A 50,758-nucleotide genomic window follows, 5' to 3' on the forward strand; every position below is an offset into this window, starting at 1 on the left:
TCGACCGCGAGGGCCGCGACCCGTTCGCGCTGCTCGACGAGATCGCCGACCAGCTCCAGCTCGATGTCTGCCCGATGAGCTGGCCCGTCGGCATGGGCGGCGAGTTCGAGGGCGTGCTCGATCTGACCAGCGGCGCTGTCTACCGCCCCGACGGCCCCGCGCGCACCTTCCAGGGCCGCACCGACCCCGCGCCCGTGCTCCCGCCCGCGATCGCCGACGAGGTCGAGCTCGCGCGAGGGGGGTACGCCTCGTTCGACGCCGACCGCTACCGCGCGGGCGACCTGACCCCGGTGTTCTTCGGCTCCGCGCTCAAGGATTTCGGCGTCGCCGAGCTGATCGCGGCGCTGGGGCTCCACGCGCCCGCGCCCCGCCCGCAGCCCGCCGAGCCCGCGCCCATCTCGCCTGACGCCGCCGAGGTCACGGGCTTCGTGTTCAAGGTCCAGGCGAACATGGACCCGCAGCACCGCGATCGCATCGCCTTCATGCGGCTATGCTCGGGCGTGTTCAAACGCGGCATGAAGCTGACGCCCTCGGGCAGCGGCAAGCCGATCGCGGTCCATTCGCCCATCCTGTTCTTCGCGCAGAACCGCGAGGTCGCCGACGAGGCCTATCCCGGCGACATCATCGGCATCCCCAACCACGGCACGCTCCGCGTCGGCGACACGCTGTCCGAACGCGCCGCGATCCGCTTCACCGGCCTCCCCAACTTCGCGCCCGAGATCCTGCGCCGAGTCCAGCTCCGCGACCCGACCAAGACCAAGCAACTCCGCAAGGCGCTCGACGACATGGCGGAGGAGGGGGTGACTCAGGTCTTCTACCCCGACATCGGCTCAAACTGGGTCATCGGCGTCGTCGGCCAGCTCCAGCTCGACGTGCTGCTCAGCCGCCTAGACGCGGAGTACAAGGTCGCCGCCGGGCTGGAGCCCGCCCCGTTCGAGACCGCGCGCTGGCTGTCCGCCGCCGATCCCGCCGACCTGAAGGCCTTTGCCGAGATTAATCGCGGCGGCATGGCCAAGGACCGCGACGGCGCCCCGGTGCTCCTCGCCAAGAGCGCATGGGAGATCGGCTACATGACCGAGCGCCACCCGGGCGTGACCTTCGCGACCACGCGCGAGCGGTGACGACGCGTTGGTGGCTCAGCTTCCGTCCCGCTCTCCATCGGCGTGCAACGCCTCGCTTAAGCCGACGCGGATCGCCTCGAGCGTCGCCAAAAGGTCAGGGAGCACCGCTGCGTCGGGAGCAGCCAAGGCCGCGACCGGGGCCGGCCCGCCGTCCTCGCGCGCCAGCAGTTGCTGCACACCCTTCACCGTATAACCCTGCGCGTTGAGCAGTTCGTCGATCCGACGGGCGAGCGCCACGTCCTCGGGCCGGTAGTACCGCCGGTTGCCCGCGCGCTGCAGCGGGCGGAGCTGGGTGAAGCGCGTCTCCCAATAACGCAGTACGTGCTGCGCCACGCCGAGTTCGACCGCGACCTCGCCGATGGTGCGGAACGCGCCCGCCGCCTTGGGGGGCGATGCCATGTCGGTCAGGTCCCGGGGTCGATCGAGTCGGGTGCGGTCACGTCGACGAAGCGATGCGCTCGCGCATCATCTGGCTCGCGCGGAAGGTCAGCACGCGCCTGGGCGCGATCGGCACCTCGACCCCCGTCTTGGGGTTGCGCCCGACGCGCTCGCCCTTATCGCGCAGAACGAAGGTGCCGAAGCCCGAAATCTTGACGTTCTCGCCCTTGGACAACGACTCGCACATTTCCTTCAGGACCTGTTCGACGATCTGGGAGGAATCGGCGCGGCTCAGCCCGATTTCCTTGTGCAACGCCTCGGCCAGATCGGCCCGGGTCAACGTCCCTGCTTGGTCCACCATCTCACTCCCCCGACGCCGATGTCGTTACATGCGTTTACGCCGGATCGGAAGAGGTTGGCGGCGAAACCTCTCATACCCGTACCGATGCGGGTCAGAAGCGGACCACCGCCGCGCCCCAGGTGAACCCGCCGCCCATCGCCTCCAGCACGACCAGATGCCCCGGCAGGATCCGCCCGTCGCGCACCGCCTGATCGAGCGCGAGCGGCACCGACGCGGCCGACGTGTTGGCGTGCTGGTCGACCGTCACCACCACTTTGGCCGGGTCCAGCCCCAGCTTGCGCGCGGTCGCGTCCAGGATGCGGGCATTGGCCTGGTGCGGCACTACCCAATCGACCGCATCCGCCTCCAGCCCGGCGAGCGTCAGCGTCTCGGTCATCACCGCCGACAGGTTGTTGACCGCATGGCGGAACACCTCGCGCCCCTTCATCCTCAGCTTGCCGACCGTCCCCGTCGTCGACGGTCCGCCATCGACATACAGCAGCTCGTTGTATCGCCCGTCGGCATGGAGCTTGACCGCCAATACGCCCCGCTCTCCCGCGTCCTGGCGCGCCTCCATCACGATCGCCCCCGCGCCGTCGCCGAACAGCACGCAGGTCCCGCGGTCCTCCCAATCGAGGATGCGGCTGAACGTCTCCGCGCCGATCACCAGCGCCTTGGAATGAGCGCCCGCGCGGAGCATCGAGTCCGCGACCTGCACCGCATACAGGAACCCCGAACACACCGCGCCGACATCGAACGCGACGCAGTCGAGGATGCCCAAGCGCGCCTGGACGATGGTGGCGCTCGCCGGAAACGTCTGGTCGGGCGTCGCGGTCGCCAGCACGATCAGGTCGATGTCGGATGCGGCCAGCCCCGCCGCCTCCAGCGCGCGGCGCGCGGCGTCAGCGGCGAGCGAGGCGGTGGTCTCGCCTTCGCCCGCGATGTGGCGGAACCGGATGCCCGTGCGCTCGACGATCCACTCGTCGGTCGTGTCCACCGTCTCCGCCAGCTCGGCGTTCGACACGCGCCGGATGGGCAGCGCCGATCCCGTGCCCGTGATGACCGATCGGATCACGCCGCCACGCCCGTTTCGCCGCCGAGGTCGGTCATCGCCTCGAACCGGTTCAGGTCCTCGGCGATACGCCTGGTCAGATCGTGGCGCACCATCTTGACCGCATTGCCAATCGCGGTTGCGACGCCCAGCTCGTTCGCGCCGCCGTGACTCTTCACCACGATGCCGTTCAGCCCCAAGAACACCGCGCCGTTATGCTTGTTGGGGTCGAGATGGTCGCGCAACAGCTCGGTCGCGGGCCGCGAGATCAGGAACCCCAGCTTGGATCGCACCGACGACCGGAATGCGCGCTTGAGCAGGTCCGCCACGAACCGCGCGGTTCCCTCGGCGGTCTTGAGCGCGATGTTGCCCGAAAATCCGTCGCATACGATCACGTCGACCTCGCCGCGCGACAGCCGGTCGCCCTCGATGAACCCGTCGAAGCGCATCGGCAGGTGCCCCGCCTCGCGCAGCAGCATCGACGCCTCGCGGATCGTGTCGGTGCCCTTCTGGTCCTCCGACCCGATATTGAGGAGCGCGACGCGGGGAAGATCGAGATCGAGCACGGTGCGCGCGAAGGCCGCGCCCATGACCGCGAACTGCACCAGGTTGCGCGCGTCGCATTCGGCGTTCGCGCCCAGATCGAGCATCACCACGTCATTGTCGCCGAGCGTCGGCAGCGGCGCGGCGAGCGCAGGCCGGTCGATGCCGGGCATCATGCGCAAGCTCAGCTTGGCCATCGCCATCATCGCGCCGGTGTTGCCCGACGACACGGCGGCGGCGGCGCGTCCGCGTTTCACCAGGTCGATCGCGACGCCCATCGACGTCTTCTTGGCGCGGCGCATCGCCACGCTCGGCTTTTCGGCGGACGAGACGGTCTCGGGAGCATGGACGATCTCGGATGCGGCGCGGAGGCCCGGATGCGCGTCCAGCCCGCGCGCGATCGCCACCTCGTCGCCCACGAGCAGGAACCAGATACCCTCGGCGGTCGCCCTCGCGCGCGCAACGCCCGCCAGCATCACCTGGAGCCCGTCATCGCCGCCCATCGCGTCGACCGCGATCCAGTCGCTGTCGGGCATCCCGAACCTGTCCTTTCGGTCGGCTGTTACGCCTCGACCGCGACGATCTCGCGACCGTTATAATGACCGCACGAATTGCACAGATTGTGCGGCCGCTTGAGCTCGCCGCAATTCGGGCACTCCTGGAACGACGCGATCGTCAGCGAGTCGTGCCCGCGACGCATGCCGCGCTTGGAGGGCGATGTTTTTCTCTTGGGGACGGCCATTTCGGCACCTTAGCTGGTCGGGGTGGCGCTCCCGATATCGCCGGGGACCTAGCAGGTTCCCGGGCCGGACGCGTCGCGAAGCGTGGCGCTATAGCGATAAGCCCCGCCGTTGCAAGCATGGGAGCGGACTGGCAGGACCCGGGAACACCAGAGGGAACCGACCGATGTTCACGACCACGCTGCCGATCACGCTGGTACTCGCGGGTGCGCTCGCGCTCATCAATCTTTGGCTATCGTTCCGTGTCGGCCAGGTCCGCGGCTCCGAGAAGGTCTTGCTCGGCGACGGCGGCAACGAGCGGGTGCTGCGCCGGATGCGCGCGCACGCCAACTTCGCCGAGAACGCGCCGCTTACGCTGATCCTGATCCTACTGCTCGAATTCGCGGCCGGCACCTCCGTTTGGCTGTGGAGCGCCGCCGCGCTGTTTCTCGTCGCGCGGATCGTGCACGGGTTCGGAATGGACGGCTGGAACCTCGGGCGGACGATCGGCACCGGATTGACGCTGCTCCTCCAGCTCCTGCTCGCGCTCTGGGCGATCTCCGTGCCGCTGACCGGTGCCTACTCTCCCACCATCAAGGACGTGGACGTGACCACCGCGCGAGGCTGAGCCGACCCTCTCCCGCCTTTGCGGGAGAGGGAAAGACGTGGCGCAGCCGCGGCGAGGGTGAGGGGCGGGCCTATCCGTGCGCGGTCCAGCGCTCACCCTGGCGCTGACGCGCCTGTCCCTCTCCCGCAAAGGCGGGAGAGGGTTTGAGTCAAGCCGCAAGCGCCCGGTCGCTCACGAACATATTGTGCTCGCGCTCATGCCCGAAGGTGCTGGGCTGCCCGTGCCCCGGAATAAACGCGGTCTCGTTCCCCAACGGCCACAGCTTTTCGGTAATCGACCGGATCAGCTGCGGGTGGTTCCCCTGCGGCAGGTCGGTCCGCCCGACCGACCCCTGGAACAGCACATCGCCCACCAGCGCGAAGCGCGAGGGCGGGTGGTGGAACACCACATGCCCCGCCGTGTGCCCGGGCGTCTCGTACACGTCGAAACGCAGCTCCCCGACCGTCACTACGTCACCCTCGACCAACCAGCGGTCGGGCTCGAACGGCACGCCGCGGATGCCCCAACTGCGCCCGTCCTCGTCCAGCCGCGCGAGCCAGAACCGGTCGGCCTCGTGCGATCCCTCAATGGGGACGCCCAGCTCGTCGGCGAGCGGCTTGGCCTCGCCCGCATGGTCGATATGGCCGTGGGTGAGGAGAATCTTCTCGACCGTCACGCCCGCCTGTTCGACCGCGCGCCTGATCTTGGCGATGTCGCCGCCCGGATCGACCACCGCCGCGCGCATGGTGGCGGTGCACCAGACGATCGTGCAGTTCTGCTGGATCGGCGTCACGGGCACGATTTGGGCGCGTAGGGGAGGGTTGCTCATGACGACCGGGATAGGCCGGCGGGCCCGCGGCGGCAATCATCGCTTGCGGTCGGACCGCCCCCTCGCGCATCCCTCCCGCTATGTCCGGCTGGCCCGAACCCTACGTGCTCCTCGACGACGCCCGCCCCGGCGGCTCCCCCGCGCGCCTCTACCGCGCGCCCGTTCAAGTGATCGAGGCGCACGCGGTCGCCGAAGTCGCCCCCGCGCTGGATGCGATCCGCGCTGGCAATGCGGAGGGCCTGCACGCCGCGGGCTATCTCGCCTACGAGGCCGGCGCGGCGTTCGAGCCGTCGCTCCCGCGCGCCGCAGGTTCCACGCCGCTCCTCTGGTTCGGCCTGTTCGACCGCTGGGAAGAGCCGGACGTCGCCGCACACCTACCCGACCCGGCGGGCGCCTGGGTCGGCGAGCCTCGCCCCTGCATCAACGAGAGCGCCTACGCCGAAGCCTTCGCCCAAATCCACGAGCTGATCGCGGCGGGCGATCTGTACCAGGCGAACTTGAGCTTCCGCGCCGAAGTCCCCATCGCGGGCGACCCGCTCGGCCTCTACGCCGCGCTCCGGGCGAGCGCGGGCGCGGGCTGGGGCGGTGTGGTCGCGACCGGCTCCTGTACGCTCCTGTCCTTCTCGCCCGAGCTGTTCTTCACGCTCGACGGCCGCCGCCTCACCTGCCGCCCGATGAAGGGCACCGCCCGTCGCGGCGGCACCCCCGCTGCCGACGCAGCCGCGGCTCGGGCGCTCGCGGCCGATTTCAAGCAGCGCGCCGAGAACCTCATGATCGTCGACCTGCTCCGCAACGACCTATCGCGCGTCGCCGCGACCGGCAGCGTCGCCGTCCCCGAGCTGTTTGCGGTCGAGACCTATCCGACGATCCATCAGATGGTGTCGGTCATCACCGCCGATCTCGCGCCCGGTCTGGACGCGGTCGACGTGCTGGCGGCTGCCTTTCCCTGCGGCTCGATCACCGGCGCGCCCAAACTCCGCGCGCAAGCGGCGCTCGCCGCGATCGAGACGGGGCCGCCGCGCGGGAGCTATACCGGCTCGGTCGGCCGCATCGACGCGACCGGCGATGCCGCATTCAACGTCGCTATCCGTACGCTGGCGATCGAGGGCGGCCGATCGCCCGCGCTCCTCGGCCTTGGTTCGGGCCTCGTCGCCGACTCGCAAGTCCGGGCGGAGTGGGACGAATGCCTCGCCAAGGCCGCGTTCCTCGGGAGCGGCCGTCGCCGCTTCGACCTCATCGAGACGATGGCGTTCGACCCCGAGGAGGGGATAGCGCTCCTCGACCGCCACCTGGAGCGCATGCTGCGTAGCGCCGAACTGTTCGGCTTCACCTTCGACCGCCACGCCGCGCGCAACGAGCTGCAGGCGGCGACCTTCCGCTTGCGCAGCCCCATGCGCGTGCGGCTGCTGCTCGCGCCCGGTGGCGCGGTGTCGGTCGAGACCGGCCCGATGCCGCCCGCGCCGCCCGCGCCCGTGTCCGTGTCGGTCGTCCCGCTCCCGGTCGACGAAGGCGATTACCGCCTCCGCCACAAGACGACCGACCGCGCCTTCTACGACCGCGCCCGCCGCGATGCGGGCGGCTTCGAGGTGCTGTTCGTGGGTTCGGACGGCTATCTGACCGAGGGCAGCTTCACCTCGCTGTTCGTTCCCCGGGGCGACCGCCTCCTCACTCCGCCGCTTGGCCGAGGCCTGCTCCCCGGCGTGTTGCGCGAGGCGCTGATCGCCGACGGCCGCGCGGTCGAGGCTGACCTGACCGCCGCCGACCTCGCCAGCGGCTTTCTCATCGGCAATGCTCTCCGCGGCCTCATGCGGGCGGTTGCGGTCGGGGCGGGGCCGCCCGTATGAGCGGCATTCCTCCCGGGAGTCAGCCCATGCAACCCTCCGCCGCGCTCGCCCGCATCAGTCCGTCCCCCACGCTCGCCGTTTCCGCGCGCGTCGGCGAGCTGAAACGGCAGGGCGTCGACGTGATCGGCCTCGGGGCGGGGGAGCCCGATTTCGACACCCCTGATTTCGTCAAGGAAGCCGCGATCGCGGCGATCCGCGCGGGCAAGACCAAATACACCGATGTCGATGGCACGCCCGAGCTGAAGGCGGCGATCGTCGCCAAGTTCAAGCGCGACAGCGGGCTGACTTACGCGCTCGACCAGATCACCGTGAATGTCGGCGGCAAGCAGACGCTGTTCAACGCGATCCTGGCGACCGTCGAACCGGGGGACGAGGTGGTGATCCCCGCGCCCTATTGGGTGAGCTACCCCGATATCGTCCAGTTCGCAGGCGGTGTGCCGGTCGTCGTGCCTGCCGGGCCTGAGCAAGGCTACAAGCTCACGCCGCAAGCGCTCGACGCCGCGATTTCCCCGCGGACCAAGTGGGTGGTCGTCAACTCGCCCTCCAACCCGACCGGCGCGGCCTACACCGCCGCCGAGCTGCGCGCGCTGGGCGATGTGCTGGCCCGGCACCCCCATATTTGGGTGCTGGCGGACGATATGTACGAGCATATCGTCTATGACGGCTTCGAATTCGCCACCATGGCCGAGGTCTGTCCCGATCTATACGACCGCACGCTGACGGTGAACGGCTGCTCCAAGGCCTATGCGATGACCGGCTGGCGGATCGGGTTCGCGGGCGGCGCGCCCTGGTTGATCAAGGCGATCGCCAAGCTTCAGTCGCAGTCGACCTCCAACCCCTGCTCGGTCTCGCAGGCGGCCGCGACGGCCGCGCTGAACGGCGACCAGTCGTTCCTGCTCGAGCGTAACCGCGCGTTCCAGGCCCGGCGCGACCTGATACTGTCGATGCTCGGCGAGATCGAGGGGATGATCTGCCCCAAGCCCGACGGCGCGTTCTACGTCTACCCCTCATTCGCTCCACTGATCGGGCGACGCACCCCGGGGGGCCAGGTGATCGACACCGACGAGGCGTTCGTGTCCTATCTGCTCGACGAAGCACGCGTCGCGGCGGTGCACGGTGCCGCGTTCGGCCTCTCGCCGGCAATGCGGATCAGCTACGCGACCTCGGACGTGCTATTGCGCGAGGCCTGCGCGCGCATCCAGCAGGCGTGTCGCGCGCTGCGCTGAAGCTGGCGCGCCGATGAACGGCGGCCCCAGCGTCGGTTCAGCAGCGAAAACTATAAGTTGCGGTCGTGGTTCTTGCGGCGACCCCCGTCGCCCATGATTTGAGAGCCAACGAAAACCGAACACGGGAGCTCGTGTCATGCGCATCTTCAAGAACAGCTTCGTCTGGCAGTTCACCGGCGGCTTCCTGCTCGGCGCGGTCGGCCTGCTCGCCCTCCAGCCCGCCGAGGCGACCCGCACCTTCGCCAGCCACTTCGGCGTGAGCGCGTCGGCCGAGCGTTGAGCGTGAAGGCTCAAGCGCTCACGATCGGTGCAGGCGTCGTGGCGCTCGGCTGGGTGTTCACCTCGACCAGCGCGGTCGCCGAACGCGCCGTGCCGATCCCGGCCGCCAAGCTCGACGTGCCGCGTGGTACCGGACCTCAAGTCGCGGTGTTCGCAGGCGGATGCTTCTGGGGCCTGGAGGCTGTGTTCGAGCATGTGCGCGGTGTCCGTTCGGTCCAGTCGGGCTATGCGGGCGGGACCGCCGCGACCGCGAACTACGACGAAGTGTCGACCGAGCGTACCGGCCATGCCGAGGCGGTCCGGATCGTGTACGACCCCGCTCAAGTCAGTTACGCTATACTGCTCCGCGTCTTCTTCTCGGTCGCGCACGACCCGACCCAGCTCAATCGTCAGACACCCGATGTCGGGCCGAGCTACCGGTCCGCCGTGTTTCCACAGACGCCGCAGCAGCGGATGGTCGCGCAGCGGTACATGGCGCAGCTCGGCGCGGCCAAGTCCTACCCGCGTCCCATCGCGACGAAGATCGAGGGCGGCGCATTCTACCCGGCCGAGGCCTATCACCAGAACTTTTGGCGGAAGAACCCGACGCACCCCTACATCGTCCGTTGGGACAAGCCGAAGGTCGCCGCGTTCCGCGCAGGGTTCCCGACGCTCGCCCGCTAGGGGCACCCCACAAAGTACTACTTTGTGGGGTGCCCGATTAGGCGGCGAGCGGGAAGCGCAGCATCCGGTCCTCGACGGGCAGCAGCGCCTCGGCCGCGCCGCCGACCGCGCGCCTGATCTCCTTGTGCGTCGCGTCGAGCCCCCCGGTGAGCGAGCCGAAGGCGGGCAGGATCAGCTTGGTCGGGGTCGCGACGAAGCAGCGGCGCGCGACCTGGCGACCGCGTACGCGGACGCGGAGCTTGGGGTGGAAGTGCCCGGACAATTCGCAGGCGGGCTCGCGCGGGTCGGCTTCGTGGCGCAGGACCAAGTCGTCGACCTGCGCCTCCGTCGCCACCTCGCCGCCGCAGCGGTCGAGGATCTCGGGATCGTGGTTGCCAGTGATCCAGGTCCAGCGCGTGCCCGACGTCAGCGCGCGCAGGCGGCGCTGCGCCTCGGCGGGCAGGCGGTCGCAGCCGCCGACATCGTGAAAGCTGTCGCCCAGGCACCAGACCTCGCGCGCCCCCGTCGCCGCGACCAGCGCCTCTATCTCGCGCAGCGTCGCGAGCGAGTCGTAGGGCGGGAGCATCTGTCCGCGCATCGCGAACCAGCTCGCCTTTTCGAAATGCAGGTCGGCGACGAGCAACGCGCCGCGGGCGGGCCAATGCACAGCGCCCGACGCGTGCGCCCGAAGCGCGTGTCCACCGAACGAAAACGGAACCATGGGCCGCCCATGCCGCCGGACATCAACCAGATCAAGGCGTTAGCGCGTCATCCGGCATAGGCGAGCACCAGATCGTGGAGATAATCGCGCCCGTCATGGAGCGAGCGGACGCGGATGCGCTCGTTCAGTCCGTGGATGCCGCCCAGGTCCTTGTCGATAAAGATGCCCGGCACGCCGTATACGGGGATGCCGAGCGCGGCGAAGAACACCCCGTCGGTCGCGCCCGTCGACATGAGCGGCAGCACCGGCACGCCCGGAAAGTGCTTCGCCGCGATGCGGGTGACCGGTCCCAGGATCTTGGGATCGAGCGCCGGCGGCTTGGCGGTCGGGCGCACCGGCTGATTGGCGGTGACGGTGACCTTGGGCCCCGCGAGCTCCTTGAGCTTGGCGAGCGTCGCGTCGACGGTCTCGCCGGGGAAGATGCGGCAATTGACGTTTGCGGTCGCGCTTTGGGGCAGCGCGTTCTCCGCATGGCCCGCCTTGACGAGCGTCGTCACGCAGGTGGTGCGTAGGGTCGAGTGAAACGCCTTGTCGCGGCTGACGATCGCGTCGGCCGCCTTGTCCTCCGGGTTCGCGAGCAGGCGGGTGATCGCGCCGCCGACCTCGCCTCCTTGGGCCTTGGCGGTCGCGCCGAAGAAGGCGCGGGTGGTGTCGGTGAAGCGGACGGGGAACTCGTAGCCCTGCACCGCGCGGATCGCGGCGGCGAGTTCGTAGATCGCGTTGTCGGGCACGGGCTGCGAGCTGTGGCCGCCCGGGTTGGTCGCGGTGAAGGTGTAGTTCTGCGCCGCCTTCTCGCCGACCTGGATCGCCAGCAGCTGGCGCTTGCCCGTCTCGTCCAGGCGACCGCCGCCGCCTTCGTTCAGGACGAACTCGGCCGCGATCAGGTCGGGGCGGTTCTTGGTCAGCCACTGCGCGCCGTTCCAGGCGAAGGTCGTCTCCTCGCCGCAGGTCAGCGCGAGCTTGATCGTGCGCTTGGGCACCTGCTTGCCCGCCTTCAGCCGGATCATCGTGTCGGCCCAGATCGCCGACATCGCCTTGTCGTCGACGGTGCCGCGCGCGTAGTAGTAGCCGTCTTCCTCGACGAGCTTGAACGGATCGCGGGTCCAGTCCTTCGGGTCGGCCTCGACCACGTCGAGATGGCCTAGCAGCAGCATGGGCTTGAGCGTCTTGTCACTGCCGGGGAGCACCGCGACGATACCGCCCTCCTTGGGGTGCTCGGGTACGGAGAACAGCGTGATGTCCTGGGTAGTGTACCCTGCGCGCTTCATCCGCCCGGCGATCTGGGCGGCGGCGCGGGTGCAATCGCCCTTGCTGATCGTCGTGTCGGTCTCGACCAGCTCCTTATAGAGATCGAAGAAGGCGCGCTGGTCGGGGCGCCCTTGCGCAGTCGCCGCCTGCGGTCCGGCGAGCAACGCCGCCGCCGTCAGCCACCCTGTCGTCCGCCCCATCATGCTTGTTCCCCTTGTCGGCACGAAGGTTAGCCTTGCGGGCGCGGCCCCGGCAAGGCCGCCCGCGACGCGAAACCGCGCCCGCGCGGCATGGTCAGCCGGACCTCGCGGTTGGCGAAGTCGATATGCACCCGGCGGAACATGCGGAGCGCGTCCATGCCGAGCAGCAGGGCGGGCTTCTCCTCCAGCCCCCATTCCTTGAACGGCGCGGAGGCGGAAAAGGCGATCGGCAGATTCTGGAACGTGACCGCGCCGATCTTGACCTGCGGCACCTGCGTGTAGCCCGCGACCATCTTGCCGCCGATGACGCTGATCAGCTCGATGTCGCGCATGCCCTTGTGCGAGCGCGCGACGCGGCGGCGGAGCGCCTCGTTGCCCATGCTGACCTCGGTGCCGGTATCGAGGATCACGCGGACCTTGGTGCCGCGGAAATCGGCGTCGGTGACGACGAGCTGGCCGAACAGGCTGCGCGCCTGGATGACGATCTCGCCCGGCGCGCCCGCGCGCTTGCGGCGGGCGCGCTTGGTGGAGGGGGAGACGCGCATCGTCTCCGTGTCGAAGTCGATCGCGACCGCGTGGCCCTGGAGCGTGTCGATGCCCAGGATGCCGTTCGCGCCCATGTGCCGCCGCTCGAGCGCGGGCGCCTCGATCTTCGCGCCCGCGAAGCTCGAGACGCTCAGCGACGAGATGAGCACGGTGCCGACATTGGCCCGGCCGGTCATCGCGACTAGCCGGACGTCGCGGCCGCGCGGCAGGCCGAGCTCGCTCGCCAGCTCGCGCGAGATGACAGTCCGCTGCGCGCCGGTGTCGATGATGAAGCGGTGCGGCCCGGTGCCCGCGATCTGGACGGGCACGGTCATGCGCTGCTTTTCCAGGAGGAACGCCAGATCCTCGTCGGTCGCCTGCGGGACGGGCGGTGGCGTCGCTTCTTGTGCGGGGGCTGCGGCGGCGAGCAGAAGGGCGGGGAAGATCAGAGCGCTACGCATGATACGAAAAGGGTGCGCCCGATCCGGACCTTTGGCAAGCGACGGGCCGCGCGGGTCGCGGAGAGGCGCGCGGGGAAGGTGATCCGGATCGCCGGGTCCGGGGGCGAAGGTAACGAAGTTCACGCGCGTTCGGTAATTCCGTGTCGCCGGGCTTTTCGGATATTGCGCACCCGGAGCAAAGTCGCGGCTTGGAAAGTCGCGAAAGTCACACCCCAACACGTATGCGCGCGTATGCGGCGTGGACCGGGCGGAAGTTTCGAGATCGAGGCTGCGTTCCCGTTCGTATCGTTCCCGCGCCCGGTCGGCGACGGATGCGCGGTGGCGGGTCGAGGTTGGGCGGGTGTTCACCAACCAGTGTGGAGCATGGGAAATCCAACATTGGAAGAGGAAATAATCCATGCTAACCGCCGCTCGCTGCCTCCGCCACGGCGAATTTGTTGACGAAAAGCCGTCCCTTATGCCGGTCGAGGAACGCTTCTACGCTCGGCGATGATGCCTCCGTAACCACGAGCGGCACCAGCACGCTCGCATCGAAGTAGAAGGTCACCAGCGTCGTTCGTCGGCGAGTGCGCGCAACATTTCGTTCGAGTCGACATCGATCGACGGCCGCGCCTCGCGCCGTGCCCGAAGCCAGTCGAGGCCGGCGCGTCTGTCGGCAGGAGCACCTTCTTTCGGAAACGCCGGCCGTATCTCGACGACGACGCGGCCGTGCCGGGTGATCAGCACCTCCTCGCCGTCCAGCGCCCGGTCAATCAACCCGGGCAACCCGTTCTTCGCCTCCGCCACGCTGTAGCTGCTCATCGAAACCTTCTGGTCGAGGCGGGATAGCTACATTTATGATTATCTTCGACGTTGAGGATGTCACAATCGTTGACAAAAAAAGTTGGACTTAACGTTTGGGAAAGATACGCAACGGCACCAGCCGAGGATGCCAGTGGTCGACAAGCCGAAAGTTTTCAGCCTGCATTATCGGGGGAGTCGCTTTCGCAATGCGCGCCTCCCCGTTGATGTGCTGTCTGATCTCCCGGCGTTCCGCGACCTGCTCGTGTCTTATGCGAAGGACGAGTGGCGGCGGCGGCACTCGGACCGTAAGCGGCTCCCCAAGGGCTTCGACAAGAGCTTCGCGTTTGACTTGGTGCAGATTGACAACGGCAGCGCAATTCCCAAACTTGAATGGAATAAGTTCAGCGCCCAAGAGAACCTTCCGGGCTTCGCTGATGAAATCGAAGAGATTGTTGAAGCGGCGTATGAAGACGTGTTTGCGCTCATTGAGGGACAAGCGGGTCGCATTACAGCATTAAGTTCGGAAAAGGTGCGAGCGCTCAATCGCTTTGGCGCCGGCCTTCGCGATAATGAGAAGATCGAAATCCCTAATCGCACGACTGGAGAGGTCGTGTCATTCGATGCTTATCGTCGCAAAAGGCTTATAATTGGCGCGCGTGAAACTTACGAAACTAGATTTGAGGGCCTTGGTGAGCTGATCGGCGCGCACATCAAGAGTGGATATGAGGGTATCGTCACCGTTAGAACGCAGGAATTTGGCGATATACAAATACCGGTGGACCCGGCACAGATACGTGACGAATTTGATGGAAGCCTTGAGCAGGATGTTCAATTTGAACTCATCGTCGAGCTGGACACACTAGACCAGTTTCGTCGTGTAGCTGATGTATTTGATATTGCTGTCGTCGACAGTAATATTAGCGCGGCATTGCTGAAGTGTCAGCAAAGAATAGCAGAAATCTCTATGCTAGAAGCTGGCTGGCGTGATGGCTCCGGTCAGGCGGTCACCGAAGCTGCTATCTCCGCGGCTACATCATTTCTATTTAAGCGCCTTTCATACTGCGGCACCTTTCGTATTTTCCCAAAGGATGACGGCGGCATCCTTGTCGATTTTGAGCGGGATGGCTGGGACTATTCCGTTGAGTTTGGCTCGGCCGGTGGGGTGGAGTTTTACGGTATCGAGATCGACGGCGCTGGTGAAGTTCAGCCACAGGGATTCGACAGCATAGAAGACGACTTTCTGCGAGCTTTCGACGGCATGGTGAACGCGAATGGGTGAATTGCTTACGGATCAAACTGAAACTCTGTTTCGCCAGATCCATCCAAATTGTATCCATGACGGTGAACCTGCCAGTGACCGATTCAAACCGCAACCAAATGATGCTGGTCTCATGTCCGTGGATCGTTCCTCGTTGACTGACGCTGCATCATCTCACGCGATTTATACAAGCACCGGCAATAAGTCAGGGGCGGTCTATGGTGTGACAGTCGGCGAGTTCGGCGAGCAACAGATCGAGTGCCGCTCCGATCCGCTGGAAGCGATAGATGACAAACCGGCAAATCCGGCTCATACCCTTGCAGATTATACGCCGCACGAAGAGAAGAAGTGGAAAATCATTTCCAAGCGGCTTAAGCAGAAAGCGAAAGCGCGCGGCCAGCTACATCCTTAACTTGAGTAGGGCGCAACGGACATTATTACTTGTCCGGCCCCTTTCCGCTAGGCGCTCATCTGCTTCAGCAGAGGTTCTTAGTTAGCTACCAGTCGTATAATTGTAGAGATCAGCCGTTCCTTATCTGACCTCGAATCAAGCTTAACGCAATGATCACTCGCCTCCTGGACTCTACTCCGCCATTGCCTCCGCCGCCAGCGCTTCTGCTTCAACCAGCAGCGCGTCGTCGCCCTGGCTGGTGGAAATCCGCTCGCGCCCAATCAGCACCAGCACGGGCACCGCGAGCGGCGACACGCGCGGCAAGTCGATATGGACCATCGTCTCGGCCGCGCGGTCCAAGAGGTTCGCCAACCTCCCCACGTCGGTCATGCGGGCGCGGGCGTCGTCCCAGGCGGCCTGGAGGAGGAGGTGGCTCGGCTCGTATTTGCGGAGCACGTCGTAGATCAGGTCGGTCGAGAAGGTGACCTGACGCCCCGTCTTGCGCTTGCCGGGGATCTGGCGCTCGACGAGGCCGCCGATGACGGCGACCTCGCGGAAGGCGCGCTTCAGGAGCGAGGAGCCCTGCACCCATTCGACGAACTCGTCCTCGAGGATGTCGGGGGAGAACAGACTCGCGGGGTCGGTGATCGGCTCCAGCCCGAAACAGGCGAGCGCGTAATCGTTCGACACGAAGCCGGTGGGCTTGAGCCCCTGCGCCTCCATCCGCCTGGTGACGAGCATGCCAAGCGACTGGTGCGCGTTCCAGCCCTCGAAGCTGTAGGCGACCATGTAGTGGCGGCCCTCGCGCGGGAAGGTCTCGACGAGGAGCTGGCCGGGGCGCGGGAGGACCGATCGGCGCGACTGGATCTCCAGCCATTCGCGCACGTCGTCGGGGAAGTTCGGCCACTTGCTCGGGTCGGCCAGGAAGCCGCGCACCCGGTCGGCCAGGCTCGTCGACAAGGCCATGCGGCTGCCCCCGTAGCTCGGCACGCGCGCGGGGCGGCTGGTGGCGCGGACGACGAGCTCCTCGGTGTCCATCCGCTCGACTTCGAGGCTTAAGCCCGCGAAGAAGAAGGTGTCGCCGGGGCTGAGGGTGGCGGCGAACGCCTCCTCGACGCGGCCGAGCTGGCGGCCGTTCTTGAAGCGGACGCCGAGCATCGTCGCTTCGACGATGATGCCCGCGTTCAGGCGGTGCTGGACGATGAATTTCGGGTGGGCGACGCGCCATGTTCCGTCGGGGTCGCGCGTCAGGCGCTTGAAGCGGTCGTAGGCTTTCAGCGAATAGCCGCCGTCCTGGATGAAGCCGAGCACCTGCGCGAACAGATCGTCGGTCAGCGCCGAATAGGGGAGCGCGGAGCGGAGTTCGGCGAGCAGCCCTTGCTCCTCGAACGGCGCGGCGCAGGCGCAGGCCATGACGTGCTGGGCCAGCACGTCGAGCGCGCCGGGGCGGAACAGGTCGGGGTCGAGCTCGCCCGCCTCGACCGCGTCGAGCGCGGCGCGGGCTTCGAGATATTCGAAGCGGTTGCCGGGCACGATCACCGCCTCCGACGCCTCGTCGAGCCGGTGGTTGGCGCGGCCGATCCGCTGGAGCAGCCGGGACGAGCCCTTGGGCGCGCCCATCTGGATCACGCAATCGACGTTCCCCCAATCGACGCCCAAATCCAGGCTTGCCGTGGCGACGAGTGCGCGGAGCCGTCCGTCGGCCATCGCCGCCTCGACTTTGCGCCTGGCCTCCAGCGACAGGCTGCCGTGATGGACGCCGATGGGGAGGCCTTGGTCGTTGGCCTTCCACAGATCCTGGAAAATGAGCTCGGCGAGGCTGCGGGTGTTGCAGAAGACGATCGAGGTGCGGTGGCGCTCGATCTCGCGCATCACCTGGACCGCAGCGTAGCGGCCCGAATGGCCCGACCAGGGGATGCGGTCCTGGGGCAGGAGGATCGAGATGTCGGGGTCCGCGCCGGGCTCGCCGCGCACCAGGCTGACCGCATCGATATCACCGTCGGGGGCGAGCCAGGCGCGGTAGCCGTCGGGGTCGGCGACGGTCGCCGACAGCGCGACGCGGCGCATGGTCGGCGCGATCCGCTGAAGCCGGGCCATGCAGAGCGAGAGGAGGTCGCCGCGCTTGCCGGTGGCGAAGGCGTGGACCTCGTCGACGACGATCGTACGGAGGCCGGCGAACATGGTGAACGAGTCGGGATAGCTCAGCAGCAGCGAGAGCGATTCGGGGGTGGTGAGAAGGATCTGGGGCGGGCGGACGCGCTGGCGCTGGCGGCGGTCGGACGGGGTGTCGCCGGTGCGGGTCTCGACGCGGATGTCGAGCGCCATCTCGGCGACGGGGGCCAGCAGGTTGCGCTGGATGTCGACCGCCAGCGCCTTGAGCGGCGAGACGTAGAGGGTGTGGAGGCCCTCCGCCGGATGCTCGATCAAATCGACGAGGGTGGGGAGGAAGCCCGACAGCGTCTTGCCCGCGCCCGTCGTGGCGACGAGGAGCGCGTGGCGGCCGGCGCGCGCCTCGTCGAGCATCGCGAGCTGGTGGCGGCGGGGTTGCCAGGCGCGGGCTTGGAACCAGCCCTCCAGCGGGTCGGGTAAGCCGGTCAGCGCTTGGTGCGATCCACCGGGTCGCCGTCATACAGGTCCTTGGTCGCCTGCTCGGTGCGTTCGAGGGTTCGGCGTGACGTCTTGTTGTTGCGCATCGCCCAGGCGATCACGAGCCCGAGCAGGATGATACCCCCGCCGATCATCACGCCCCACAAACCACCCGCGAAACCCATACGACACTCCTGGCTGACCAATGCCCGATAACGACGCGGCGGGGACAAATGATCCCGGCCCCGCGCGTACCTCCCGAGCGTATTGCCTCCCATGGCGAAACTCGGCGACTGGCTCCAGCCCCATCCTCACGGCATCCATGTGCTTCCCGCCGATGCGTGGATCGACCCGTCGACGCCGCAGGCCCGCGCGCTGGTGACGCACGGCCATGCCGATCACGCGCGCGGCGGGCACGGCGCGGTGTGGGCGACCCCGGAGACGCTCGCCATCATGGAGGCGCGCTACGGCCCGCAGCAGGAGCGTCCGGTCGCCTACGGCGAGACGATCCGGATGGGGGAGGTCGAGATCGGCTATGTCCCCGCCGGCCATGTGCTCGGCTCCGCGCAGATCGTGATGGACTACCGGGGCGAGCGGATCGTCGTGTCCGGCGATTACAAGCGTCGCCCCGACCCGACCTGCGCTCCGTTCCAGCCGGTCGCCTGCGACGTGTTCGTGACGGAGGCGACGTTCGGGCTGCCCGTGTTCCGCCACCCCGATACGGGCGACGAGATGGACAAGCTCCTAGCCCGGCTCCACGCAAATCCCGACCGGTGCGTGCTGGTCGGGGCCTACGCACTCGGCAAGGCGCAGCGCGTAATCGCCGAGCTGCGCGCGCGCGGGCACGCCAAGCCGATCTTCCTGCACGGCGCGCTCGTGCGGCTGTGTGAGCTTTACCGCGCGCACGGGGTCGAGTTGGGCGAGCTGCGCCCCGCGACCGACACCGCGAAGGCGGAGATGGCGGGGCATGTGGTGATGTGCCCACCTTCCGCGCTCAACGACCGGTGGACCCGGCGACTGCCCGACCCGATCACCGCGATGGCGTCCGGGTGGATGCGGGTGCGCCAGCGCGCCCGGCAAAAGAATGTCGAACTGCCGATCATCCTGTCCGACCATGCCGACTGGGACGAGCTGACCGAGACGCTCCTCGAGATCTCCCCGAAGGAGGTGTGGGTCACGCATGGCCGCGAGGACGCGCTGGTCCATTGGTGCATGACCCGCCAGATCCGCGCCCGCGCGCTGCATCTGGTGGGCATGGAGGACGAGGACGAGTAAGCTTCAGGCCGCCGCGCTCGCCTCGTCGGCGAACAGCCACGTCATCGCCTCGCGCTCGTCGGTGAAGACCCTGGCATCGCGCTTACCGACGGCACGCTGGAGTTGCATGCGGGCGAGGCTGGAGGCTGTGATCAAGGCCAAGCGGCGCGAGCGATAGGCCGGATCGGCAAGCATCGCGCCGAACCGGGCGACCATGTCCTGCGACTGGATGCTGATCCGGCTGGTGTCGGACAGCGTCCGATGCTGGTTGGGGCCGCAATGTAGCGTCGCATAGACGCGCTGACGTTCGGCGACCAAACGCGCCAGATCGGCCGGGGTGAAGAAGCCGGACAGTCGCATCACGATCAAGTCGCGGGCCGGGTCGGCGGTGATCGAAAAGCTTGCGTCCATGCAGCCGGACGTAACGTGGGATACCTGAAAAATCGGCTAATGGCAGGTTGCGACGCTTGTCATGCCCCGATCAATGCCCGCTGGCGGCGGCGCTGGACCGAGCTGCCGATGCCGATCGCCTCGCGGTACTTGGCGACCGTCCGCCTCGCGAGGTCGAAGCCTTCCGCCCGGAGCAGCTCGACGAGCGTGTCGTCGGATAGCACGGCCGCTCCTTCGGCCGCGACCAGCCGGCGGATCGCGCTTTTGACCGCCTGCGCCGATGCGCCCTCGCCACCAGCTACCGAAGCGATGCCGCTGGTGAAGAAGTATTTCAGCTCGAACATGCCGCGCGCGCAGGACAGGTACTTGTTCGAGGTGACGCGGCTGACCGTCGATTCGTGCATCCCGATCGCGTCGGCGACGCGGGCTAGGGTAAGCGGTTTCAGATGCGCCACGCCGCGCAGGAAGAAGCCTTCCTGCGCGCGGACGATCTCGGTCGCGACCTTGAGGATGGTGCGCTGGCGCTGGTCGAGCGCCTTGGTCAGCCAGTTCGCCCCTTGCAGGCAGTCGGTGAGCCAGGCCTTCGACGCCTTGTCTTGGCGGTTGCGGCTGAGTTCGGAATAATAGGCGCGGTTGACGAGGACGCGCGGCAGGGTGGCGGTGTTCAGCTCGATCGCCCAGCCCCCCTCCTTGCCCGTCCCGGTGCGCGCGACGAACAGGTCGGGGGTGACGCTCAGCGACGGCTCGCCGCCATGGCGGCAGCCGGGTTTGGGATCGTAGCCGCGCAATTCGCGGATCATGTCGGCCATGTCCTCGTCATCGACACGGCAGATGCGCTTCAGCCGCCCGAGATCGCCGCGCGCGAGCAGCTCGAGATGATCGATCAGCCTGGCCATGGCGGGGTCGTACCGGTCCGCTTCCCTCGCCTGAAGGACGATACATTCGGCCAAGTCGCGCGCGCCTACGCCCGTCGGGTCGAGCGTGTGGATCACGTCGAGCGCACGCTCGACGCGCGCGAGCGGTACGGACAACCGGTCGGCGATGTCGCGCAAAGGTACGGTCAGATAGCCGCACTCGTCGATCTGATCGATCAGATGCTGCGCGATCAGCAGGTCGACGCCCGCCAGCAGCGGGCCGATCTGAGCGAGGAGATGGTCGGCGAGGCTGGAGGCGGCGGAGGCGAAAGCGTCGAGGTCGAGGCCGTCCTCGCTACCGGCCGAGCCGCCGGAGCCGTTCAGGCCGAGCGCGCCGTCCAGGCCGAAACCGCCGTCCGCGACGGAGTCCTGCTGGTGCGACTCGGTGGCGTAGTCCAGATCGAGGGGCGGCTCGGTCGGCTCCACCGCCGGGCCGTCCCCGGCCGGCCCGAACGGGTCCGACGTCCGCGGCGCTTCCGAGACGTCGGATGCGTCCCCTCCCGACGCACCAGCCTCCAGCAGCGGATTCTTCTCGACCTCCTCGGCGATGAACGCCTCGATCTCCAGGTTGGACAGCGCCAGCAGCTTGATCGCCTGCTGGAGCTGCGGCGTCATCACCAGCGACTGCGACTGCCGCAGATCGAGGCGTGGGGCCAAACTCATGACGAGAGAGGGCTCATGACGTTAAAGCGAGAAGCCTTCGCCAAGATACAGCCGGCGTACGTTGGCATCCGCCACGAGGTCGGTGGGCGACCCTGAGAACAGGACGCGGCCGTCGTAGATGATGTAGGCGCGGTCGACGATGTCGAGCGTCTCGCGGACATTGTGGTCGGTGATGAGTACGCCGATCCCGCGCCCCTTCAGCTGGCAGACCAGATCGCGGATGTCGGCGATCGAGATCGGGTCGATGCCCGCGAACGGCTCGTCGAGCAGGATGATCGACGGATCGGCGGCGAGCGCGCGGGCGATCTCCGCACGGCGGCGCTCGCCGCCCGACAGCGCCATCGCGGCGGCTCCGCGGAGCTTGGTCAGGCCGAATTCGTCGAGCAGCTTGTCGAGCTTGGCGGCGCGCGCGTCCCGGTCGGGCTCGGCGAGCTCGAGGACGGAGAGGATGTTCTTTTCGACGGAAAGCCCGCGGAAGATCGAGGTCTCCTGCGGCAGGTAGCCGAGCCCGAGGATCGCGCGGCGATACATCGGCAGGCCGGTGATGTCCTCGCCGTTCAGCATGATGCGCCCGGAATCGGGCTTCACCAACCCCATGACCGAATAGAAGCAGGTGGTCTTGCCTGCGCCGTTGGGGCCGAGCAGCCCGACGACCTCGCCGCGCGCGATCGACACCGACACGTCGCTCAGGACCACGCGCTTGTCGTAGGATTTGGCGATCGAGACGACCTCCAATCCGTTCGCGCCGCTCGAGCCCGAAGCGTCCGCGCGGTCGAGGGTGGCGGTGGAGGTCAGGGCGTCCATGATGGGCTCGCTTCTCGGCTCGGCTGGTTGACGATACGTTACCATGCCGGCGATTGGCACGGAACCTGCCTGATCGCCTAGCTACGGTAAAGCGACGCGACGGAGTAGGTATTCAGCGCTTCGGGACGGAGAAGGTGCCCGTGACGCGGCCCGGCGTCCGCACGATCCCGTCCGGCGGCGTCGTCGCTGCCCCACCCGATCCGACCGACGACCCGTCGATCACCGCGCGGCCCGTATCGAGGTTGATCGTCAGCCGCCCGCCATTGACGGTGTTCGCCCCCTGATTCAGCGTCACGGCGCCCAGCATGGTGATGATCCGGCGGTTGAGGTCGTACACGGCATAGGATGACCGCGCGGTCTGATCGGGGCGGCGCACCGTCACGCCCCCGCTCGCATCCAGGCGCGACACTTGGGGGCTGCCGTCGAGCACCTGGCCCGTATAGGCGACCGTCATCCGGCCCGCATTCAGCGTCATGTCCGCTTGTTTCACGACGACGTCGCCCGACAGCACGCCGCGATTGGCGCGGTCCTGCAGCTCGATGACGCGCGCGGAGAAGTCGATCGGCGCGTTGGAGTTGTGGCGGACCTGCGCCACGGCCGATCCCGCCAGGAGCAGGAGGGCGAGGGGAAGGAGCGCGCGCATCGAGCTTACTTCGCCCCTTGCCGATCGATCCGCAAGCGGGCGTTACCCTCCAATCGGACGACGCGCGACTCGAGATCGGCGCGCATCGTGTCTGCGGAAAAATTCCCCTGCGGCGTGCGCCCGGTGACCGCGCCGGTGCCGGTCAGCCGACGCGCGGCCAAATCGGCGACCGCATCGCTGGTGTCGAGCCGGTAGCCGTCGGCGGCGCGAAACGCGACCGGTCCCTGGATGCGTACCTGGTCGGCCGCCATGTCGTAGCGGCCCTGGTTCGCGCGCAGCGTCGCCGGGCCCTCCGGCAGCTCGAGCCGGGCGGCCAGCGCGTTCAGCTCGACCACCGGCTCCGCCGAGCTCCGCTGCACCGCGCTACCCGCATCGAGCGTGAAGGCGCGGCCCCGCGCGTCCTGGCCGCGGTAGCGCGCGGATCGGATCCGCAGCCGCTCGCGCGCGACCTCCACCTTGTTCTTGTCGAGCACGAACGACACGTCGCCCGACGCGGTCAGCGGCGCCATGACCAGGAACGCGGCGAGCACGCCTATGCTCACGGGCAGTATGATGCGCAGGCCCTTGATCACGCGGTCGCGCGAGCCGCCCGGCGCGGCACGGCGCTGTCGCCGGGACCGGTCGGCGACCGCGGAGTCAGATGTGCGCAAAGACGTCGACTTCAGGCCAGCCCGCCAGATCGAGATCGGCGCGGTGGGGGAGGAAGTCGAAGCACCCGCGGGCCAGCTCCGCGCGGCCCTCGCGGTGCAGGCGACGGTCGAGCTCGTCCCGCAACCGGTGGAGATACCGCACGTCGGATGCGGCATACTCCCTTTGCGCGTCGCTCAATTGCGGGTTGCCCCAGTCGGAGGATTGCTGCTGCTTGGACAGCTCGACGCCGAGCAGCTCGCGCACGATCTCCTTGAGGCCGTGCCGGTCGGTATAGGTGCGCACCAGCCGCGACGCGATCTTGGTGCAATAGACGGGGGCGGCCACGACCCCGAGATAATGGCGGATCGCAGCCAGATCGAAGCGCGCGAAATGATAGAGCTTGACGCGCGCCGGGTCGCCCAGGACCGCGCGGAGCTCGGGCGCGGCGTAATCGCTGCCGGGCGCGAACCTCACCAGATGCTCGTCGGGCCCGCCGTCGGACAGCTGGACCACGCACAACCGGTCGCGCGGCGTGTGGAGGCCCATCGTTTCGGTGTCGACGGCGATCGCGGCGCCCGGGGCGAACAGGCCGGCGGGGAGGTCTTCTTCGTGGAGGTATACGGTCATTGCGCCGGCCCTAGCGACCGGCGCACCGTCACTCAATGGCCGCCGTGACGCGCTTCCGTGTTCCCCGGGCCACGGCGGTGCGAAGACCGCGATGAAGCCGCCGCCGCGGACCGAATATTTCGTTCGCCCGGGCTTGACGAAACCGCTATGGAACCTTCGAGTACCGCATAAAGTTTTGCGTGCGCCGCCCTCATGCGTTCGTCCGGCGCGAGGTTGGTCAGGGTCACGGGCGAACCGGGAAGACGAACAGGGTTATGAGTTTCGACAAGGGTGGCCGCGGAAACCGTGGCGGGCGCGGACGCGACAAGCGGGACGGCTTCGGCGGCGGCGATAGCGAGTTCGGCGGCGGCGGCAGCAGCTTCGGCGGCGGTGGCGATCGCTTCGGCGGTGGCGGCAGCAGCTTTGGTGGCGGCAGCAGCTATGGCGGCGGCGGCGGCGGCGGCAGCAGCTTCGGCGGGGGTGGCGGAGGTTTCCGCGGCGGCGGCGGAGGCGGCTTCTCCGGTGGCGGCGGCGGTGGATTCGGCGGCGGCGGTGGTGGCGGTGGAGCCGGTCGCGGTATGCCGCCCCAGGTCGTCGGCGAGGGCACGGGCGTGGTCAAGTTCTTCAACGCGCAAAAGGGCTTTGGTTTCGTGGTCCGCGATGACGGCGGCGAGGACGTGTTCGTCCATATCTCCGCGGTCGAGCAGGCGGGGTTGACCGGTCTGGCCGAGGGCCAGCCGATGGGCTTCACCCTCGTCGATCGCGGCGGGCGCATCTCGGCCACCGAACTCAAGATCGACGGCGAGCCGATGGCCGTCACCGACCGCGGTCCGCCGCGCGACCGCGATGCGGGCCCCCCGCGCGCCGGTGGCGGCGGCTTCGGCGGCGGCGATCGGGGCGGTCCCGGCGGCGACCGGGGTAGCGCGCCCCAGCGCCAGCTGACCGGCGAAAAGGCGACGGGCACCGTCAAGTTCTTCAACGCCATGAAGGGTTTCGGTTTCATCAGCCGCGATGACGGCCAGCCCGACGCGTTCGTGCATATCTCGGCCGTCGAGCGCGCCGGCATGACCGCGCTCAACGAGGGCGACCGTCTCCAGTTCGAGATCGAGGTCGACCGTCGCGGCAAGTACGCGGCGGTGAACCTCTCGTCCGGCCAGTAGGCCGAACCTCTCGAAACGACCAAGAAGCCCGGTTCCGTCAGCTCGGAACCGGGCTTTCTCGTATCTCGAGCCGACCGGAAATTATCGCGTGGTCGGCACTCGACCGTGTATGGGCGAACCGCCATGCAGCGTAAGCCGACCGCTTCCATTCGCGCCTTGTTATGGGTGCCCGCGTTCCTCGCGCTCGGATCGTCGGCGGCCACGCGGCCCGCTCCCCAGGCGACGCAGGCCCCTGCCGTATCCGTCCTGACCGCGACGATCGTCGCCCGGCACCCGCACGATCCGACCGCCTTCACGCAAGGGCTGATCTGGCGAGGCGACGCGCTCTATGAAAGCACCGGACGGGAAGGCCGGTCGGAGGTGCGGCGCGTCCGCGTTACCGACGGGCGAGTGCTCGCGCGCGGGGCGATCCCGCCGGGGCAGTTCGGCGAAGGGTTGGCGGCGTATGGGGACGAGCTGATCAGCCTCACCTGGCACGACGGCGTCGCGCATCGCTGGGATGCGCGCACGCTGGGACGCAGAGGCTCGTTCCGCTATCCCGGCGAGGGCTGGGGCTTGGCGGGCGACGGACGCTCGCTGGTGCTATCGGACGGCACGCCGACGCTCCGCTTCCTCGACCCGACGACCTTCGCGGAGCGCCGCCGCGTCACCGTGACGCTGCGCGGGCGGCCCTTGCGCGACCTGAACGAGCTCGAATGGTTCGGCGGCACGGTCTACGCCAACATCTGGCACACGCCCTACATCGCCCGCATCGACCCCGCGACCGGCATCGTGACCGCGCTCATCGACCTGTCCGCGGTCGTCCGCGAGGTGAACGTCGCCGACCCCGAAGCGGTGGCCAACGGCATCGCCTGGGACGCGGCCAAACGGCGGCTGTTCGTCACGGGCAAGCTCTGGCCGACCCTGTTCGAGATCCGGCTGGAGCCGCGTCGCGGGTAAGGCGGGAAGCGGACGGAGGCTGACCGGTCGTGCGGCGAGTTTGGTGGAGTCACGCTCGATGGCCCCCTCGGTTCCAAGGTCGAGGAGTGTGAAGACACAATAAATCCATATTGGATGCATTGCGTCTCAGCCCACCAGGATCAGCACAGCGCCCGCCAAAACGCCCGCCACCGTCACCATTCGCGCCGGACCGATACGCTCGCCGAATACGAATGCGGCAATCAACATCGCAGTCACGATGCCCGTTTCCCGTAATGCCGCGAGCGGCGCGGTAGGGCCGAGCGAAAAGGCGTAGAGCGCCGCGCCGTAGGTGCCGATCGAGAGCGCGCCCGCGATCGCGCCCGGCCGCCACGCGTTCCGCATGCCGTCGAACACGCGACCGCACGTCGCGACCGCGAAGGTGGCGATGACGACCGGCCCCATGCCGGCGAACAGCCAGACGATGTAGCTGGCGGGCGTCGGTGCCGCACGCACCCCGGCGGCGTCGACGACCGTATAGGCAGCGACCGCGATCCCGGTCAGCGCGCACCAACCCAGCGTCCGGGCGGATAGATGGCGGCCCGCGACGAGCGCGCAAATCGATCCGCCGATCAGCGCCACGCCGATCAGGTCGGCCGCGCTCACCCGCTCGCCGATCAGCCCCACCGACAGCGCGGCGGTCACGACGGGCGCGACCCCGCGCACCGCCGGATAGGCGGCGGAGAAGTTGCCCGACTCGTAGGCGCGGACGAGCGCGAAGAGATAGGCGGCGTGAACCACCGTGCTCAGCGCGAGCAACGTCCATGCGCCATTGGGCAGCGGCACGAAGGCGACGAGCGGGAGCATGACGACCGCGCTCGACCCGTCGGTCGCGGCGCGCGCGGCCATCTTGTCCCGCCCGCCTTTGACGAGCGCGTTGACCACCGCGTGGAGCGACCCCGACAGGATCATGAGCAGCGCGGCGAGCGCGGACATCGCGTCGCCCGCTAGGTGACGAGCCGCCGCAGCGTCTCGACCCGGTCCGCCTCCGCCGCCGGCTTATCCGTCCTGATCCGGGCGATCCGCGGAAAGCGCATCGCCACCCCCGATTTGTGCCGCGTCGAGCCGTGGATCGAGTCGAACGCGATCTCCAGCACCATCGTTTTATCCACCTCGCGCACCGGGCCGAAGCGGTTCAGCGTGTTGGTGCGCACGAACTTGTCGAGCTGGCGCAGCTCCTCGTCGGTGATGCCGCTATAGGCCTTGCCGACGGGCTGGAGCTCGCCGTCGTCGGTCCAGCAGCCGAAGGTATAGTCGCTGTAATAGCTCGACCGCCGCCCCGACCCGCGCTGCGCGTACATGATCACGCAGTCGGCGGTGAGCGGGTCGCGCTTCCATTTGTACCACAGCCCCGCGCGCCTGCCGCCGGTGTAGGGCGAGTCGCGGCGTTTCAGCATCACCCCCTCGATCGCCGCATCGCGCGTCCCCGCGCGGATCGCCTCCAGTTCGGTGAAGTCGGTCGCCTCGATCACCTGGCTCAGATCGAACCGGTCGGGATCGAGCCCGGGCATGAACGCCTCCAACCGCGCGCGGCGATCGGTCCAGGACAGCACTCGCAAGTCCTCCGTCCCGTCGACGAGCAGGTCGTACACGCGCACGAAGGCGGGATAGTCGGCCAGCATCTTGGCCGACACGACCTTGCGCCCGAGCCGCTGCTGGAGCGCGTTGAAGCTCGCCGCACCCCCGCCATCCTCCAGCGTCCCGCCCTGATGCTCGCCCTTCACCATCAGCTCGCCATCGACGACGCCCGGCGTCGAAAAGGCGGCGGCGACGTCGGGAAACGATCCGGTCACGTCGTCGCCGGTACGGCTATAAAGTCGGGTCTGACCCGCGACATGGACGATCTGGACGCGGATGCCGTCCCACTTCCACTCGGCCGCATACTCCTCGAGCGACACGCGCGCGTCCTCCAGCCCGTGGGCTAGCATGAAGGGGCGGAAGGTGGGCACATCGACGGGGCTCGGCCGCTCGCCGCGTCCCTCGACCCAATCGAACAGCGAGGCATAGGGCGGGTCGAGCCCGTGCCACAGCTCCTCGACCAGATCGACATCGACCCCGTACGCATCCGCCAGCGCGGTCTTGGCAAGCCGCGCGGACAGCCCCGCGCGCAGCTCGCCCGTCGCCATCTTTAATAGCGCGAACCGCTCCTCCGGATCGAGCTGGTCGAGCATGCGCGCCAGCTCGGCGGGCGCGTCGGAGCGCGACAGGTGGCGCAATCGGTCGACCGCGCCCGACACCGTGAGCGGCTCGGCGGCGACCGGGACCACCGGCGCCGGCCACAGCAGCGACACCGTCTCCGCCGTGTCGCCCACGAAGTCGCGGCTCATGCGGAACAGCACGGGGTCGATCCGCGTCTCGATCAAGGCGCGGATCAGCGCGGGTTTGACCGCAGGCAGGTCCAGATCGCCCGTCAGCGCCGCCATCGCCCAACCCCGGTCGGGATCGGGCGTCGTACGCAGATAGTCGGCGACGAGCTTGAGCTTGGCGTTGCGCGAGCGGGTGTAGATAAGCGAATCGAGCAGGGCTGCGAAGGCGTGCATGGCGGGCGAACGCATAGGCAAGCGCCCGCGCTCCCGCTATTCGTTACGGATGCGTCGCTTGATGTTGTTCCTGCTCGCGGTCCTGACGGCGATCGTCGTTTATGCGTTTTCCGAGGCACGGCGCGACCCGGTAGTCCGCCGCGCGACCATCGCCATGCTCGGCTGGCCGGAGAGCACACCGCCGATGCGGGTCGCGCTGCTCAGCGACATCCATATCGGCGGCCCGGCGATGCCCGAATGGCGGCTGAGACGCATCGTTGGGCAGGTAAACATGCTCCGCCCCGACCTCGTGCTGATGGCGGGCGACTTCATCAGCGGCGAGGATCCAGTTGCGGGCGCACGGGCCGCGGCCCGGCTCGGCGCACCCCTGAGCAGGCTGCGCGCCCGGTACGGCGTGGTCGCGGTGCTCGGCAATCACGACCACTGGACCGCGCCCGAAATGGTTCGCGCGCAGCTCGCGCAAGCAGGCGTGACCGTGCTGGAGAACCAAGTCGCCAGGCGCGGTCCGCTGACGATCGGCGGCGTAGGTGACGCCTTTACCGGTCACGACCGAACCGCGGCGGTACTCGCCGAAATGACGCGGCCCGGACTGATCGTAACCCATTCGCCCGCCATCGTGCCGCAAACATCCAAGGGCACGCTCGTGCTGGCGGGCCATACACATTGCGGGCAGATCATGCTGCCCGTTATCGGCGTAAGGCTGGTGATGATGACCTCGCCCGATCGACCATTGTTCGATCCCAAATACCGCTGCGGCATCATCAGGCGGGAGGGCCGGGTCGTCGTCGTCACCGGCGGGCTAGGAGCGACCACCCCGTTTCGTATTGGCGCGCCGCCGGACATCTGGCTGCTGACGCTAGGACCTTAGTAGCTGCGGGTGAGTGACGCGGGAGTAAATCCCGCGTCGTCGGTCCTCGACAGGTGCCGAGGCCGGCCGCTCGGCTCGCTGTTTCGGAGGCTTAGGCTGTGCTTAAGCCGTCCGGCTCGCCTCGAACAGGAACCATGCCCTCTCCTCCGCCTGGTCGATCCACTCGTCCGCGATCGACGATGTTGCCGTATCGCGCGCCTCCTCTGCGCGCTCGCGGGCGTCGCGGATGACCTCGACGAGCTTCAAATTGTCCTCGCGCAGGTTCGCCAGCATCTCCTGCGGCGGCACGAAGTCGCGATCGTCGTCGCGAATCGACTGGTGGCGCTGAATGTCGCCGATCGAGCGGAGCGTGACGTTGCCCGTCTTGCGCACGCGCTCGGCGATCACGTCTGTGGTCTCCAGGATTTGCGTAGCCTGATCGTCGAGCATCAGGTGATAGTCGCGGAAATGCGGGCCGGACACGTGCCAATGATAGTTCTTGGTCTTGAGATACAACGCAAACGAATCGGCCAGCACGAGGTTGAGCCCGTCGGCCACGCTGCGCGTGTCGTTGCGGTTCAGGTCGGTGGGCGTGTCGAGCTGCTGGGGAACGGCGTCGGCCATGGGATGCTCCGGAATGGGGTTCGGAAGCGGAACGACGCGCGCGCCGATTGGCTCCCGCGTCAGAGCAGCCGGAGCGCCGAAAGCGCGAGTGCGGCACCGGTCGCGAGAAACAGCACCGCCGCGACCCGCCGCGCGGCAAGTTGGGGCAGGGCGGTCCAGGCCCGCTCGCCGATCAGCGCGGCGGGGGCGATCACCGCGAGCGATCCGATCGTTGCGCCGATCGCCGCCGCCCACGGCAGCGCCGCCCGCGCGGCGACCGCTAGGACGATGAACTGCAGCCCGTCGCCGAATGCCAGGATGAACAAGCCGACATAGCTCGTCCCGAACGCGCCCAGCTTCCATCCCGCCAGCCGATCGGGACCCTCCGAGCGCATCAGCCCGCCCGCACCCTGGAGCAGCAGCGCGAGCGCCAGGAACAGTCGCCCTGCTTCGGGCGTCAGCCTACCCTCCAGCAGCAATGCACCCGTGCAGGCGAGGGAGCTCGCGCATAGGAGGGCAAGCGCGGCGGCGAGGATCACCAGCCCCGGCCGCGCATACCGGTCGGTGAGGATCGCGGCCAGCCACGGCGTCCGGTCGCCGCTTTGCGCCAACGCGCCCGCGACCAGTGCCGCCATCAGCGCATCCACATGCTCATCCCGCCAGGCGCACTGCACAGGCCGCCGCGAATATGTCGCACGCCGCATCGTCGCTCCGCTCGCACCCGACCGCGTCGCTGAGCATCCCCAGCCAGCCATGGACGAGCGGTCCATGCTCCCCGCGCGACAGGGCGCGGTCGAGCAGGTGCGCTACCGTCACCGCCGGATGGAGCCCCGCCCGGTGCGCGATCGCACGTACCTGGTGCAGCTCGCCCACGAGATCGTGCGTTTGGGAGCGCGCGGCGCGGCCATCGATCGCGGCGATGCGGTGGGTGAGGTCGGCCCTCACCGCGTCCAGTCCAGTGCCCACCATAATGCATCCTCCCCGTCCCGGTCCGGAGGCTGCACCATCGGCATGAAGGTCGCGTTACCGGCGGGCGCGATTGACTTGGAGCCGGCGATGCGTCATTCGCGCCGCCGATCGAAGCGGCGGGCGCCTGTCCGCCGCCTTTACTCATTTCCGCACCGGATCGTCGAAGGATAAGGCCCGTGGCCAAGCCGACCACCATCAAGATCAAGCTCGTCAGCACCGCCGACACCGGCTTCTTCTACGTCACCAAGAAGAACCCGCGCACCAAGACGGAGAAGCTGTCTTTCAGCAAGTACGACCCCGTCGTGCGCAAGCATGTCGAGTTCAAGGAAGCGAAGATAAAGTAAGGCGCAGGGCGGCTTGCGGCGCCCCGCCGCAAGACTCGCCCAAGCCCGGCCGGCGTGGCGCAAGCCACGACCGACGACGCGGCTTTGCCGCGTCGAACCCGTCTTACATCAGCGCCGCGACCTCGTTCATGAACCGCTGCAGGCTGATCGGTTTCGACACATACGCGTTCGCCCCCGCCGCGCGGATGCGCTCCTCGTCGTCGCGGCCCGCATAGGCGGTGACGGCCATCACCGGGATCGACCGGAGCTCTGCGTCGGCCTTGAGCTCCAGGATCAAGTCGTATCCGGTCACGTGCGGCATCTGGATGTCCATCACGATCAGGTCGGGTGCGAAGGCACGCGCGCGCGCCACCGCCTCGCGCCCGTCCCGCACGGGCTCGACCGAATGGTGATGCGCGCGGAGCAGGTCGCAGAACAGCTTGAGGTTGAGTTCGTTGTCCTCGACAACGAGCACCTTCTTCGTCAAATCGCGCAGCCCATCACGGGTCGGGATATAGCGATTTGCGCCGACAAGATACACCCGACGCCGCCGCCCTCGCGCTCCGGGCGCTGGTCTGGACGCTCGGCGAACCCGAACGTGCACAGCGCCTGCTCGACTTGACCGGCCTCGATCCGAGCGACCTGCGCGAGCGCGCGGGCGAGCCCGCGGTGCTGGCGGCGGTCATGGGCTTTCTGGAGGCGCATCAGCCTGACCTGATGGCTTGCGCGGAGGAGCTGGAGGTCGCGCCCGAGGCGCTGGTCGCGGCGCATGAGGAACTCGATCGTTGAGACCTCTCCTGATCTGCGACTGCGACGAGGTGCTGCTCCACATGGTCCGTCATTTCGGCGACTGGGTGGGCGAGGCGCACGACATGGACTTCACCGTCGGTCATCCGGAGGTGTTCAGGACGCTCCGCCACCGATCCACCGGCGAGCGCCCGGCGATGGAGAAGGCGTGGGAACTGCTAGGCGGCTTCTTTCCCGCCGAGATGGGTCGCCAGACGCTCGTCCCCCACGCCGCCGAAGCGCTCGCGGCTTTGAGCGAACAGGCGGACATCGTCGTCTTGACCAACATCGCCGACGAGTGCCGCGGCCCCCGCGGCGACCAGCTCGCGAAATTCGGCATCGATGCGCGTGTAGAGTGCAATTCGGGCGGCAAGGGCGGCCCCGTCGCCAGGCTCGTGGCCGAGTACGGCGCGACCGTCGCGGTGTTCGTCGACGACCTGCCCGTTCATCACGAATCGGTCGCGACCCATGCGCCGGGCGTCCACCGACTGCACATGGTGTCGGAGCCCGAGCTTGCGCCGCACATCGCGCCCGCCCCGCACGCGCATGCGCGCATCGACGACTGGCGCGACGCCCGGGCCTGGATCGCCGCGCGGTTCGAAGCCGGGTCGCCCGCCCCGACTTGACGACTGAGCAGGGGCCGGGCAGCTGCCGCGCATGACCGATTCCATCGACGCGAAGCTGGCCAAGCTGGGCCTGACTCTCCCCCCGGCGGCCGCGCCCGTCGCCGCGTACGTTCCGACCGTCGAGGCGGGCGGGATGCTGTATCTGTCGGGCCAGCTCCCCTTTCAGGACAGCCAGGTCGTGACCGGTCGCCTGGGCGAGACCATGTCGCTCGAGGACGGCCAGGAAGCCGCCCGCCTTTGCGGCCTGATGGTCGTCGCGCAGATAAAGGCGGCGCTGGGCGGATTCGACCGGGTGCGCCGGATCGTGAAGCTGGGCGTGTTCGTCAACTCCACCCCCGACTTCACCGATCAGCCCAAGGTCGCCAACGGCGCGTCCGAGCTGATGGCGGCCTTGTTCGGCGAGACGGGCCGTCACGCCCGCGCCGCCGTCGGCGTCGCCGCCCTCCCGCTCGGCGCGGCGGTCGAAGTCGACGCGGTGATCCAGCTGAACTGAGCGGGTTGGAGGCGGCGCGCCCGCGTCCTATCTCGGTAGGCGCATGACCGCCGTCACCGCCCGCATCGTCGACGGCGTCGCCCAGATACCTGCGGCGGACTGGGACGGCTGCGCCGGCACGGGTAACCCGTTCGTCTCGCACGCCTTCCTCTCGATCCTCGAGGAATCCCGGAGCGTCGGCGGGCGATCGGGCTGGCAAGCCGTGCCGATCGTGATCGAGGGTGCGTGCGGAACCACACGCGCAGTCGCGCCCGCCTACGCCAAGAGCCACAGCCAGGGCGAGTACGTGTTCGACCACGGCTGGGCGGATGCCTGGGAGCGCGCGGGCGGGCGTTACTATCCCAAACTTCAGCTCGCCGCGCCCTTCAGCCCGGTGCCGGGTCCGCGTCTGTTGCTGCGCGACTCGGCGGACGCGCCCGCGCTGATCGCCGGGGTTGAGGCCGTCGTCGAGCAGCACGGCCTGTCCTCCGCGCATGCGACCTTCGTAACACCCGAACAGCTGCCGCTGTTCGAGGCGGCGGGCTGGTTGATCCGCGAGGGCGTCCAGTTCCACTGGGCGAACGACGGCTACGCGACCTTCGACGACTTCCTGAACGCGCTGGCGTCGCGCAAGCGCAAGGCGATCCGCAAGGAGCGCGCGGGCGCGGTGGAGGGGCTGACGATCCGCCATCTGACCGGCGCCGAGCTGACCGAGGCGCATTGGGACGCGTTCTGGCGCTTTTATCAGGACACCGGGCGACGCAAATGGGGCCAACCCTATCTGACCCGCGCCTTCTTCTCGCTGCTCGGCGAGCGGATGGGCGACCGTACGCTCCTGATCCTCGCCGAGCGGGACGGGCGACCGATCGCGGGGGCGCTCAACCTGGTCGGCGCGGATACGCTCTATGGTCGCTATTGGGGAGCGACCGAGGAGGTGCCGTTCCTCCATTTCGAGCTCTGCTACTATCAGGCGATCGACGCCGCGATCGCGCGGGGACTCCAGTTCGTCGAGGCGGGCGCGCAGGGCGAGCACAAACTGGCGCGCGGTTATTCCCCCGTGGCCACCTGGTCTGCGCATCATCTGCCCGACCCGAACTTCCGCGAGGCGGTCGCCGAGTTCCTCCGCCGCGAGCGCGCGGGCATCGCGGCGGAACGCGATTACCTGGAGGCGTTCACCCCGTTCCGGAAGGCGGGATAGGCGGAGCGCGCCCTTGTCCACTTTTGGCGTCCACCCGCAGCAGCAGGTTGCGCCCGTCGCGCCAGATCGGCGTCAGTCCCCGGAGCAGCGCCGGGTCGTAAGGCGGCGGTTGCAGGATCCAGACGTAATCGAACGCCTCGCGCGGGAACTCCGCCAGCGCGCGGCCGATCGGTCGCCACAGCTCGCGCCGGCATTGGACGTAGGTCACCATCTGGCTGGGGTCATGGGAATATCGACCCGATGCGTAGTAACGGGTCGTCAGCAGCTGGCCGCCCGGCATCGACCATTGGTCGTTCGAATAGGCGAGGCGGCGGACCAGCGCCATCGCGGGAATGTGCTCGAGCCGCGAATAGGCCCACTCGTCGCGGCAGGTGCGCCCGACGAAGGTCAACAGCCGTGCCCCCATCGGCACGCGCGGCAGCACAGCCAACGCCCGGTCATAGCTGCGATCATAGAGTGCGTAGCTCCAGGTCGTGCCACCCAGCCGCGCGAGGAAGAAGGCAAGGCCCAGCGCCGCCAACGTCGCCGATCCCTTCACCGACACCCCGCGACGCGGTCGCAGCGCCACCAGCGCGATCGCCACCGCGAACGGGATCAGCCGCATATCCGCATAGGCCGAGCCGAACACCACGCGGGGCAGTAGAAAGAACACCAGCAGCAGGAACAGCGCCGACAACAGCAGATTGCGCGAATATTCGATCCGCTGGTTCCGCACTCCCCGAAACAGGATAAAATACAAGATCGTCGCCGATGCGATGTCCCACGCCATCCACTGGTCGCGCAGGATCATGGCGACGTAGGAGAACTTGCCGCGCCAATTGAACCAGTCGCCCGTCTTGCCGGTGACGTGGTCGCTCGACCGCCAGGATACCATCAGCACCATCGGCAGCGCGAGCGGCAGGCAGCCCAGCCCGGCGCGTACGGCGGGTAGCGCCCAACGGCGCGTCAGCCCGTGCTCGCCCGCGGCGGCGTCGTGCTGGCGGATCAGCTCGGCGGAGAAGGCGAGCACGCCCAGTACCCCCCAGCCGAAGGTGTGGCACAGCCACAGCAGGCACGAGGCGGGCACGAACAACGCCGCGCGCAGCCGCAACCGCCCCATCCGCGCGAGCCGCAGCCACAGCGCGAACAGGTTGAGCGCCACCGCCATCGACAGCGCGAAATTCACGAACCCGAACTGGAACGGATAGCCGTAGGCGAGCGGGAGCGCGAACAGCGCGGTCGCGGGCACGCGCCCATGGACCTCGCGCGCGATCCAGAGCAGCCCCGCCACCGTCAATGCGGGGATGAGCAGCACGATCAGCTTGACCGCCGGTTCGAGCCCGAGCAGCCGGCCCAACGGCTCGATCAACAGATCGACGCCCAGATTGCCGATCACCTGCCAGCGGAAATCGTACCAGGTCGCCAGATGCGGATGATCGCCGATCGCGAGCTGCACGCGGTAGCGGCCCATATGCCCGGGCAGATCGACGAGCGGAGGGATGTCGGGCCACCAGAGCGGGATCGTCGAGGCGAGCGCGGCCAATGCGACGAACAGGCGGGTCTGCCACCAGTGGAGTTCGGTCGGGGGCTGCGCCTGCATCGGCCCCGGCCCTAGGCCCGCCGGTTTGGCGCGACAAGCGGGCCGATCGGTGCGTCAGCCCGGCGCGTACAGGTCCCGGTCCAAGCGGCGGAGTCCGGCCGCGCGCGCCCATGCCGGGTCGCACGCGACGACATAGGCGATGCGCCATTCGCCGAATACCACTCGCGCCGCCGCCGGGTCGTTCCTCGCCATGAACAGCGCGCGGTTGCCGGCGTTGTTGCGGTGATATGGTGCGGCGACCACCGAATGCCGGGTCTCGAGCAGGATGCGCGGGCCAAGATCGATCGGCGCCAGCACCCGGCCGGGTGCTAAGCGCGCGAGCGCGGGCGGCAGCTCACAGGTGACCGCGTCCGGCGGCGGATCCGACGCGGCCGGAACCGCGCCCGCCGCGAGCGGATAGAGCATTCCCGCCGATGCCGCCCACGCGCCCGCCAGCCGCCAGCTGCCGCGTCCGCGCGCGGCAACGACCACCGCCGCCAGCGCGGGCGCGGCGAGTAGCGCGGCCGGGTAGGCCCCGCGCAGCTGGACGCAGGCCACCGCGAGTGCGACCGCCTGCAATGCCGCCAGCACCGCCCACCCACGCGTCGGTTTGCGCCGCAGCCGCCACCCGCCCGCGATCAGCCCCGCCGCCGCCAGCCCCAGATAGGCGAAGCTCGTGCCCGGCGGCGCGGTCAGGATCGACCGCGCCTCACCCACGCGCGCCAGCCAGACCCGCACGAGGTACGGGTCGACCCCGCCATAGGGCGACAGGCAGCGCGGGGCGACCGACGCGACGAACGCTCCCGCCCCCGCCAGCACCGCGACTACGAGGCCGGTCCGCGCGCCCGGTCCGACCCGCGCGGGAATGAGCGCGAGGAGCGCGAGCGCCCCCGCCATCGCCGCGGTCGCTCGCCAAGCTTCCAGCGTCAGCCCGTCGCACCATCCGATCGTCCACCCATCGGCCGCGAACGCCGCGCGCGCGGCGACCAGCCCGCCGCCCGCCCCGACTGCGAGTCCGCCCAGCCTGCGCTGGGCGGTCTTGTTCCCGCGCACCCATTCGACCACCGCGACGAGCCCGAGCACCCCGATGAGCGGCGCGGTCTCCAGACCCACGACCAGGCTTGCCGCGCCGAGCACGCCCTGCCCAGCGCCGCGCCCGAGCGTCGTCGGGCCGAGCAGCATGAGCACCGATCCAAGTAACAGTACGAGCTGCAATCCATGATGGTCGATCCGACCCGGCGCGAACACCGTGGTCGCGGGATATGCGATCGCCGCGATCACCGCCGCGACCCCCGCCGCCGGTGCGCCCGCGACGATCCGCGCCGTTCGCTGGATGAGGAACAGCGCGGCGGCGAACAGCATCAGCGGCCAGGCGACCACCGCCGCGACCTCCGCGCCGTGGCGGCCGACCACCGGCGCGAGCGCGACGATCAACCCCGCCGGACCCAGATCGGCCGCCCGCGTCCAATGCATCGGCAGCCCGCCCGCCAGCCGGTGCTGCGTCAGGTCGGACCAGCCCTGCCCACCCAGCCAGTCGCGGACCTGCACCAGCCGCATCGCGTCGTCGGTGTCGGGCAACCTGAGCGCCGACAGCGCCGACCAGTCGCGTACCGTCCAGGCCGCGCCCAGCGCCAGCGCCAGTCCGCCCGCCCGCGCGGCGTCCGCCCTCCAGTCCCGGTCCATCCCGTCCCAGCTAGCACCGGGACGGTTAACGGATCACCGGTCGCGCCGCCCCAGCAACCCCACGCCGCGATCAACGATCGCGTCGGCCCAGCAAGCGCAGCCGGAGCGCATTCAGCTTGATGAACCCCGCCGCGTCGCGCTGGTCGTACGCGCCGCCGTCGTCCTCGAACGTCACGACCTTTTCCGAATAGAGCGAATGCGGCGAACGGCGGCCGACGACATGCGTAGCCCCCTTGTAGAGCTTCAACCGCACCGTCCCGTCGACCTTGGCCTGGCTGTGATCGATCGCCGCCTGCAGCATCTCGCGCTCCGGCGAGAACCAGAAGCCGTTATAGACCAGCTCGGCATAGCGCGGCATCAGCTCGTCCTTCAGGTGCGCCGCGCCCCGGTCGAGCGTCAGCTGCTCGATCGCGCGGTGCGCGACGTGCAGGATCGTGCCGCCCGGCGTTTCATACATGCCCCGCGACTTCATCCCCACGAAGCGGTTCTCGACCAGGTCGAGCCGCCCGATCCCGTGCGCGCGGCCGAGGTCGTTGAGCTTGGCGAGCAGCGACGCGGGGGACAGCCCCTCGCCGTTCACCGCCACCGCGTCGCCGCGCTCGAAATCGACGGTGATCACTTCCGGCGTATCCGGCGCGTCCTCCGGCGCGACCGTACGCGAATAGACGTAATCGGGCACCTCGTCCCACGGATCCTCCAGCACCAGTCCCTCCGACGAGGTATGGAGCAGGTTGGCGTCGGTCGAAAAGGGAGCCTCGCCCCGCTTGTCGCGCGGGATCGGGATCTGACGCGACTCGGCATATTCGATCAGCTTGGACCGGCTCGTCAGGTCCCACTCCCGCCATGGCGCAATCACGCGGATGTCGGGCTGGAGCGCATAATAGCCGAGCTCGAAGCGGACCTGGTCGTTGCCCTTGCCCGTCGCGCCGTGCGCCACCGCGTCCGCGCCAACCTCGCGCGCGATCTCGATCTGGCGCTTGGCGATCAGCGGCCGGGCGATCGAGGTGCCGAGCAGATACAGCCCCTCATAGAGCGCGTTGGCGCGGATCGTCGGATAGACGTAGTCGCGCACGAATTCCTCGCGCAGGTCGTCGATGAAGACGTGTTCGGGCTTCACGCCCATCATCAACGCCTTGTCGCGCGCCGGCCCGAGTTCCTCGCCCTGGCCCAGATCGGCGGTGAAGGTCACGACCTCGCACCCGTATTCGTCCTGCAGCCAACGCAGGATCACGCTGGTGTCGAGCCCACCCGAATAGGCGAGCACCACTTTATTCACGGGATCGGTCACCACTGGTCCTTCGAAAGCGAGGATTCGCGCCCGTACCGGGCGTTCATTTGGGGTACAAGCCGGGGCGGGTAACGCGTCCTTTCCCGTGAAAGGTCCCCGCCCGTGACGCGACTGCTTGCCCTCGTCCTCATCGTCCTGCCCGTCCCAGCTCTGGCGCAGGAGACCCAGGCCACCGCCGCCGCCCGCTTCTCGCGCGAGTTCGCCGCGACCGACCTGAACAAGGACGGCGCATGGACCAAGCCGGAAATCGCCGCGCGCCTGGGCCGGATGCGCGCGGGCACGAAGAAGCCCGATCCGGTCAACGTCCAGCGCCTGACCGACCTGTGGTTCGGCCGCGCCGACCTCGACAAGAACGGCCGCGTGACCGAGGCCGAGGCGCAGGGGCTGCTGGCGGCGGTGTTCCAGCGCTACGACGCGAACCGCGATGGCCGCATCGGCGGCGGCGAGCGTGCGGCGGCCAAGGCGGGCGTGCAGGGGCGATAGGAGGGATCGAAGCCGGGAGCCGCCCGTTCAGGCGGGCATGACTCATCCAGCAGCTTTCCCCACGCGCCTCCTTATTCTCGGCTTGGCGCTTGCCACCGGGGCCGCGGCGCTCGCCCAGACGCCGACCACGCGTGTCGCCTCGCGCGCCTGGGTCCGGACCGAGTTCGCGCGCGCCGACCTCAACCGCGACGGCGTGCTCGCGCGCGGCGAGGTGACGCAGGCCGTCAACCGTCATTACGGTCGGCTGTCGACCGGGCGCAGCCGCATCCTGACCAACATGTGGTTCAACCGGCTGGACGGGAACAAATCGAACTCGATCGCCCGCGACGAGGCCCAGACGGTTAACGACGAGTTCTGGACCCGCTTCGACCGCAACCGCGACGGCCGCCTGGGCCCACGCGAACGGGGTTTCGCCGAAGCGTTCCTGAAGAACCCGGCGCGCTAGACTCCGCGCCGTTCCCGCGCGATGATGCGCGCGGGAGGGGACGCGATGGCGGACGAGGTCGAGACGTTGTTGGCCAAGGCTCCGCCCGCCCGTGCTGCGGACGCCCGTGCCGCGGCCGAGCTGATGGCGCGGGTCACTGGCGAGCTTCCGGTCGCCTGGGGATCGATGATCGGCTTCGGCCGGTACCGTTACCGCTACGAGAGCGGACGCGAGGGGGAGGCCTTCCGCGTAGGCCTGGCCGCGCGCAAGGACGCGCTGACGTTGTATCTGCCCGGTGAGGGGCCGGACCACGACGCGCTCCTGCGCCGGCTCGGCCCGGTGAAGCTCGGCAAGGGCTGCGTGTACGTGAAGCGGCTGGCGGATGTCGACCACCCCGCGCTCGAGGCGCTCGTCGCCTACGTCCACGCCAACCCGCCGAGCGCTGCCTAGCCCAAACCCTCTCCCGCTTTCGCGGGAGAGGGACAGGCGCGTCAGCGCCAGGGTGAGGGCCGGACCTCTAGCCGCGCAGGCCCGCCCCTCACCCTAGCCGCGTCTACGCCGCGTCTATCCCTCTCCCGCAAAAGCGGGAGAGGGATCGTCATCCCGCAGCCCCGCCTCCGCCACCCCCACATAACCCCGCGTCACCGGCACCGCGCGCCGCGAGCGCGAAAATTGCAGCTGATAGTTGCACATCCCCCCGAACTCGAACGCTGCCGCCGCGCCCGACAGGTAGAAGGTCCACATCCGGTAGAACGGCTCGTCGTACATCGCCACGATCGCCGCCCGCGCCGCGACGGCGCGCTCGTACCAATGCCGGATCGTCCAGGCGTAATGCAGCCTGAGCACCTCCACGTCGGTCGGGAACATGCGCAGGCCCTCATACCCCCGCACGATCTCCGACAGCGCCGGGTTGTAGCCGCCCGGAAAGATGTGCTTCGCGGTCCAGGCGTCGGTCACCCCGGGCTTGCCGATCCGCCCGATCGTATGGAGCAGCATGACGCCGTCCTCGCTCAGCAGGTCGCGGCATTTGGCGAAGAACGCCCGGTATTGGGGCGGGCCGACATGCTCGAACATGCCCACCGAGACGATCCGGTCGAACCGACCCTCCACCGCGCGGTAGTCGATCAACTCGAACCGCACCTTGTCCGCCACCCCCGCCGCCTCGGCGCGGGCGCGCGCGACCGCGAGCTGCTCGGTGGATAGCGTGACGCCGAGCACCTCGGCGCCCGTCTTCGCGTGCAGGTACAGCGCCAGCCCGCCCCAGCCGCATCCGATATCGAGCACGCGCATCCCGGGTTCGAGGAGCAGCTTGGCCGCGATGTGCGCCTGCTTGTCCGCCTGCGCCTGTTCCAGCGTGTTTCCCGGATCGGTGAAGTAGGCGCAGCTATATTGAAGGTCGGGGTCGAGGAAGAGCCGGTAGAAGTCGGCCGACAGGTCGTAATGATGCGCGACGTTGCGCCGAGACCGCCGCGCCGAGTTATAACGATCGAGCCGGTATCTGACGGCGTCGAGCGCGCGCGTCGTCCGGCCGCCCTTCATCTGGCTGCGCCCGCGCTCCCAGGCGTTGCTCGCCTTCAACATGCGGACCAGGTCCCACACCTCGCCCTGTTCGATCGTCATACGCCCGGCCATGAACATCTCGCCCGCGCCGAGCCCCGGATCGGCAAGGATCCGCCGCTCGGCCGCGCGGTCGGTGAAGCGGATCGTCACGTCGGGGAGCTCGGGATCGGCCCGCCCGAAGACGACGCGGTCGCCGCCCGGATGGATCACGGTGAGGCGCCCGCGCTTTACCGCGCGCGCCAGGAAACGATCGATGAGCGCCATGGGCGTAAAGCCTAGCCGTAGGCGCGCCAGAAGAACACGCCCGTCGTCACCGCCGTGACCAGCAGCGTCCACGACCGGACCGCGCCAGCGGGCAGCCGCAGCCCCAGATGCGCTCCCGCCCAACCGCCGAGCACCGCCCCCGCCAGCATCGGCAGGCACGCCGCCCACGCCACCATCCCGAAACCCACGAACACGAGGGCCGCCGCCGCATTGGCGATCCCCAGCATCAGCGTGCGCGGCGCGAACAGCGCGCGCGGCGCGAGCCCCGCGAGCAGCCCGTACACCGCCGTCGTGATCAACCCCACGCCCCCGCCGAAATACCCGCCATACACCCCCAGCAACGTCTGCGCGGCGATCAGCGAGCGCGGCCCGATCGCTACGCGCTCATGCAGCCACGCCGACGCCTGCTTGCCGAATGCGATGACCAGGAACGCGAACAGCAGCAGCCAGGGGATGACGAGATCGAAGGTCGCGGTGGGCGTCCACACCAGCAGCAGGCTCCCCGCGATCGCGCCCGTGAATGTGAGCCCCGCCAGCATGACGAGCGACACCCCGCCCAGCGGTCCCAGCTCCCCCCGGAACGTCCAGGCGCTCGCCGCCGCGCCGGGCAACAGCGCGACGTTCGACGTCGCGTTGGCGGTGTTGGCGGGCAACCCGAGCGCGATCAGCGCGGGCAACGTCGCGAAGGTGCCGCCCCCCGCGAGCGCGTTCATCGCTCCGCCCACGATCCCGGCGGCGAAGGGCAGGGCGAGGGGGAGGAGGTTGGGCACCGCGCTCTTTCCCGCGTCCGGGCGCGCTTGTCGACTCGCATTGCGGTGCCGAATGGAGTGACCAGCCGTCCCACCCACCTCGTCACGCCGGGCTCGACCCGGGATCCCGCTGACCTTCGCGCAAAGGAAGAAGCGGGATGCCGGGTCAAGTCCGACATGACGGATTAGGGTGGAGAGCAGACATCCCGTTCTCCTTGCCCCGAACGGCGTTTTTCGGCAGCACGGGCCGGACGCAGCGGGGACGAATGAGTATGCAGAGCGCCACACCAACATTCAGGCAGTGCTTCGTGAGCCTCGCGCTCGGCATGGCGCCCCTCTTCTTGCTTTTAGCTGTTTCGGCGATGTTCGGCGCAAACACCGTCAGTTCCGGCGGCCAAAACGTGCATGGAGTAGGCGCGCTCGTAGTATGTGTGGTCCTAAATCTTGTTTTCCCGGCGCTCTTCGCGGGAGTCCAGAAGCTTGGCTACACTTTCCTAGGTTTGCTTGGCCGTCGCGGGTCTAAGTCTGAGGATTAAGTAAGTCACAAGCTGGACTATAGGCTGCCTAGATGTCCGCAATGACTCGAGATCGACAGCGCGAAAGTCGCTGTCCTACAAGATGCGGCTTGTGCCAGAGTCGCCGCGACTCGGATTCAACGTGCTCCAGCGCTCTTTGACATTGTTCTAAATCGAAACGATGAAGCCGGATCGTTCGCGCCTTGGTGTCAAGCGTGTCAAGCGGCTCGGCTCGTAAGTGATGACCACGGTCAGGATTGAACCCGCCGCGGAGGCGTCCTTGGCGTGACTTTATTGACCTTCCGCCCGCGTCACGACAGTCCCTCGATCTCGCCCGCCGCGTTCAGGCGCATGCCTTCCGCCGCCGGAATGCGGGGCAGGCCGGGCATCGTCATCAGGTCGCCGCAGATCGCCACCACGAAGCCGGCACCCGCCGCCAGCCTGACCTCGCGCACCGGCACGTTGAACTCCGTCGGCGCGCCGACCAGCGCCGGGTCGGTCGAGAAGCTGTATTGCGTCTTGGCCATGCACACCGGCAGCCGGCCGTGACCCGCCGCCTCCCACATCGCGAGCTGCTTGCGGATCGCGGGCGGCGCGGTGACGCCGCGCGCGCGGTAGATGCGCGTCGCGACCTGCTCGATCTTTTCGAACAGCGGCAGCTCGTCCGGGTATAACGGCGCGAACCGCGCCGTCCCGCCGTCAGCTAGCGCCGCGACCACCTCGGCCAGCTCGACCGCGCCCGCGCCGCCTTCCGCCCAGTGGCGGCAGACGATCGCTTCCGACCCGGCCGCCGCCACGAGGTCGCGGATTGCCTCTAGCTCAGCGGGCGTGTCCGCGTCGAAGCCGTTGATCGCGACGACCGCGGGTACGCCGAATGACCGGATGTTCTCCAGGTGACGCAGCAGGTTGACCGCCCCCCGCCGTACCGCCTCCACATCCTCGCGGGCGAGATCGCCCTTGGCGACCCCGCCGTTCATCTTGAGCGCGCGCACCGTCGCGACGATAGCCGCGGCGTCGGGCGACAGCCCCGCCTGGCGGCATTTGATGTCGAAGAACTTCTCCGCGCCCAGATCCGCGCCGAACCCCGCCTCGGTGACGACGTAATCGCCCAGCGCCAGCGCCGCCTTGGTCGCGATCACCGAGTTGCAGCCATGCGCGATATTGGCGAACGGCCCGCCATGGACGAAGGCCGGGGTGCCCTCCAGCGTCTGGACGAGGTTGGGCTTGACCGCCTCGCGGAGCAGCACCGCCATCGCTCCGTCCGCCCTCAGCTCGCGCGCGGTGACCGGCCGCCGGTCGCGCGTGGAGGCGACGACGATGCGGCCGAGCCGGTCCTGCAGGTCGTCCAGGTCGCGCGCGAGGCACAGGATAGCCATCACCTCCGACGCGACGGTGATGTCGAACCCGGACTCGCGCGGGTAGCCGTCAGCCACGCCACCAAGCGACTGGACGATCCGGCGTAGCGCCCGGTCGTTGACGTCGAGCACGCGCCGCCACGTCACCCGCCGCACGTCGATACCCAGCGCGTTGCCCCAATGGACATGGTTGTCGATCATGGCGGCGAGCAGATTGTGCGCCGCCGTCACCGCATGGAAGTCGCCGGTGAAATGGAGGTTGATCTCCTCCATCGGCGCGACCTGCGCGCGACCCCCGCCGGTAGCACCGCCCTTGGTCCCGAAACATGGCCCCAGCGATGGCTCGCGGAGCGCGAGGACCGCGCGGCGGCCGGTCAGCGTCAGCGCGTCCGCCAGACCGATCGAGGTGGTCGTCTTGCCCTCGCCCGCGGGCGTCGGATTGATCGCGGTGACGAGGATCAGCTTGCCGCGCGTCGGCCTAGGCTCGATCGCGCCCGGGTCGATCTTGGCCTTGTACCGCCCGTACGGCTCGACCGCCTCGTCAGGGATGCCTAGCCGGGCGGCGACCTCACCGATGGGGTGGAGCGTCGCGGCGCGGGAGATCTCGATGTCTGTCTGCATCGCCGGCCGCTACCCCGGCCGGGTTGGCTAAGCCAGCGCCGCCATCTTCTCGTCGGCCTGCAGGTCGAGCTCGGCGCGAGACTTGCGCTCGGCCGCGGTCTTGAGCTGCCCGCACGCCGCATCGATGTCCCGCCCCCTCGGCCGCCGGACGGGCGCCGAGATACCACCCTCGAACACGATGTCGGAGAAGCGCGCCACCCGCTCGGGCGTCGAGCATTCGTACGGCGCGCCGGGCCATGGGTTGAACGGGATCAGGTTCACCTTGGCGGGCAGCCGGTAGTGGCGGAGCAGCCGCACCAACTCGTGCGCATCCTCGTCGCTGTCGTTCTTGTCCCGCAGCATGACGTACTCGAACGTGATCCGCCGCGCGTTGTTCGCGCCGGGATAGTCGGCGCAGGCCTGGAGCAACTCCTCGATCCCGTATTTGCGGTTCAGCGGCACGATCTCGTCGCGTACCTCCTTGGTCACCGCATGGAGCGACACGGCCAGATTGACCCCGATCTCCGCCCCCGCGCGCGCCATCATCGGCACCACGCCGCTCGTCGACAGCGTGATCCGGCGCTTGGACAGGGCGAGCCCGTCGCCGTCCATCACCACCCGGAGCGCGTCGCGTACCGCGTCGAAGTTATAGAGCGGCTCGCCCATCCCCATCATGACGATGTTGGTGAGCATCCGCCCCTCCGGCTGGCTCGGCCATTCGCCCAAGCCGTCGCGCGCGAGCATCACCTGCCCGACGATTTCGCCCGCGGTCAGGTTACGCACCAGCCGCATCGTGCCCGTGTGGCAGAAGCGGCAGTTGAGCGTACACCCCACCTGGCTCGACACGCATAGCGTCCCCCGGTCGGCGTCGGGGATGAACACCATCTCGTAATCCTGCGCGTCAGGGCTCCGCAGCAGCCATTTGCGCGTGCCGTCGGTGGACACCTGCGCCTCGATCACCTCGGGCCGGCCTACCACGAACCGTTCGGCGAGCCACGGCGTCTGCGCCTTGGCGATGTCGGTCATCTGCGCGAACTCGGTCGCGCCGCGATTGTAGATCCAGTGCCAGATCTGCTTGGCGCGCAGCTTGGCCTGCTTGGGCTCCATCCCGCCCGCGAGCAGTTCCTCGCGCAGTTGGTCCTTGCCCAACCCGACCACGTCGACGCGTCCGTCGGGCCTGGGTACAACCGCGCGCGGGACGGGCACGGGATCGATGTGCCCGGGAATGGGCATGAGGGCGGCCGGAACTATCTGCATGAGTGGCGATATAGTCGAAAACGCGCCCGGATTCCACTCTCGGACGCCTGCGACCGATCGCCGCCTCCCGCGTTCAGCCTGCTCGACCGTCCACGGGAGCGTTCAGCCGATGACCGACCACACCGACACCGCAGTCCAGGCCCGCCGCCGCGAGATCGCGGCCGAGCATGTCCTGTTCAAGACGCTGGAGTATGTCGAGGCGCGCCACCCCGGCCTCCTCGACTTCGTCGAGAGCAGCCTCGACCATCTAGGCGACCCCGCAAGGGACGAGACCAAGGACGACGAAGCCGTCCGCGCCATCGCCCGCAAGATGCTCGCGGGTGCGCGACGCGAGGGCGTGGGCTAGCCGACCAAACAGGCGAGCGCCGCAGCATCTATCGCGGTGGCCGCGCCGTCGAGCCGGTACAGATCGGCGAAAGGTCGTCCGCCGACGCCGACCGCATCGACGCTCATACTGCGCCCCGACCGCATTGCCGCCACCGCAGCGCGCTCGGCAGTCGCGTCGGGTGCCCAAGCGTCCGTGCCGTTCGCGATCAGCGGAAAGCGCCGCTCGCCGATCGATAGGGCCACCTCCGCGGAGCGGTCGCGCGGACGCGACAGGCGGATGTGAAGACTGTTCCGGCGACCCTGCGCGGGCCGTGTGCCGACGCCGACGAAAGGTCGCCACGACCGGCGTCCGCCCGCGATCGCCGGCTCCGCGATCGCATAGCAATGGCCCGTATCCCGGAAAGCCCCCCACCCGCCGTGCACGCCGATCAGCTCGCGCGCGCCGAGCGGCGCCGCGATCAGCAGCAGCGTGGCCGGCGCGAACCTCATACGGGAGCGTGTCCGCCGCCGAGATGGACCACCGTCTCGTGCCCGCCCTCGATCATCACCACGCTTCCCTGCGGCAGACCGGGGGCGAGCGGACTTCCCATCGACGGGTCGATGGGCAAGCCGGTCATCACGCCGCGCATCACCCGGCTGGAGATGCCGTGCATGACCACGAGCCGGTCGCCCATGTCGTCCGCCGTGTCGGCGAGCCAGCCCGAAACGCGCTCCGCGATCGCGACGTATTCCTCGCCGTCGGGCGCGATCTTGAGCGCGTGGGTGATAGGATCGATCACCGGCCCGACCTCCGCCACGACGTCGGCGTAGTAGCGCCCGCCCCACGATCCCATCCCGATCTCCACTAGTCGCGCGTCGGTCCGTGCCCCGTGCCAGTCGAGCTCGAGATGCTCGGCGATCACCGCCAGCGTCTGCAGCGCTCGGCCCGTCGGCGACGCCCACAGCGTCAGCGCCGGCCCGGGGCCGAGCGACGCACGGAGCGCCCGTCCCATCTCGTCCGCCTGCGCGAAGCCCGCGCGCGTCAGCGGCGTGTGCGCATGGTCGCCCTGCAACCGGCGTGCGGCGTTGAACACCGTCTCGCCATGCCGCGCGAGGAAATCCCGGCCGCCCCTGCGACCGTTCCGTCCGACCCCGATCCGTACGCCATCACACATGCGCGGCTTGTCGGAGCGGAGCGGCGGGAAAGCAACGTACTTTCCCCTTAGGCCGCCGAGCATAACCGAGCGAAAACCAGATTTTGGGGAGGGGACGGTGCTTGCTCCGGCCGGGTCATTCCCGGTAGGACTTTCACCGACATCGCCGCGGACGGGGTGCCGGGGCTAGGGGATTTCCATGAAGGCGACCATCGAACGCGCGACCCTGCTCAAGGGCCTGAGCCACGTCCAGTCGGTGGTGGAACGCCGTAACACCATTCCGATCCTGTCCAACGTGATGCTCGACGCACGGGACGGCTTGCTCCGGATGACGGCCACCGATCTGGACCTTCAGATCAACGAGAGCGTGACGGCGGATGTCGACCAGCCCGGCGCGATCACCGTGTCGGCGCACACGTTGTTCGATATTGCGAGGAAGCTGCCCGAGGGATCGCAGGTCCAGCTCGCCGCCGCCGACGGCCGCATGACGATCATAGCGGGCCGCGCGCGCTTCTCGCTCGGCACGTTGCCGCGCGACGACTTCCCGGTGATCGCCGAGGGCGAACTGCCGACCAAGTTCGAGCTGCCCGCCGAGACCCTGAAGCAGATCATCGATAAGACGCGCTTCGCGATCTCGACCGAGGAGACGCGCTATTATCTGAACGGCATCTTCCTCCATATTTCGGAAGACGCGGGGCAGCCCGTCCTGAAGGCGGCGGCGACCGACGGGCACCGGCTGGCGCGCGTGACCATGCCACGGCCCGATGGGTCGGACGGGATGCCCGACGTAATCGTGCCACGTAAATGCGTGGCCGAACTTAGGAAGTTGCTCGACGAGGTTGACGGCGCGGTTGGCATGTCGCTGTCGCCCACCAAGATCCGCTTCGATCTGGGACAGGCCGTGCTGACCTCCAAGCTGATCGACGGCACCTTCCCCGATTACAGCCGCGTGATCCCGACGGGGAACGACAAGATCCTGCGCCTCGATCCGCAGGCGCTGAAGGAGAGCGTCGACCGCGTCGCCACCATAGCCACCGAAAAGACCCGCGCGGTCAAGATGGCGCTCGACCGCGACAAGGTGACGTTGTCGGTTACGAGCCCGGAGAACGGCACCGCCGCCGAGGAGGTGCCGGGCGACTACGCGTCCTCCTCGTTCGAGATCGGCTTCAACAGCCGCTATCTGCTCGACATATTAGGCCAGATCGACGGTGATACGGTGGAGGTCCATCTGAACGACGCTGCGGCACCGACGCTGATCCGCGAGAACGACAAGAGTTCGGCGTTATATGTGCTGATGCCGATGCGGGTGTGATCTCCGGGCGACCTTGACCGACGGCCGCTGCTCCCTTACCGACATTATTGTCAGTAAGGGAGCAGCCCTATGTATCAGACCCAGGCCGTCGACATCTACAAGCGCGACTGGCGGACCGCGATCGCGGCGCTCAGGAAGCTGCTCGCTAATGGCGACGACACGACGCAGGTGTTCATCATCATGCGCGCGCTTAACGGCGCGGCGACGCCCAAGAACTATACGCGGCTGCTTAAGACATCGGATGGGGCGCGACAGGCGTATGAGCGCGTCGAGCTGGCGGCGGACCTGTTTTCCGACCCCGACTTCGTCGCGGGCTGCCGGCCCGGCACGGTCGGCGCCGCCTACCGCGATTGGTTGGCGGAGACGGGCTATTCGGCGCAGGGGCTCGCCGAGGTGTCGAACCTGGACGGGCTGGAGAAGCCGATCCCGCACCCATATGCCTGGTTCGGACGACGGACGCGCGACGTGCACGACATCTGGCATGTGCTGACCGGATATAAAGCCGACGAGACGATGGGCGAGGCGGCGCTGGTCGCCTTCTCCTATGCGCAGACCAGGGGCATGGGCTGGGCGCTGATCGGGGCCGGCGCGGCGCTCAAGAGCATTCGGCAGACCAAGGGCCGGCTGTTCGCCCGCGCGGTGTGGGAGGGCTACCGGCAGGGTAAGCGCGCCAAGTGGCTGCTGGGCGAGGATTACGCGGCGCTGATGCGCGAGCCGCTGGACGCCGCGCGGGAGCGGTTGCGGATCGGCGAGCCGGTCGCGTACCGGCGGGCGCAGCGCGAGCTGGGGCCGGCGCTCGCCTCCTACGCCAGCAAGCAGAAAGCGGCCGCGCTCGCCTGACCGGCCGCGTGGCGCTAGGGCCGGGCGCGATGCTGTCGCGCCTCGTCCTCACCGACTTCCGTAATCACGCAGGCCTGACGTTGGAGGTCGGGCCGGGGTTCGTGGTGCTCACGGGCGAGAACGGGTCGGGCAAGACCAACGTGCTGGAGGCGGTGTCGCTGCTGGCGCCGGGCAAGGGTTTGCGGCGTGCGGACCTGTCCGACATGGCGCGGCAGGGTGGGCCCGGCGGGTTCGGGGTCGCGGCCACGCTGGCGTCGGAGGTGGCCGAGCGGGTCGAGATCGCGACGGGCGCGCTCGCGGCCGCGCCCGAGCGGCGGGTGGTGCGCGTTCAGGCCGCGCCCGCCACAGCAGCGTCGCTGCCCGAATGGCTGACGGTGCTCTGGCTGACGCCCGCGACCGACCGGCTGTTCGTCGAGCCCGCGGGGGAGCGGCGGCGGTTCCTCGACCGGCTGACTTTGGCGTTGTCGCCTGCGCACGCCACCCATGCCGCGCGGTACGAGGCGGCGATGCGGGCGCGGGGCCGACTGCTGGCCGAAGGGGTTGAGGGCGCGCGGCCCGACCCGGAATGGATATCCGCGCTGGAGGCGCAGATGGCGGAGCATGGCGCGGCGCTGGACGCGGCGCGGCGGGAGACGGTGGCGCTGCTCGGCGAGCGGTTGCGGGCTCAGGCTGCGGGGCCGTTCGCGCGGGCGGGGCTGGCGCTGGAGGGGTGGAGCGGAGACGCGGGCGAGCTGCTGCGGCTGCTTCGAGACGGCCGGCAGCGCGACGCGGCGGCGGGGCGGGCGCTGAACGGGCCGCACCGCGCCGACCTCCACGTCACGCATTTGGACAAGGATCGCGCCGCCGCGCTCGCCTCGACGGGCGAGCAGAAGGCGCTGCTGCTGGGGCTGGTGCTCGCGCATTCCGAGCTCGTCGCCGAGCGGACGGGGCGCGTGCCGGTGCTGCTGCTGGACGAGGTGGCCGCGCATCTCGACCCGTCGCGGCGTGCGGCGTTGTTCGAGCGGCTCGCCGGGCGCGGGCAGGTATGGATGACGGGGACGGAGCCCGCGCTGTTCGAGGCGGTGGGCGGGGACGCGACGCGGCTGGGGTTGGGATAAGGCGAGCCCGTCGTGAGGTGGACCGCACTTGGTCCGGGGCGGCTCCATGCATCCATCGGGCGGTTGAGCCGTTGCGCCGCCACGATACTTTTCAAGGAATTCCCCATGGCTGACGTTACCCGCATCAAGGAGCATATGGACGTGATCGGCGCTGACGGCGTTCATCTGGGCACGGT

General features: G+C 68.7%; 58 protein-coding genes. 24 read left to right on the forward strand and 34 right to left on the reverse strand.

From position 1 onward, the window contains the following. A partial coding sequence (locus tag ACFE7F_RS07300) for an EF-Tu/IF-2/RF-3 family GTPase (RefSeq protein WP_375403188.1) occupies positions 1–1,121 on the forward strand: 1,121 nt, incomplete at its 5' end. Between the two features lie 15 nt (positions 1,122–1,136). Here ACFE7F_RS07300 and ACFE7F_RS07305 read toward each other — a convergent pair. The 5 genes from ACFE7F_RS07305 to rpmF form a co-directional block, all read right to left on the reverse strand. Beyond that, the gene (locus ACFE7F_RS07305; protein WP_375403189.1) at positions 1,137–1,520 is read right to left on the reverse strand and encodes a MerR family transcriptional regulator; all 384 of its coding nucleotides are present in this window, start codon (positions 1,518–1,520) and stop codon (positions 1,137–1,139) included. Between the two features lie 37 nt (positions 1,521–1,557). After that, a complete protein-coding gene (locus tag ACFE7F_RS07310; protein WP_375403190.1) occupies positions 1,558–1,860 on the reverse strand; it encodes an integration host factor subunit alpha in 303 nt (100 codons plus the stop codon). 91 nt (positions 1,861–1,951) lie between these two features. Then, positions 1,952–2,914, reverse strand: coding sequence for a beta-ketoacyl-ACP synthase III (locus tag ACFE7F_RS07315; protein WP_375403191.1), 963 nt, complete (start codon positions 2,912–2,914; stop codon positions 1,952–1,954). Then, the gene (gene plsX / locus ACFE7F_RS07320) at positions 2,911–3,969 is read right to left on the reverse strand and encodes a phosphate acyltransferase PlsX (RefSeq protein WP_375403192.1); all 1,059 of its coding nucleotides are present in this window, start codon (positions 3,967–3,969) and stop codon (positions 2,911–2,913) included. The genes ACFE7F_RS07315 and plsX overlap by 4 nt, the downstream gene beginning before the upstream one ends. A gap of 26 nt (positions 3,970–3,995) precedes the next feature. Next, the gene (rpmF, locus tag ACFE7F_RS07325) at positions 3,996–4,175 is read right to left on the reverse strand and encodes a 50S ribosomal protein L32 (RefSeq protein ID WP_375403193.1); all 180 of its coding nucleotides are present in this window, start codon (positions 4,173–4,175) and stop codon (positions 3,996–3,998) included. A gap of 164 nt (positions 4,176–4,339) precedes the next feature. On the opposite strand from rpmF, the gene ACFE7F_RS07330 reads away from it, so the two are divergent. Beyond that, the gene (locus ACFE7F_RS07330) at positions 4,340–4,780 is read left to right on the forward strand and encodes an MAPEG family protein (protein ID WP_375403194.1); all 441 of its coding nucleotides are present in this window, start codon (positions 4,340–4,342) and stop codon (positions 4,778–4,780) included. A 148-nt stretch (positions 4,781–4,928) separates the two neighbouring features. Here ACFE7F_RS07330 and ACFE7F_RS07335 read toward each other — a convergent pair whose 3' ends face one another. Next, the gene (locus ACFE7F_RS07335) at positions 4,929–5,588 is read right to left on the reverse strand and encodes an MBL fold metallo-hydrolase (RefSeq protein ID WP_375403195.1); all 660 of its coding nucleotides are present in this window, start codon (positions 5,586–5,588) and stop codon (positions 4,929–4,931) included. A gap of 80 nt (positions 5,589–5,668) precedes the next feature. On the opposite strand from ACFE7F_RS07335, the gene pabB reads away from it, so the two are divergent. The 4 genes from pabB to msrA all read left to right on the forward strand — a co-directional run bounded on the left by pabB (position 5,669) and on the right by msrA (position 9,600). Beyond that, entirely contained in the window at positions 5,669–7,432 is a 1,764-nt protein-coding gene (gene pabB, locus ACFE7F_RS07340; protein WP_375403196.1) for an aminodeoxychorismate synthase component I, read from the forward strand. 26 nt (positions 7,433–7,458) lie between these two features. After that, positions 7,459–8,658, forward strand: coding sequence for a pyridoxal phosphate-dependent aminotransferase (locus ACFE7F_RS07345; protein ID WP_375403197.1), 1,200 nt, complete (start codon positions 7,459–7,461; stop codon positions 8,656–8,658). Between the two features lie 136 nt (positions 8,659–8,794). Next, complete coding sequence (locus tag ACFE7F_RS07350; RefSeq protein ID WP_375403198.1) at positions 8,795–8,938, forward strand: hypothetical protein; 144 nt, start codon at positions 8,795–8,797, stop codon at positions 8,936–8,938. Between the two features lie 23 nt (positions 8,939–8,961). Beyond that, positions 8,962–9,600: a peptide-methionine (S)-S-oxide reductase MsrA gene (gene msrA, locus ACFE7F_RS07355; protein ID WP_375403242.1), complete on the forward strand. Its 639-nt coding sequence runs from the start codon at positions 8,962–8,964 to the stop codon at positions 9,598–9,600. A gap of 37 nt (positions 9,601–9,637) precedes the next feature. Here the strand turns inward: msrA and pdeM are convergent, their stop codons facing one another. The 5 genes from pdeM to ACFE7F_RS07380 all read right to left on the reverse strand — a co-directional run bounded on the left by pdeM (position 9,638) and on the right by ACFE7F_RS07380 (position 13,535). After that, complete coding sequence (gene pdeM, locus ACFE7F_RS07360; RefSeq protein WP_375403199.1) at positions 9,638–10,300, reverse strand: ligase-associated DNA damage response endonuclease PdeM; 663 nt, start codon at positions 10,298–10,300, stop codon at positions 9,638–9,640. A gap of 47 nt (positions 10,301–10,347) precedes the next feature. Beyond that, positions 10,348–11,748, reverse strand: a complete 1,401-nt coding sequence (locus tag ACFE7F_RS07365; protein ID WP_375403243.1) for a M20/M25/M40 family metallo-hydrolase — start codon at positions 11,746–11,748, stop codon at positions 10,348–10,350. Positions 11,749–11,777: 29 nt separating this feature from the next. Continuing rightward, the gene (locus ACFE7F_RS07370) at positions 11,778–12,734 is read right to left on the reverse strand and encodes an aspartyl protease family protein (RefSeq protein ID WP_375403200.1); all 957 of its coding nucleotides are present in this window, start codon (positions 12,732–12,734) and stop codon (positions 11,778–11,780) included. Between the two features lie 400 nt (positions 12,735–13,134). Beyond that, a complete protein-coding gene (locus ACFE7F_RS07375) occupies positions 13,135–13,281 on the reverse strand; it encodes a hypothetical protein (protein ID WP_375403201.1) in 147 nt (48 codons plus the stop codon). Next, positions 13,278–13,535: a type II toxin-antitoxin system Phd/YefM family antitoxin gene (locus tag ACFE7F_RS07380; protein WP_375403202.1), complete on the reverse strand. Its 258-nt coding sequence runs from the start codon at positions 13,533–13,535 to the stop codon at positions 13,278–13,280. The genes ACFE7F_RS07375 and ACFE7F_RS07380 overlap by 4 nt, the downstream gene beginning before the upstream one ends. 133 nt (positions 13,536–13,668) lie before the next feature. Between ACFE7F_RS07380 and ACFE7F_RS07385 the strand changes: the two genes are divergently transcribed. Both ACFE7F_RS07385 and ACFE7F_RS07390 read left to right on the forward strand, forming a co-directional pair. After that, positions 13,669–14,796: a hypothetical protein gene (locus ACFE7F_RS07385; RefSeq protein ID WP_375403203.1), complete on the forward strand. Its 1,128-nt coding sequence runs from the start codon at positions 13,669–13,671 to the stop codon at positions 14,794–14,796. Beyond that, a complete protein-coding gene (locus ACFE7F_RS07390; RefSeq protein ID WP_375403204.1) occupies positions 14,789–15,187 on the forward strand; it encodes a hypothetical protein in 399 nt (132 codons plus the stop codon). Before ACFE7F_RS07385 ends, ACFE7F_RS07390 begins: the two co-directional genes overlap by 8 nt. Before the next feature lie 171 nt (positions 15,188–15,358). Here the strand turns inward: ACFE7F_RS07390 and ACFE7F_RS07395 are convergent, their stop codons facing one another. Next, entirely contained in the window at positions 15,359–17,743 is a 2,385-nt protein-coding gene (locus ACFE7F_RS07395; RefSeq protein WP_375403244.1) for a ligase-associated DNA damage response DEXH box helicase, read from the reverse strand. Positions 17,744–17,760: 17 nt separating this feature from the next. Further along, positions 17,761–17,937, reverse strand: a complete 177-nt coding sequence (locus ACFE7F_RS07400; RefSeq protein WP_375403205.1) for a hypothetical protein — start codon at positions 17,935–17,937, stop codon at positions 17,761–17,763. A 91-nt stretch (positions 17,938–18,028) separates the two neighbouring features. On the opposite strand from ACFE7F_RS07400, the gene ACFE7F_RS07405 reads away from it, so the two are divergent. Continuing rightward, the gene (locus ACFE7F_RS07405; RefSeq protein WP_375403206.1) at positions 18,029–19,027 is read left to right on the forward strand and encodes a ligase-associated DNA damage response exonuclease; all 999 of its coding nucleotides are present in this window, start codon (positions 18,029–18,031) and stop codon (positions 19,025–19,027) included. 3 nt (positions 19,028–19,030) lie between these two features. Here the strand turns inward: ACFE7F_RS07405 and ACFE7F_RS07410 are convergent, their stop codons facing one another. The 6 genes from ACFE7F_RS07410 to ACFE7F_RS07435 all read right to left on the reverse strand — a co-directional run bounded on the left by ACFE7F_RS07410 (position 19,031) and on the right by ACFE7F_RS07435 (position 23,677). Then, positions 19,031–19,417, reverse strand: coding sequence for a hypothetical protein (locus ACFE7F_RS07410; RefSeq protein ID WP_375403207.1), 387 nt, complete (start codon positions 19,415–19,417; stop codon positions 19,031–19,033). 59 nt (positions 19,418–19,476) lie between these two features. Next, positions 19,477–20,973, reverse strand: a complete 1,497-nt coding sequence (gene rpoN / locus ACFE7F_RS07415; RefSeq protein WP_375403208.1) for an RNA polymerase factor sigma-54 — start codon at positions 20,971–20,973, stop codon at positions 19,477–19,479. 21 nt (positions 20,974–20,994) lie between these two features. Beyond that, a complete protein-coding gene (gene lptB / locus ACFE7F_RS07420; RefSeq protein ID WP_375403209.1) occupies positions 20,995–21,777 on the reverse strand; it encodes an LPS export ABC transporter ATP-binding protein in 783 nt (260 codons plus the stop codon). 112 nt (positions 21,778–21,889) lie between these two features. Next, positions 21,890–22,420, reverse strand: a complete 531-nt coding sequence (locus tag ACFE7F_RS07425) for an LptA/OstA family protein (RefSeq protein ID WP_375403210.1) — start codon at positions 22,418–22,420, stop codon at positions 21,890–21,892. Positions 22,421–22,425: 5 nt separating this feature from the next. Then, the gene (gene lptC / locus ACFE7F_RS07430; RefSeq protein ID WP_375403211.1) at positions 22,426–23,070 is read right to left on the reverse strand and encodes an LPS export ABC transporter periplasmic protein LptC; all 645 of its coding nucleotides are present in this window, start codon (positions 23,068–23,070) and stop codon (positions 22,426–22,428) included. Next, positions 23,057–23,677: a ribonuclease D gene (locus ACFE7F_RS07435; protein WP_375403212.1), complete on the reverse strand. Its 621-nt coding sequence runs from the start codon at positions 23,675–23,677 to the stop codon at positions 23,057–23,059. Before ACFE7F_RS07435 ends, lptC begins: the two co-directional genes overlap by 14 nt. Before the next feature lie 254 nt (positions 23,678–23,931). Here ACFE7F_RS07435 and ACFE7F_RS07440 point away from each other — a divergent pair, with 254 nt between their 5' ends. Continuing rightward, a complete protein-coding gene (locus ACFE7F_RS07440) occupies positions 23,932–24,816 on the forward strand; it encodes a cold-shock protein (protein WP_375403213.1) in 885 nt (294 codons plus the stop codon). A 123-nt stretch (positions 24,817–24,939) separates the two neighbouring features. Next, positions 24,940–25,755 (forward strand): glutaminyl-peptide cyclotransferase, encoded by an 816-nt coding sequence (locus ACFE7F_RS07445; RefSeq protein ID WP_375403214.1) that lies wholly within the window; start codon positions 24,940–24,942, stop codon positions 25,753–25,755. 126 nt (positions 25,756–25,881) lie between these two features. Here the strand turns inward: ACFE7F_RS07445 and ACFE7F_RS07450 are convergent, their stop codons facing one another. Both ACFE7F_RS07450 and ACFE7F_RS07455 read right to left on the reverse strand, forming a co-directional pair. Then, the gene (locus tag ACFE7F_RS07450) at positions 25,882–26,709 is read right to left on the reverse strand and encodes a hypothetical protein (protein ID WP_375403215.1); all 828 of its coding nucleotides are present in this window, start codon (positions 26,707–26,709) and stop codon (positions 25,882–25,884) included. Positions 26,710–26,720: 11 nt separating this feature from the next. Beyond that, a complete protein-coding gene (locus ACFE7F_RS07455) occupies positions 26,721–28,313 on the reverse strand; it encodes a cisplatin damage response ATP-dependent DNA ligase (RefSeq protein ID WP_375403245.1) in 1,593 nt (530 codons plus the stop codon). Positions 28,314–28,362: 49 nt separating this feature from the next. On the opposite strand from ACFE7F_RS07455, the gene ACFE7F_RS07460 reads away from it, so the two are divergent. Continuing rightward, positions 28,363–29,181: a metallophosphoesterase gene (locus ACFE7F_RS07460; RefSeq protein ID WP_375403216.1), complete on the forward strand. Its 819-nt coding sequence runs from the start codon at positions 28,363–28,365 to the stop codon at positions 29,179–29,181. A 102-nt stretch (positions 29,182–29,283) separates the two neighbouring features. On the opposite strand, the gene ACFE7F_RS07465 is transcribed toward ACFE7F_RS07460, so the two are convergent. The 3 genes from ACFE7F_RS07465 to ACFE7F_RS07475 are packed head-to-tail and all read right to left on the reverse strand — an operon-like array spanning position 29,284 to position 30,732. Then, complete coding sequence (locus tag ACFE7F_RS07465) at positions 29,284–29,784, reverse strand: Dps family protein (RefSeq protein ID WP_375403217.1); 501 nt, start codon at positions 29,782–29,784, stop codon at positions 29,284–29,286. 59 nt (positions 29,785–29,843) lie between these two features. Beyond that, positions 29,844–30,398, reverse strand: coding sequence for a TMEM165/GDT1 family protein (locus ACFE7F_RS07470; RefSeq protein WP_375403218.1), 555 nt, complete (start codon positions 30,396–30,398; stop codon positions 29,844–29,846). Between the two features lie 16 nt (positions 30,399–30,414). Then, entirely contained in the window at positions 30,415–30,732 is a 318-nt protein-coding gene (locus tag ACFE7F_RS07475; protein WP_375403219.1) for a hypothetical protein, read from the reverse strand. Positions 30,733–30,908: 176 nt separating this feature from the next. Here ACFE7F_RS07475 and rpmG point away from each other — a divergent pair, with 176 nt between their 5' ends. Continuing rightward, the gene (rpmG, locus tag ACFE7F_RS07480) at positions 30,909–31,076 is read left to right on the forward strand and encodes a 50S ribosomal protein L33 (RefSeq protein WP_375403220.1); all 168 of its coding nucleotides are present in this window, start codon (positions 30,909–30,911) and stop codon (positions 31,074–31,076) included. Positions 31,077–31,179: 103 nt separating this feature from the next. On the opposite strand, the gene ACFE7F_RS07485 is transcribed toward rpmG, so the two are convergent. Continuing rightward, a complete protein-coding gene (locus ACFE7F_RS07485; RefSeq protein WP_375403221.1) occupies positions 31,180–31,542 on the reverse strand; it encodes a response regulator in 363 nt (120 codons plus the stop codon). Between the two features lie 35 nt (positions 31,543–31,577). Between ACFE7F_RS07485 and ACFE7F_RS07490 the strand changes: the two genes are divergently transcribed. From ACFE7F_RS07490 to ACFE7F_RS07505, 4 genes are read left to right on the forward strand one after another with little or no spacing between them, the layout of a single operon-like run. Further along, a complete protein-coding gene (locus ACFE7F_RS07490; RefSeq protein ID WP_375403222.1) occupies positions 31,578–31,844 on the forward strand; it encodes a DUF3572 domain-containing protein in 267 nt (88 codons plus the stop codon). Further along, positions 31,841–32,467 (forward strand): HAD family hydrolase, encoded by a 627-nt coding sequence (locus tag ACFE7F_RS07495; protein ID WP_375403223.1) that lies wholly within the window; start codon positions 31,841–31,843, stop codon positions 32,465–32,467. The genes ACFE7F_RS07490 and ACFE7F_RS07495 overlap by 4 nt, the downstream gene beginning before the upstream one ends. 31 nt (positions 32,468–32,498) lie before the next feature. Continuing rightward, positions 32,499–32,960 (forward strand): RidA family protein, encoded by a 462-nt coding sequence (locus tag ACFE7F_RS07500; RefSeq protein ID WP_375403224.1) that lies wholly within the window; start codon positions 32,499–32,501, stop codon positions 32,958–32,960. Between the two features lie 43 nt (positions 32,961–33,003). Continuing rightward, positions 33,004–34,137: a GNAT family N-acetyltransferase gene (locus ACFE7F_RS07505; RefSeq protein ID WP_375403225.1), complete on the forward strand. Its 1,134-nt coding sequence runs from the start codon at positions 33,004–33,006 to the stop codon at positions 34,135–34,137. Here the strand turns inward: ACFE7F_RS07505 and ACFE7F_RS07510 are convergent. The 3 genes from ACFE7F_RS07510 to ACFE7F_RS07520 all read right to left on the reverse strand — a co-directional run bounded on the left by ACFE7F_RS07510 (position 34,112) and on the right by ACFE7F_RS07520 (position 38,666). Further along, positions 34,112–35,716, reverse strand: coding sequence for a hypothetical protein (locus ACFE7F_RS07510; protein ID WP_375403226.1), 1,605 nt, complete (start codon positions 35,714–35,716; stop codon positions 34,112–34,114). The two genes, ACFE7F_RS07505 and ACFE7F_RS07510, sit on opposite strands and share 26 nt — an antisense overlap. A 54-nt stretch (positions 35,717–35,770) precedes the next feature. Beyond that, positions 35,771–37,378 (reverse strand): hypothetical protein, encoded by a 1,608-nt coding sequence (locus tag ACFE7F_RS07515; RefSeq protein WP_375403227.1) that lies wholly within the window; start codon positions 37,376–37,378, stop codon positions 35,771–35,773. A 70-nt stretch (positions 37,379–37,448) separates the two neighbouring features. Further along, on the reverse strand, positions 37,449–38,666 hold the full coding sequence (locus ACFE7F_RS07520; RefSeq protein ID WP_375403228.1) for an argininosuccinate synthase: 1,218 nt from the start codon (positions 38,664–38,666) through the stop codon (positions 37,449–37,451). A 102-nt stretch (positions 38,667–38,768) separates the two neighbouring features. On the opposite strand from ACFE7F_RS07520, the gene ACFE7F_RS07525 reads away from it, so the two are divergent. The 3 genes from ACFE7F_RS07525 to ACFE7F_RS07535 all read left to right on the forward strand — a co-directional run bounded on the left by ACFE7F_RS07525 (position 38,769) and on the right by ACFE7F_RS07535 (position 40,023). Continuing rightward, positions 38,769–39,149, forward strand: a complete 381-nt coding sequence (locus ACFE7F_RS07525; protein WP_375403229.1) for a hypothetical protein — start codon at positions 38,769–38,771, stop codon at positions 39,147–39,149. Between the two features lie 82 nt (positions 39,150–39,231). After that, a complete protein-coding gene (locus ACFE7F_RS07530) occupies positions 39,232–39,594 on the forward strand; it encodes a hypothetical protein (protein WP_375403230.1) in 363 nt (120 codons plus the stop codon). A gap of 45 nt (positions 39,595–39,639) precedes the next feature. Beyond that, positions 39,640–40,023: a DUF1801 domain-containing protein gene (locus tag ACFE7F_RS07535; RefSeq protein ID WP_375403231.1), complete on the forward strand. Its 384-nt coding sequence runs from the start codon at positions 39,640–39,642 to the stop codon at positions 40,021–40,023. A 114-nt stretch (positions 40,024–40,137) separates the two neighbouring features. Here ACFE7F_RS07535 and ACFE7F_RS07540 read toward each other — a convergent pair whose 3' ends face one another. The 4 genes from ACFE7F_RS07540 to rlmN all read right to left on the reverse strand — a co-directional run bounded on the left by ACFE7F_RS07540 (position 40,138) and on the right by rlmN (position 45,873). Further along, the gene (locus ACFE7F_RS07540; RefSeq protein WP_375403232.1) at positions 40,138–41,397 is read right to left on the reverse strand and encodes a class I SAM-dependent methyltransferase; all 1,260 of its coding nucleotides are present in this window, start codon (positions 41,395–41,397) and stop codon (positions 40,138–40,140) included. Positions 41,398–41,408: 11 nt separating this feature from the next. Next, positions 41,409–42,167, reverse strand: a complete 759-nt coding sequence (locus ACFE7F_RS07545; RefSeq protein ID WP_375403233.1) for a sulfite exporter TauE/SafE family protein — start codon at positions 42,165–42,167, stop codon at positions 41,409–41,411. Positions 42,168–42,972: 805 nt separating this feature from the next. Beyond that, entirely contained in the window at positions 42,973–44,637 is a 1,665-nt protein-coding gene (locus ACFE7F_RS07550) for a formate--tetrahydrofolate ligase (protein WP_375403234.1), read from the reverse strand. A 27-nt stretch (positions 44,638–44,664) separates the two neighbouring features. Further along, on the reverse strand, positions 44,665–45,873 hold the full coding sequence (gene rlmN, locus ACFE7F_RS07555) for a 23S rRNA (adenine(2503)-C(2))-methyltransferase RlmN (protein ID WP_375403235.1): 1,209 nt from the start codon (positions 45,871–45,873) through the stop codon (positions 44,665–44,667). A gap of 109 nt (positions 45,874–45,982) precedes the next feature. On the opposite strand from rlmN, the gene ACFE7F_RS07560 reads away from it, so the two are divergent. After that, complete coding sequence (locus ACFE7F_RS07560) at positions 45,983–46,219, forward strand: hypothetical protein (protein WP_375403236.1); 237 nt, start codon at positions 45,983–45,985, stop codon at positions 46,217–46,219. Here the strand turns inward: ACFE7F_RS07560 and ACFE7F_RS07565 are convergent. Together ACFE7F_RS07565 and ACFE7F_RS07570 are read right to left on the reverse strand one after the other, a co-directional pair. Further along, complete coding sequence (locus tag ACFE7F_RS07565; RefSeq protein WP_375403237.1) at positions 46,216–46,689, reverse strand: hypothetical protein; 474 nt, start codon at positions 46,687–46,689, stop codon at positions 46,216–46,218. The two genes, ACFE7F_RS07560 and ACFE7F_RS07565, sit on opposite strands and share 4 nt — an antisense overlap. Further along, positions 46,686–47,354: a histidine phosphatase family protein gene (locus ACFE7F_RS07570; RefSeq protein ID WP_375403238.1), complete on the reverse strand. Its 669-nt coding sequence runs from the start codon at positions 47,352–47,354 to the stop codon at positions 46,686–46,688. The genes ACFE7F_RS07565 and ACFE7F_RS07570 overlap by 4 nt, the downstream gene beginning before the upstream one ends. Positions 47,355–47,532: 178 nt before the next feature. Here ACFE7F_RS07570 and dnaN point away from each other — a divergent pair, with 178 nt between their 5' ends. The 3 genes from dnaN to recF all read left to right on the forward strand — a co-directional run bounded on the left by dnaN (position 47,533) and on the right by recF (position 50,582). Then, positions 47,533–48,645 carry a DNA polymerase III subunit beta gene (gene dnaN, locus ACFE7F_RS07575; protein ID WP_375403239.1) on the forward strand — a complete coding sequence of 371 codons (1,113 nt, stop codon included), beginning with the start codon at positions 47,533–47,535 and terminating at the stop codon, positions 48,643–48,645. A 69-nt stretch (positions 48,646–48,714) separates the two neighbouring features. Next, positions 48,715–49,485: a Coq4 family protein gene (locus ACFE7F_RS07580; RefSeq protein ID WP_375403240.1), complete on the forward strand. Its 771-nt coding sequence runs from the start codon at positions 48,715–48,717 to the stop codon at positions 49,483–49,485. A gap of 29 nt (positions 49,486–49,514) precedes the next feature. Further along, a complete protein-coding gene (gene recF / locus ACFE7F_RS07585) occupies positions 49,515–50,582 on the forward strand; it encodes a DNA replication/repair protein RecF (protein ID WP_375403241.1) in 1,068 nt (355 codons plus the stop codon). Positions 50,583–50,758: the final 176 nt, after the last annotated feature.

The organism is uncultured Sphingomonas sp., assembly GCF_964235535.1.
Classification (GTDB): domain Bacteria; phylum Pseudomonadota; class Alphaproteobacteria; order Sphingomonadales; family Sphingomonadaceae; genus Sphingomonas.

What these genes read in the sequence shown, in the direction of transcription:
- ACFE7F_RS07350 (WP_375403198.1), top strand. Translation starts at nt 8,795, where the DNA reads ATGCGCATCTTCAAGAACAGCTTCGTCTGGCAGTTCACCGGCGGCTTC.
- ACFE7F_RS07425 (WP_375403210.1), bottom strand. Translation starts at nt 22,420, where the DNA reads ATGCGCGCGCTCCTTCCCCTCGCCCTCCTGCTCCTGGCGGGATCGGCC.
- ACFE7F_RS07570 (WP_375403238.1), bottom strand. Translation starts at nt 47,354, where the DNA reads ATGTGTGATGGCGTACGGATCGGGGTCGGACGGAACGGTCGCAGGGGC.
- ACFE7F_RS07455 (WP_375403245.1), bottom strand. Translation starts at nt 28,313, where the DNA reads ATGCACGCCTTCGCAGCCCTGCTCGATTCGCTTATCTACACCCGCTCG.
- ACFE7F_RS07345 (WP_375403197.1), top strand. Translation starts at nt 7,459, where the DNA reads ATGCAACCCTCCGCCGCGCTCGCCCGCATCAGTCCGTCCCCCACGCTC.
- ACFE7F_RS07370 (WP_375403200.1), bottom strand. Translation starts at nt 12,734, where the DNA reads ATGCGTAGCGCTCTGATCTTCCCCGCCCTTCTGCTCGCCGCCGCAGCC.
- ACFE7F_RS07465 (WP_375403217.1), bottom strand. Translation starts at nt 29,784, where the DNA reads ATGGCCGACGCCGTTCCCCAGCAGCTCGACACGCCCACCGACCTGAAC.
- ACFE7F_RS07440 (WP_375403213.1), top strand. Translation starts at nt 23,932, where the DNA reads ATGAGTTTCGACAAGGGTGGCCGCGGAAACCGTGGCGGGCGCGGACGC.
- ACFE7F_RS07475 (WP_375403219.1), bottom strand. Translation starts at nt 30,732, where the DNA reads ATGGTGGGCACTGGACTGGACGCGGTGAGGGCCGACCTCACCCACCGC.
- ACFE7F_RS07505 (WP_375403225.1), top strand. Translation starts at nt 33,004, where the DNA reads ATGACCGCCGTCACCGCCCGCATCGTCGACGGCGTCGCCCAGATACCT.
- ACFE7F_RS07510 (WP_375403226.1), bottom strand. Translation starts at nt 35,716, where the DNA reads ATGCAGGCGCAGCCCCCGACCGAACTCCACTGGTGGCAGACCCGCCTG.
- ACFE7F_RS07460 (WP_375403216.1), top strand. Translation starts at nt 28,363, where the DNA reads ATGCGTCGCTTGATGTTGTTCCTGCTCGCGGTCCTGACGGCGATCGTC.
- ACFE7F_RS07560 (WP_375403236.1), top strand. Translation starts at nt 45,983, where the DNA reads ATGACCGACCACACCGACACCGCAGTCCAGGCCCGCCGCCGCGAGATC.
- ACFE7F_RS07550 (WP_375403234.1), bottom strand. Translation starts at nt 44,637, where the DNA reads ATGCAGACAGACATCGAGATCTCCCGCGCCGCGACGCTCCACCCCATC.
- ACFE7F_RS07450 (WP_375403215.1), bottom strand. Translation starts at nt 26,709, where the DNA reads ATGTCCGCGCTCGCCGCGCTGCTCATGATCCTGTCGGGGTCGCTCCAC.
- ACFE7F_RS07365 (WP_375403243.1), bottom strand. Translation starts at nt 11,748, where the DNA reads ATGGGGCGGACGACAGGGTGGCTGACGGCGGCGGCGTTGCTCGCCGGA.
- ACFE7F_RS07565 (WP_375403237.1), bottom strand. Translation starts at nt 46,689, where the DNA reads ATGAGGTTCGCGCCGGCCACGCTGCTGCTGATCGCGGCGCCGCTCGGC.
- ACFE7F_RS07540 (WP_375403232.1), bottom strand. Translation starts at nt 41,397, where the DNA reads ATGGCGCTCATCGATCGTTTCCTGGCGCGCGCGGTAAAGCGCGGGCGC.
- recF (WP_375403241.1), top strand. Translation starts at nt 49,515, where the DNA reads ATGCTGTCGCGCCTCGTCCTCACCGACTTCCGTAATCACGCAGGCCTG.
- ACFE7F_RS07310 (WP_375403190.1), bottom strand. Translation starts at nt 1,860, where the DNA reads ATGGTGGACCAAGCAGGGACGTTGACCCGGGCCGATCTGGCCGAGGCG.
- ACFE7F_RS07500 (WP_375403224.1), top strand. Translation starts at nt 32,499, where the DNA reads ATGACCGATTCCATCGACGCGAAGCTGGCCAAGCTGGGCCTGACTCTC.
- ACFE7F_RS07535 (WP_375403231.1), top strand. Translation starts at nt 39,640, where the DNA reads ATGGCGGACGAGGTCGAGACGTTGTTGGCCAAGGCTCCGCCCGCCCGT.
- rpmF (WP_375403193.1), bottom strand. Translation starts at nt 4,175, where the DNA reads ATGGCCGTCCCCAAGAGAAAAACATCGCCCTCCAAGCGCGGCATGCGT.
- ACFE7F_RS07470 (WP_375403218.1), bottom strand. Translation starts at nt 30,398, where the DNA reads ATGGCGGCACTGGTCGCGGGCGCGTTGGCGCAAAGCGGCGACCGGACG.
- ACFE7F_RS07380 (WP_375403202.1), bottom strand. Translation starts at nt 13,535, where the DNA reads ATGAGCAGCTACAGCGTGGCGGAGGCGAAGAACGGGTTGCCCGGGTTG.
- ACFE7F_RS07580 (WP_375403240.1), top strand. Translation starts at nt 48,715, where the DNA reads ATGTATCAGACCCAGGCCGTCGACATCTACAAGCGCGACTGGCGGACC.
- ACFE7F_RS07515 (WP_375403227.1), bottom strand. Translation starts at nt 37,378, where the DNA reads ATGGACCGGGACTGGAGGGCGGACGCCGCGCGGGCGGGCGGACTGGCG.
- ACFE7F_RS07390 (WP_375403204.1), top strand. Translation starts at nt 14,789, where the DNA reads ATGGGTGAATTGCTTACGGATCAAACTGAAACTCTGTTTCGCCAGATC.
- rpoN (WP_375403208.1), bottom strand. Translation starts at nt 20,973, where the DNA reads ATGAGTTTGGCCCCACGCCTCGATCTGCGGCAGTCGCAGTCGCTGGTG.
- rlmN (WP_375403235.1), bottom strand. Translation starts at nt 45,873, where the DNA reads ATGCAGATAGTTCCGGCCGCCCTCATGCCCATTCCCGGGCACATCGAT.
- ACFE7F_RS07330 (WP_375403194.1), top strand. Translation starts at nt 4,340, where the DNA reads ATGTTCACGACCACGCTGCCGATCACGCTGGTACTCGCGGGTGCGCTC.
- ACFE7F_RS07335 (WP_375403195.1), bottom strand. Translation starts at nt 5,588, where the DNA reads ATGAGCAACCCTCCCCTACGCGCCCAAATCGTGCCCGTGACGCCGATC.
- ACFE7F_RS07305 (WP_375403189.1), bottom strand. Translation starts at nt 1,520, where the DNA reads ATGGCATCGCCCCCCAAGGCGGCGGGCGCGTTCCGCACCATCGGCGAG.
- ACFE7F_RS07445 (WP_375403214.1), top strand. Translation starts at nt 24,940, where the DNA reads ATGCAGCGTAAGCCGACCGCTTCCATTCGCGCCTTGTTATGGGTGCCC.
- dnaN (WP_375403239.1), top strand. Translation starts at nt 47,533, where the DNA reads ATGAAGGCGACCATCGAACGCGCGACCCTGCTCAAGGGCCTGAGCCAC.
- ACFE7F_RS07405 (WP_375403206.1), top strand. Translation starts at nt 18,029, where the DNA reads ATGGCGAAACTCGGCGACTGGCTCCAGCCCCATCCTCACGGCATCCAT.
- ACFE7F_RS07435 (WP_375403212.1), bottom strand. Translation starts at nt 23,677, where the DNA reads ATGACCGTATACCTCCACGAAGAAGACCTCCCCGCCGGCCTGTTCGCC.
- pdeM (WP_375403199.1), bottom strand. Translation starts at nt 10,300, where the DNA reads ATGGTTCCGTTTTCGTTCGGTGGACACGCGCTTCGGGCGCACGCGTCG.
- ACFE7F_RS07410 (WP_375403207.1), bottom strand. Translation starts at nt 19,417, where the DNA reads ATGGACGCAAGCTTTTCGATCACCGCCGACCCGGCCCGCGACTTGATC.
- plsX (WP_375403192.1), bottom strand. Translation starts at nt 3,969, where the DNA reads ATGCCCGACAGCGACTGGATCGCGGTCGACGCGATGGGCGGCGATGAC.
- ACFE7F_RS07400 (WP_375403205.1), bottom strand. Translation starts at nt 17,937, where the DNA reads ATGGGTTTCGCGGGTGGTTTGTGGGGCGTGATGATCGGCGGGGGTATC.
- lptB (WP_375403209.1), bottom strand. Translation starts at nt 21,777, where the DNA reads ATGGACGCCCTGACCTCCACCGCCACCCTCGACCGCGCGGACGCTTCG.
- pabB (WP_375403196.1), top strand. Translation starts at nt 5,669, where the DNA reads ATGTCCGGCTGGCCCGAACCCTACGTGCTCCTCGACGACGCCCGCCCC.